The 57,671-nt window shown below is 38.6% G+C and carries 46 protein-coding genes, 4 tRNA genes and 1 pseudogene (2 of these 51 only partly in view); 21 read left to right on the forward strand and 30 right to left on the reverse strand.

The features are described from left to right. Positions 1-1,168, reverse strand: the 5' portion of a protein-coding gene (gltX, locus tag B5D82_RS18695) for a glutamate--tRNA ligase (protein WP_081153847.1). Its footprint begins 245 nt before the window's first position; only the first 1,168 of its 1,413 coding nucleotides appear in the window; it begins with the start codon at positions 1,166-1,168; the stop codon falls past the left edge of the window. A gap of 280 nt (positions 1,169-1,448) precedes the next feature. Here gltX and B5D82_RS18700 point away from each other — a divergent pair. The 5 genes from B5D82_RS18700 (at position 1,449) to B5D82_RS18720 (ending at position 3,180) form a co-directional block, all read left to right on the forward strand. Then, positions 1,449-1,524: transfer RNA gene (locus B5D82_RS18700), tRNA-Val, on the forward strand. A 28-nt stretch (positions 1,525-1,552) separates the two neighbouring features. Next, positions 1,553-1,628: transfer RNA gene (locus tag B5D82_RS18705), tRNA-Val, on the forward strand. Positions 1,629-1,777: 149 nt separating this feature from the next. Beyond that, positions 1,778-1,853 (forward strand) — tRNA-Val (locus B5D82_RS18710). Positions 1,854-2,002: 149 nt separating this feature from the next. Further along, positions 2,003-2,078: transfer RNA gene (locus B5D82_RS18715), tRNA-Val, on the forward strand. Positions 2,079-2,784: 706 nt separating this feature from the next. Then, the gene (locus tag B5D82_RS18720; protein WP_081153849.1) at positions 2,785-3,180 is read left to right on the forward strand and encodes an RNA-binding S4 domain-containing protein; all 396 of its coding nucleotides are present in this window, start codon (positions 2,785-2,787) and stop codon (positions 3,178-3,180) included. 251 nt (positions 3,181-3,431) lie between these two features. Here B5D82_RS18720 and B5D82_RS19955 read toward each other — a convergent pair. Further along, positions 3,432-3,527, reverse strand: a pseudogene (locus B5D82_RS19955) (transposase); the annotation flags it as partial. Positions 3,528-3,794: 267 nt separating this feature from the next. After that, complete coding sequence (locus B5D82_RS18725) at positions 3,795-6,632, reverse strand: TonB-dependent receptor domain-containing protein (RefSeq protein ID WP_081153851.1); 2,838 nt, start codon at positions 6,630-6,632, stop codon at positions 3,795-3,797. 449 nt (positions 6,633-7,081) lie between these two features. Here B5D82_RS18725 and B5D82_RS18730 point away from each other — a divergent pair, with 449 nt between their 5' ends. The 6 genes from B5D82_RS18730 (at position 7,082) to B5D82_RS18755 (ending at position 14,093) form a co-directional block, all read left to right on the forward strand. Then, positions 7,082-8,791: a proline--tRNA ligase gene (locus tag B5D82_RS18730; protein ID WP_081153853.1), complete on the forward strand. Its 1,710-nt coding sequence runs from the start codon at positions 7,082-7,084 to the stop codon at positions 8,789-8,791. 788 nt (positions 8,792-9,579) lie between these two features. Continuing rightward, entirely contained in the window at positions 9,580-10,755 is a 1,176-nt protein-coding gene (locus B5D82_RS18735) for an IS4 family transposase (protein ID WP_081148330.1), read from the forward strand. Between the two features lie 459 nt (positions 10,756-11,214). After that, complete coding sequence (locus B5D82_RS18740) at positions 11,215-12,429, forward strand: pyridoxal phosphate-dependent aminotransferase (RefSeq protein ID WP_081153854.1); 1,215 nt, start codon at positions 11,215-11,217, stop codon at positions 12,427-12,429. A 33-nt stretch (positions 12,430-12,462) separates the two neighbouring features. After that, the gene (yfbR, locus tag B5D82_RS18745; protein WP_081153856.1) at positions 12,463-13,068 is read left to right on the forward strand and encodes a 5'-deoxynucleotidase; all 606 of its coding nucleotides are present in this window, start codon (positions 12,463-12,465) and stop codon (positions 13,066-13,068) included. A gap of 116 nt (positions 13,069-13,184) precedes the next feature. Beyond that, positions 13,185-13,778, forward strand: coding sequence for a paraquat-inducible protein A (locus tag B5D82_RS18750; RefSeq protein WP_081153858.1), 594 nt, complete (start codon positions 13,185-13,187; stop codon positions 13,776-13,778). 81 nt (positions 13,779-13,859) lie between these two features. Beyond that, the gene (locus tag B5D82_RS18755; protein ID WP_081153860.1) at positions 13,860-14,093 is read left to right on the forward strand and encodes a DUF2789 domain-containing protein; all 234 of its coding nucleotides are present in this window, start codon (positions 13,860-13,862) and stop codon (positions 14,091-14,093) included. Positions 14,094-15,296: 1,203 nt separating this feature from the next. Here the strand turns inward: B5D82_RS18755 and B5D82_RS18760 are convergent. The 5 genes from B5D82_RS18760 to B5D82_RS19960 form a co-directional block, all read right to left on the reverse strand. Beyond that, on the reverse strand, positions 15,297-15,656 hold the full coding sequence (locus B5D82_RS18760; protein WP_081153862.1) for a Rieske (2Fe-2S) protein: 360 nt from the start codon (positions 15,654-15,656) through the stop codon (positions 15,297-15,299). 81 nt (positions 15,657-15,737) lie between these two features. Then, complete coding sequence (locus B5D82_RS18765; RefSeq protein ID WP_081153864.1) at positions 15,738-16,181, reverse strand: hypothetical protein; 444 nt, start codon at positions 16,179-16,181, stop codon at positions 15,738-15,740. A 255-nt stretch (positions 16,182-16,436) separates the two neighbouring features. Then, positions 16,437-17,327: a cation diffusion facilitator family transporter gene (locus B5D82_RS18770; protein WP_081153866.1), complete on the reverse strand. Its 891-nt coding sequence runs from the start codon at positions 17,325-17,327 to the stop codon at positions 16,437-16,439. Positions 17,328-17,503: 176 nt separating this feature from the next. Further along, complete coding sequence (locus B5D82_RS18775; protein WP_081153868.1) at positions 17,504-18,808, reverse strand: inosine/guanosine kinase; 1,305 nt, start codon at positions 18,806-18,808, stop codon at positions 17,504-17,506. Between the two features lie 202 nt (positions 18,809-19,010). After that, positions 19,011-19,187 (reverse strand): DUF3545 family protein, encoded by a 177-nt coding sequence (locus tag B5D82_RS19960; protein ID WP_157673935.1) that lies wholly within the window; start codon positions 19,185-19,187, stop codon positions 19,011-19,013. Between the two features lie 493 nt (positions 19,188-19,680). On the opposite strand from B5D82_RS19960, the gene B5D82_RS18780 reads away from it, so the two are divergent. Next, a complete protein-coding gene (locus B5D82_RS18780) occupies positions 19,681-20,628 on the forward strand; it encodes a DHH family phosphoesterase (protein WP_081153870.1) in 948 nt (315 codons plus the stop codon). Positions 20,629-20,957: 329 nt separating this feature from the next. Here B5D82_RS18780 and B5D82_RS18785 read toward each other — a convergent pair whose 3' ends face one another. The 3 genes from B5D82_RS18785 to B5D82_RS18795 all read right to left on the reverse strand — a co-directional run bounded on the left by B5D82_RS18785 (position 20,958) and on the right by B5D82_RS18795 (position 24,366). Continuing rightward, on the reverse strand, positions 20,958-22,394 hold the full coding sequence (locus B5D82_RS18785; protein WP_081153872.1) for an NCS2 family permease: 1,437 nt from the start codon (positions 22,392-22,394) through the stop codon (positions 20,958-20,960). Between the two features lie 620 nt (positions 22,395-23,014). Next, positions 23,015-23,446, reverse strand: coding sequence for a GlcG/HbpS family heme-binding protein (locus B5D82_RS18790; RefSeq protein WP_081153874.1), 432 nt, complete (start codon positions 23,444-23,446; stop codon positions 23,015-23,017). Between the two features lie 149 nt (positions 23,447-23,595). Next, complete coding sequence (locus B5D82_RS18795) at positions 23,596-24,366, reverse strand: IclR family transcriptional regulator (RefSeq protein WP_081154618.1); 771 nt, start codon at positions 24,364-24,366, stop codon at positions 23,596-23,598. A gap of 450 nt (positions 24,367-24,816) precedes the next feature. On the opposite strand from B5D82_RS18795, the gene bhcB reads away from it, so the two are divergent. From bhcB to bhcD, 3 genes are all read left to right on the forward strand, one after another. Then, complete coding sequence (gene bhcB / locus B5D82_RS18800; protein WP_081153876.1) at positions 24,817-25,794, forward strand: beta-hydroxyaspartate dehydratase BhcB; 978 nt, start codon at positions 24,817-24,819, stop codon at positions 25,792-25,794. A gap of 50 nt (positions 25,795-25,844) precedes the next feature. Beyond that, complete coding sequence (gene bhcC, locus B5D82_RS18805) at positions 25,845-26,990, forward strand: 3-hydroxy-D-aspartate aldolase BhcC (protein WP_081153878.1); 1,146 nt, start codon at positions 25,845-25,847, stop codon at positions 26,988-26,990. Positions 26,991-27,204: 214 nt separating this feature from the next. Next, the gene (bhcD, locus tag B5D82_RS18810) at positions 27,205-28,203 is read left to right on the forward strand and encodes an iminosuccinate reductase BhcD (RefSeq protein WP_081153880.1); all 999 of its coding nucleotides are present in this window, start codon (positions 27,205-27,207) and stop codon (positions 28,201-28,203) included. Between the two features lie 214 nt (positions 28,204-28,417). Here bhcD and B5D82_RS18815 read toward each other — a convergent pair whose 3' ends face one another. From B5D82_RS18815 to xdhA, 9 genes are all read right to left on the reverse strand, one after another. Further along, complete coding sequence (locus B5D82_RS18815) at positions 28,418-29,044, reverse strand: TetR/AcrR family transcriptional regulator (RefSeq protein WP_245807517.1); 627 nt, start codon at positions 29,042-29,044, stop codon at positions 28,418-28,420. Between the two features lie 321 nt (positions 29,045-29,365). Beyond that, a complete protein-coding gene (locus B5D82_RS18820; protein ID WP_081153884.1) occupies positions 29,366-30,556 on the reverse strand; it encodes a urate hydroxylase PuuD in 1,191 nt (396 codons plus the stop codon). A 73-nt stretch (positions 30,557-30,629) separates the two neighbouring features. Beyond that, positions 30,630-31,916, reverse strand: coding sequence for a guanine deaminase (guaD, locus tag B5D82_RS18825; RefSeq protein WP_081153886.1), 1,287 nt, complete (start codon positions 31,914-31,916; stop codon positions 30,630-30,632). 165 nt (positions 31,917-32,081) lie between these two features. Continuing rightward, positions 32,082-32,588: an ureidoglycolate lyase gene (locus tag B5D82_RS18830; protein ID WP_081153888.1), complete on the reverse strand. Its 507-nt coding sequence runs from the start codon at positions 32,586-32,588 to the stop codon at positions 32,082-32,084. Between the two features lie 24 nt (positions 32,589-32,612). Beyond that, entirely contained in the window at positions 32,613-32,954 is a 342-nt protein-coding gene (gene uraH / locus B5D82_RS18835) for a hydroxyisourate hydrolase (protein ID WP_081153890.1), read from the reverse strand. Then, positions 32,951-33,451: a 2-oxo-4-hydroxy-4-carboxy-5-ureidoimidazoline decarboxylase gene (gene uraD, locus B5D82_RS18840; protein ID WP_081153892.1), complete on the reverse strand. Its 501-nt coding sequence runs from the start codon at positions 33,449-33,451 to the stop codon at positions 32,951-32,953. Before uraD ends, uraH (B5D82_RS18835) begins: the two co-directional genes overlap by 4 nt. 267 nt (positions 33,452-33,718) lie before the next feature. Continuing rightward, a complete protein-coding gene (gene xdhC, locus B5D82_RS18845) occupies positions 33,719-34,636 on the reverse strand; it encodes a xanthine dehydrogenase accessory protein XdhC (protein ID WP_081153894.1) in 918 nt (305 codons plus the stop codon). Positions 34,637-34,652: 16 nt separating this feature from the next. Beyond that, positions 34,653-37,010, reverse strand: coding sequence for a xanthine dehydrogenase molybdopterin binding subunit (xdhB, locus tag B5D82_RS18850; RefSeq protein ID WP_081153896.1), 2,358 nt, complete (start codon positions 37,008-37,010; stop codon positions 34,653-34,655). Next, the gene (gene xdhA, locus B5D82_RS18855; protein ID WP_081153898.1) at positions 37,003-38,460 is read right to left on the reverse strand and encodes a xanthine dehydrogenase small subunit; all 1,458 of its coding nucleotides are present in this window, start codon (positions 38,458-38,460) and stop codon (positions 37,003-37,005) included. The genes xdhB and xdhA overlap by 8 nt, the downstream gene beginning before the upstream one ends. A 382-nt stretch (positions 38,461-38,842) precedes the next feature. On the opposite strand from xdhA, the gene B5D82_RS18860 reads away from it, so the two are divergent. Then, positions 38,843-39,331 carry a MarR family winged helix-turn-helix transcriptional regulator gene (locus tag B5D82_RS18860; protein ID WP_245807518.1) on the forward strand — a complete coding sequence of 163 codons (489 nt, stop codon included), beginning with the start codon at positions 38,843-38,845 and terminating at the stop codon, positions 39,329-39,331. Positions 39,332-39,410: 79 nt separating this feature from the next. Here B5D82_RS18860 and B5D82_RS18865 read toward each other — a convergent pair whose 3' ends face one another. Further along, positions 39,411-40,247: a bifunctional allantoicase/(S)-ureidoglycine aminohydrolase gene (locus tag B5D82_RS18865; RefSeq protein ID WP_081153902.1), complete on the reverse strand. Its 837-nt coding sequence runs from the start codon at positions 40,245-40,247 to the stop codon at positions 39,411-39,413. 2 nt (positions 40,248-40,249) lie between these two features. Beyond that, positions 40,250-42,433 (reverse strand): malate synthase G, encoded by a 2,184-nt coding sequence (locus B5D82_RS18870; RefSeq protein ID WP_081153904.1) that lies wholly within the window; start codon positions 42,431-42,433, stop codon positions 40,250-40,252. A 332-nt stretch (positions 42,434-42,765) separates the two neighbouring features. Between B5D82_RS18870 and uraH (B5D82_RS18875) the strand changes: the two genes are divergently transcribed. The 4 genes from uraH (B5D82_RS18875) to B5D82_RS18890 all read left to right on the forward strand — a co-directional run bounded on the left by uraH (B5D82_RS18875) (position 42,766) and on the right by B5D82_RS18890 (position 45,780). After that, entirely contained in the window at positions 42,766-43,119 is a 354-nt protein-coding gene (uraH, locus tag B5D82_RS18875; RefSeq protein WP_081153906.1) for a hydroxyisourate hydrolase, read from the forward strand. Between the two features lie 120 nt (positions 43,120-43,239). Then, on the forward strand, positions 43,240-43,677 hold the full coding sequence (locus B5D82_RS18880) for a YtoQ family protein (RefSeq protein ID WP_081153908.1): 438 nt from the start codon (positions 43,240-43,242) through the stop codon (positions 43,675-43,677). A 41-nt stretch (positions 43,678-43,718) separates the two neighbouring features. Beyond that, positions 43,719-44,618 (forward strand): universal stress protein UspE, encoded by a 900-nt coding sequence (gene uspE / locus B5D82_RS18885; protein WP_081153910.1) that lies wholly within the window; start codon positions 43,719-43,721, stop codon positions 44,616-44,618. Further along, entirely contained in the window at positions 44,602-45,780 is a 1,179-nt protein-coding gene (locus B5D82_RS18890) for an MFS transporter (protein ID WP_157673936.1), read from the forward strand. Before uspE ends, B5D82_RS18890 begins: the two co-directional genes overlap by 17 nt. A gap of 113 nt (positions 45,781-45,893) precedes the next feature. Here B5D82_RS18890 and puuE read toward each other — a convergent pair whose 3' ends face one another. From puuE to B5D82_RS18925, 7 genes are all read right to left on the reverse strand, one after another. Continuing rightward, positions 45,894-46,814, reverse strand: a complete 921-nt coding sequence (gene puuE, locus B5D82_RS18895) for an allantoinase PuuE (protein ID WP_216629002.1) — start codon at positions 46,812-46,814, stop codon at positions 45,894-45,896. Positions 46,815-47,253: 439 nt separating this feature from the next. Further along, positions 47,254-48,603, reverse strand: a complete 1,350-nt coding sequence (locus tag B5D82_RS18900; RefSeq protein ID WP_081153914.1) for a uracil-xanthine permease family protein — start codon at positions 48,601-48,603, stop codon at positions 47,254-47,256. 27 nt (positions 48,604-48,630) lie between these two features. Continuing rightward, the gene (locus B5D82_RS18905; protein ID WP_081153916.1) at positions 48,631-49,368 is read right to left on the reverse strand and encodes a hypothetical protein; all 738 of its coding nucleotides are present in this window, start codon (positions 49,366-49,368) and stop codon (positions 48,631-48,633) included. A gap of 134 nt (positions 49,369-49,502) precedes the next feature. Next, positions 49,503-50,711 carry a urate hydroxylase PuuD gene (locus B5D82_RS18910; RefSeq protein ID WP_081153918.1) on the reverse strand — a complete coding sequence of 403 codons (1,209 nt, stop codon included), beginning with the start codon at positions 50,709-50,711 and terminating at the stop codon, positions 49,503-49,505. 546 nt (positions 50,712-51,257) lie between these two features. Then, the gene (locus tag B5D82_RS18915) at positions 51,258-51,905 is read right to left on the reverse strand and encodes a TetR family transcriptional regulator C-terminal domain-containing protein (RefSeq protein WP_081153920.1); all 648 of its coding nucleotides are present in this window, start codon (positions 51,903-51,905) and stop codon (positions 51,258-51,260) included. A gap of 38 nt (positions 51,906-51,943) precedes the next feature. Then, positions 51,944-52,645, reverse strand: a complete 702-nt coding sequence (locus tag B5D82_RS18920) for a GntR family transcriptional regulator (protein WP_081153922.1) — start codon at positions 52,643-52,645, stop codon at positions 51,944-51,946. 241 nt (positions 52,646-52,886) lie between these two features. Next, the gene (locus tag B5D82_RS18925; RefSeq protein ID WP_081153924.1) at positions 52,887-54,581 is read right to left on the reverse strand and encodes an NAD-dependent malic enzyme; all 1,695 of its coding nucleotides are present in this window, start codon (positions 54,579-54,581) and stop codon (positions 52,887-52,889) included. A gap of 500 nt (positions 54,582-55,081) precedes the next feature. On the opposite strand from B5D82_RS18925, the gene B5D82_RS18930 reads away from it, so the two are divergent. After that, complete coding sequence (locus B5D82_RS18930; protein ID WP_081153926.1) at positions 55,082-55,435, forward strand: DUF1428 domain-containing protein; 354 nt, start codon at positions 55,082-55,084, stop codon at positions 55,433-55,435. A 220-nt stretch (positions 55,436-55,655) separates the two neighbouring features. On the opposite strand, the gene B5D82_RS18935 is transcribed toward B5D82_RS18930, so the two are convergent. Then, positions 55,656-57,671: the 3' portion of a M36 family metallopeptidase gene (locus B5D82_RS18935; RefSeq protein WP_081153928.1), read on the reverse strand. It continues 1,434 nt past the right edge of the window; 2,016 of the gene's 3,450 nt are visible here — the last part of the coding sequence; its start codon lies off the right edge, out of view; it ends in the stop codon at positions 55,656-55,658.

Raw genomic sequence — 57,671 nt, forward strand, 5'->3', positions numbered from 1 at the left:
CCAATAGCAATGGCGCTTTAACAACCGGACGTAAATGTTTTTTAACAGCGCTAGCATCAAGTTCTGTGAAATCTTCATAAAAGTAGCGGCTAATTTGCGCCATTTCTTTTAGTGTTTTAACGCGATCAGCTTGTATTTTAACTATTTCTTCAAGCGCAGGGCCATTTTCAACATTAATCCCTTGCTCTGCCATGTGCCAAGCAAGATGAGTGGCAACGTACGCAGGATCTAATGTTTTCATATAATGCTGATTCACCCAAATAAGTTTATCAGTATTAAAGCCTGAAGCTGCACGATTACAATCTTTAAGATCAAATAACTCAATCATCTCTTCACGAGAAAAAATTTCTTTATCGCCATGTGACCAACCTAAACGCACTAAATAATTAAGTAATGCTTCCGGTAAGTAACCGTCATCACGATATTGCATTACACCAACCGCGCCATGACGTTTCGATAAACGTTTACCGTCATCGCCCAAAATCATAGGGATATGAGCATACTCAGGTACCGCGGCACCTAAAGCAATTAAGATATTAATTTGTTTTGGTGTATTACTAATATGGTCATCACCACGCACCACATGAGAAACTTTCATATCCCAATCATCAACAACAACAGTTAAGTTGTATGTAGGTGTTCCGTCTGAACGCGCAATAATTAAATCATCAAGTTGCTCATTACTTATCGTAATATCACCTTTAACCATGTCTTTAATAACTACATCGCCGTCTAACGGATTTTTAAAACGAATAGCATAGGGCTTATCTTCTGGGTAATCAGTGCGTTCACGCCATAAACCATTATATTTCTCAATTTCACCTTTCGCTTTTGCTTCTTCACGCATAGCGTCGACTTCTTCAGCGGTGCTGTAACAACGATAAGCGTTTCCAGAAGCTAATAATTGCTCAATAACTTCTTTATAGCGATCAAAACGTTGAGTTTGAAAGTAAGGCCCATGAGTCCATGGTAAGTCTAACCAATTCATGCCATCCATAATAGCGTCAACAGAGGCTTGTGTTGAACGTTCTATGTCGGTGTCTTCTATTCTAAGAATAAAGTCACCGCCATTTTTTTGCGCATAGAGCCAGCTATATAAAGCAGTACGAGCACCACCAACATGTAAGTATCCCGTTGGGCTTGGAGCAAATCGAGTTGTTAAAGTCATAAAAGTCTCAATCAAATATATCTATTTGTTTAAATGAATAAATTAAACAAAGGTAATTAAAAAAGTTGTCGGCATTTTATCAGGCAAGCGAAGTAAATACACCTTTTAGCATGTTAAATTTATTCGCTATCCGTAATGATAAACAAAAATAAAGTTCACAAAACCATCAGTCTGTCGAAATTTAGAGCGTTCAAGCTAAATAGTTAAAAAAAATATAAAAAATTACTGACTTTAGGTTGACAGCTTTTTCGATCTCCCTATAATACGCCCCCACAGAGAAGGACGATTAGCTCAGTTGGGAGAGCACCGCCCTTACAAGGCGGGGGTCACTGGTTCAAGCCCAGTATCGTCCACCATACTTCTCTGAATGTACTATTTAATATCGGACGATTAGCTCAGTTGGGAGAGCACCGCCCTTACAAGGCGGGGGTCACTGGTTCAAGCCCAGTATCGTCCACCACTTAATTAAAAGTGACGAAAACAATTTAGTGTGGGAAAGAAATAAGGTCATCACCTTCTACTCTTTATCACCCGCACCGAATCACTGATTAAAACTCAGTATCGTCCACCACTTCTTTTACCATTAAAAGAAGTATAAAATAAAAAAATGGACGATTAGCTCAGTTGGGAGAGCACCGCCCTTACAAGGCGGGGGTCACTGGTTCAAGCCCAGTATCGTCCACCACTTAATTAAAAGTGACGAAGACAATTTAGTGTGGGAAAGAAATAAGGTCATCACCTTCTACTTTTTATCACCCGCGCCGAATCACTGATTTAAACCCAGTATCGTCCACCACTTCTTTTGCCATGAAAGAAGTTTAAAATAAATAAAATGGACGATTAGCTCAGTTGGGAGAGCACCGCCCTTACAAGGCGGGGGTCACTGGTTCAAGCCCAGTATCGTCCACCACTTTTATTTATAAACCTTAAAACCTTAAAACCATAAAACCATAAAACCATAAAAGTTATAGCACATTCTACCCTTTATCACCCGCGCCGAATCACTAATTCAAGCCCAGTATCGTCCACCATTCTTTATCTTAAAAATTCTATAATATTTATTTAAAATAAAAAATTAGAGCACCTTCTACTCTTTATCACCCACGCCGAACCACTAGTTCAAGCCCAGTATCATCCACCATTCTTATTTATAAACCTTATAAATCTTAAAACCATAAAAGTTATAGCACCTTCTACCCTTTATCACCCGCGCCGAATCACTGGTTCAAGCCCAGTATCGTCCACCATTCTTATTTACCTAATTCAAATTGCCATCAAAAATAGATTAACGATTAACTCAGCTCAGAAGCACCTACTACTCTTAATTACCAATTCATTAGATTAATCGTCTTTTTAAACGTGACGGACTAAAGTCCGACCTACAAAAAATTACCGCTAAACGTTAAATAATCACCGGTAAGCTCTCCATATACGACTCACAAATGATACAAAGAACGAGCTCCAGTAATATCCAATGCCCTTTGTTGGTTTGCTATTTCTGTTAACTTTACTTACTTAGCCTCAATTTACTGTCAATCGTTATAAATACTACAACGACATGTCAAAACAACTAAGATATAATCAGTTTTTTCGTTAACTACAAGATTAAACTTTACATGTCTTCAAATTTCCCGCTTATTGATGTTTCTACCCAACCTATCGAACTTTGCAAATTGTTAAAAATAGCGAATATGGTTAGTGGTGGTGGTGAGGCTAAAATTGTTATTAGTGAAGGTTATGTGTTGTTGAATAACGAGGTTGAATTTCAAAAACGCAAAAAAGTTTATCACGACGATATTATAGAATTTAATGGTGATATTATTCAGGTTAATGTGGTTAAACGGGGCAAAGACGAATTGCCGATGACAACGAAAAAACAAGCTGAAAACACCCTTAAAAAGCAGAATGCGTTTAAGAAAACTAAGAATAAACAAAACAAAACCGATAGCCAACCCCAAGCTGTTCAAGCACCTGATGCCCCCCGCTCAAAGCGTAAACCTATCTCTTTTTAAATACAGACTTTACCACTGAGATCTCTGTGTATGTAATTGAAAATACATAGTGATACTTTTGCATAAAGCCGTACTTTACTCGGGGTTGCTGACAAAGTAACTCACGGCCTTTTTTAGAATGTCTCGCCCCCTATAACGCGCTTCAATTCGGCTTCGAGCTTAGCGAACCTTAGCTGGTCATTAGGCTATTTAATAGACTTAGGTTTATCAAATAATTGATTTTCTAGTGATATAACGTTTTAGTGAAAATCTCGAACCGGTACTTCAGCGACTGAATAACCGCGTTCATCGGTTTGTTTAACTGCTTCAATTTTAAATTCTTGGGTATACCGTTTGCCTTTGCTCATAAACACTGACGTGGTCTAATTGAAGTTATAATGTAACTTGTTGGGTGTCTAGTAAAGTGTGGGGAGTCCAGACTTCCTTCAGACTCTACCGTTAGCCAGTAACACCCTTGCCATTCAGTTTAACTGCCTCTTAGTCTGAGTGATCCCTATCTTTCAAGTGAACGGGTTTGCCAACTTCACTGGGCAAAAAAAAAGGCCAGGAGAAAAATCTCTGGCCTTTCATTATACCATCCACTTATTTTAGAACGGAGAACAAATACTAATCAACTACATCGAAAATGAGATTTGTGTGTAGTAGAAACGTCCAATATTATCATAGCCAGCTGAACCTGAACCAGTTCCGCTAGTGCCGATAGGCAAGTCTTTATTAAATAGATTATCCACACCAGCTTTTAAGCTTAGGCCATTGTCAAAGTTATAACCTACAGTCAGATCAGAAACAACATAACTTGGGAAACTCATTAAACTACTTGGGTTAGGGTTATCTTCTAACTCTTGTTCTGTATATAAACTCACATCTTGTAAGTAACGAGTTTTCCATGTCCCGTTCCAGTTACCATTTGTATAACCAATTAATAAGTTAGCTTGCCACTTAGATTCACCAGTAGTACCAGCATTTTCCGTAAAGTCGCTCGGATCATCTTGGAAAGGGTAAGTTTTACGTTCTTTCAAATATGTACCAATTAACGTACTTTTAAGATTACCGCCCGCAAGTTCAAAATCATAACCAAGTTCAAAGTCAATACCAGCAGCTTCTTGACCAGCTAAGTTAAGTACTGAGCGTTGTAGTAAAGTAATTTCATGAGTTGATGCATCACGGGTGATCAAATTACAATATTGATTATCAATACCTGTTTCTGAATCTACACAACGATCAATAATATCCTGCGCACCTGTACTAGAAATTGCATCTGTTAATTCAATTTTCCAATAATCGACAGTTAAAGACGCACCTTCAAGGAATTCTGGTTGGTAGACAAAACCAATCGTTGTACTTTCCGATTTCTCTTCTCTTATATCTTTATTACCAGACTGTGATCCGCGAATAGACGCTGAGTCATAATCAGAATTAAAATCTACAGGAATGCCTAAAGCAGCACAGTTACTTGCACGTGTTGTTTTATTTGCTAAGTCGTCAAGGTTTTCTTGTCTACATGCATCATCTACATTAAAGAATGTTTCACTTGCTGCACCAAAAATTTCGCCAATATTTGGCGCTCTTAGTGCTTCAGAGTATGTTGATCGAATGCGTAAGCCGTAACCTACAGTCCAATCAAGGCCTGCTTTCCAACTAGTGGCATTACCAATAGTGCTATAATCAGCAAAACGAGCAGCAGTCTCTATCCTTAAATCTTCCATTAAAGGTAAGTCTGTCAACAGTGGTACTGATAGCTCAACAAATGCTTCTCTTACATTGAATGAGCCTTTGTCCTCACCCAAAGCATTAAAGAATGTACCTATAGCATTCTCTGGCTCTTCAGTTACACTCTCTTCTTTTCGATACTCTAAACCTGCAGCAAAACCAACTGGGCCAGCTGGCATATCAAATAATGCGCCATTACTTACTGAACCACCAACAACAGTTTGCTCAATTTTACTACTACCCACTGAAGTCGTATTAATATAATCAGCAGCCGCTTGAGATGGTGCACCAAAACCTAAAATATCTACGGCTACACATCCATCAGCACGAGCTTCAGCGCTGCGACAAACAGCATTACCATTTGTATCAATTACTGAGTCTAACGCATTAGCATAATTTGCTCGAATAAGATTATTAAGATTTACACGTGTATGGTCAGTGACCCCATAAACGGCTGAAACATCATAGCTCCAATCGTCAGAAAGATAGCCTTCAGCACCGACAACAAAACGTTTAGTTTCACGCTCATCTTCTTCGATACGAACGCCCAAATCAGTTAACATACGGTTAGGGCTAATACTAACTAAACCATTATCATCCATCAATTGACCAAGTTCAGCACCAACAAAGGCATTATCACGTTTTATCCTATTTAAACTATTAAAGAAACCAAAAGCCGGTTGACCTTGATCTTCCGCTTCAACTTTTGCATATTTTGCACTGAAGTAAACGTTGTGATCATCAGTAACATCATAATTAACTTTAAAATTTAAGTTCAAACGATCGAATTTAGGTTGAATATCAGTAAACTGCCCTAAATTAAATACATCACAATCAGCACATCTAATACCATCAACATTATCACCTACAAACACTTTACGAGGCGTACCGTCACGGTTGAAGCTGTATATATCATTACCTGCACTAAAGACACCGGCATTATTAATAAAATAATGCCCAGCATTAGGTGTATAAATTTTATCCGGAAAATCTAGAGAGTCTTTATTTTCTTCTGTTTGATTTGGATTTCTTAAGTCTGTATATGGTGTTCTTAATTGTTCACGATCAAGGCTGCTGAATCGATTTTGTTCTACATATTCAACTGCAAATGCAGCATTACCCCGGTCATTACCAAAGTTTTGGCCATAAGAGAACGTATACTTTGAGTTTTTGTATGGACCTTCTTCAGAAAACCCTTTAGTAGCACTTACGTCTAAACCTTCAATGTTTTTCTTTAAAATAAAGTTAACTACACCTGTTACTGCATCCGCGCCGTATACAGCAGATGCACCGCCAGTAATAATTTCCACACGCTCTACCCATGAACTTGGAATAGTGTTGGTATCAACAGAAGCTGAACCTGCAGCACTAGATACGTGGCGTTTACCATCAACTAAAACTAATGTACGGTCAGTCCCCATGTTACGTAGATCTAAAATATTTAAACCTGCAGTACCAATAAACCGCCCAGAGTTAGCGAGTGAATAAGTATTTGCTAATGCTGGTAGTTCATTTAATGCTTCACCAATGTTAATAGCACCGGTATTCAGTAAATCTGCACCACTAATTACAGTTACAGGTGATGGTGCAATAGCACCTTCACGTAAAATACGTGAACCCGTAACTGAAATGCGCTCTACTTCGCTGGTTTCTTGCTCTTCAAAAGCTAAAGCAGGCATAGTAATTATGCTGCCCAAAATAGCTAGAGAAATAGCTTTTTTAATTTTTGTAAATTCTCTCATGATTCTTTCCTGTTTTTATAAAATGTTTTTTTTAAATTTTTAGTGTTTTAAAATAAATCACACAAATTATTAATAGAAATCAGGTTAAAACTGATAACTAGCATTGAAATCCTTAAAGATACTAACATTGAATTTTACGCTTTTGAAACATTATTTAACAAAATTGCAACATAAAAACAAGGAAGATGTAAAGATAATAATCCATATTTTCGTGTATCATCTATTAAGCTAACTATTTATATATCAGACATAAAATTAAATTAATACGGGATTAATTTATAGAAAATAAAAACAATTAATAGACCAGACTAGTTAAAGTAATGTTAATTTATTTATTCGGTTACCAATAATATTTACTTATTGTGCAATTTAAAGCTTTTGTGGCTGAAACGCCCCTGCTAGAATAAGCGCCATATTTTATGCTCGCTTACTAATGGAATTTTTTCTCAATGCGTACAAGCCAATATTTACTTTCAACCTTGAAAGAAACCCCTGCTAGCGCTGAAGTTATCAGTCATCAATTAATGTTACGTGCTGGTTTAGTGCGTAATGTCGCATCAGGTTTATATACTTGGTTACCGACAGGTTTAAAAGTACTACGTAAAGTTGAAAATATTGTTCGTGAAGAAATGGAACGAGCGGGCGCATTAGAAGTGTTAATGCCAATGGTTCAACCAGCCGATTTATGGGAAGAGTCAGGGCGTTGGGAAGATTACGGTCCTGAGTTATTACGTTTAAAGGATCGTCATGACCGTGCTTTTGTTTTAGGCCCTACGCATGAAGAAGTGATTACAAAACTGGTTGCCAATGAAATTAACAGCTACAAGCAACTACCATTGAACCTGTTTCAAATTCAAACAAAATTCCGTGATGAAATCCGCCCTCGTTTCGGCGTTATGCGTGGCCGTGAATTTTTAATGAAAGATGCTTATTCTTTCCATTTAGGCGAAGAATGTTTGAAGAAAACCTATCAAGCGATGTTTGACGCTTATTGTCGTATTTTTGACCGTTTAGGCTTAGATTACCGCCCTGTTATTGCTGATACGGGCTCTATTGGTGGTGAAGCTTCACATGAATTTCATGTATTAGCTGACTCTGGCGAAGACGATATTGCTTTTAGTGATGGTTCTGACTTTGCGGCTAACGTTGAAAAAGCCGAAGCGCTAGCACCAACAGGTGAACGTCCAGCGGCAACACAAGCCTTGAGTGAAATTGCTACACCTAAAGTGCGAACAATAGAAGATTTAGCGAAATTTTTATCTCTTGATGCAGCAAACACGGTTAAAACATTATTGGTGTTAGGCGAAGCAACAAAAGAACACGAAGCGCCAATTGTGGCGTTAGTTTTACGCGGCGATCACCAGTTAAACGAAGTTAAAGCTGAGAACTTAGCAAAAATTGCCTCACCGTTAACTTTTGCAACAGAGGAGCAAATTTTAGCTGTAATTGGTTGTAACGCTGGCTCAATTGGCCCAGTTGGTTTAGATATTGACGTCATAGTTGACCGTAGTGCTGCTCACTTAGCTGATTTTGTTTGTGGTGCTAACAAAAATGATATGCATTTAACTGGCGTTAACTGGGAACGCGATACTCAAAACTACAGCGTTTCAGATTTACGTAATGTGGTAGCCGGTGATCCTAGCCCTTGTGGTCAAGGTAATATTGAAATTAAACGCGGTATTGAAGTGGGCCATATTTTCCAATTAGGTGAAAAATATGCGCAAACCATGAACTGTGGTGTATTAACCGAAGCCGGTAAAAACCAAATTTTAACTATGGGTTGTTACGGTATCGGCGTTTCTCGTATCGTGGCCGCGGCGATTGAACAAAATCACGATAAATACGGTATTAAATGGCCTGCAGCAATAGCACCTTATCAAGTAGCTGTTGTGCCAATGAACATGGCAAAGTCTGCACGTGTTAAAGAAACAGCAGAAGCGTTATACGAACAACTGCAAACCGCTGGCATCGAAGTAATTTTTGATGATCGTAAAGAGCGCCCTGGTGTTATGTTTGCTGATCATGAATTAATGGGCACGCCGTTATTGCTTGTTATTGGTGAACGCAACCTAGACAACCAAGAAATTGAAGTGAAGAACCGTATTACTGGTGAAAAATCGATGTTAGCCATCAGCGATGTTATGTCTTTATTCGCTTAATAATTGAGTTAAAACGTTTAGTTAGATAATTTACCCGTAAATGAAAGTAACAAAAATATAAAACGGCTTTGCATCACTGCAAAGCCGTTTTTTTTATGATATTAAGTTACGTCCTACAAGCTAAGAATATAGCCTTGGCTCTTGTTTTTTTGTAGGTCGGACTTCAGTCCGTCATCCACTAAGCTCCCCATTAATCCAATGTACCGATAAACATCAGCAGCGGTATTTCTTCGCTAGGTATTTATGGTAAAAACTGTTACCACGGTTACCACGGTTAAATTTAATTTAGCTTGATGGACTAAAGTCCAACCTACAGAGGGCTTACGGCGGAGAATTCGGCATTGGGCTCTTGTTTTGTAGGTCGGACTTCAGTCCGTCAATCACTAAGCTCCCCATTGTTCCAATGTACCGATAAACATCAGCAGCGGTATTTCTTCGCTAGGGACTTATAGTTAAAGCGGTTACACGGTTAAATTTCATTTTACTTGATGGACTAAAGTCCAACCTACAGAGGGCTTACGGCGGATAATTCGGCATTGGGCTCTTGTTTTGTAGGTCGGACTTCAGTCCGTCAATCACTAAGCTACCCATTAACCCAATGTCCCCATAAACATCAGCAGCGGTATTTCTTCGCTAGGTATTTATAGTTAAAGCGGTTAACACGGTTAAATTTCATTTAACTTGATGGACTAAAGTCTGAGGAATCCCCACAAGTTTAAGAAGTAAGCGCTTGATATCTGGTAAAATGTTAATCACCACAAAAAACAAATATACCAAATACAAGCGCTATGCCTTCATTATCAGACTTATTCACCTTTGATTCAAACACTTTAGATCCTAGAATTACAAAATCTCTTTTTACTGCTGCTGATAGTCTCATCAATGGTGCGGCATTGACCTTAACCTCGATGGGAAGACACGCTGCTAGCTTGCAGGGTAAATCAGAAAAACACGCGATAAAACGTATCGATAGACTGCTTGGGAGTCAGCCTTTATATCAGAATAGGCAGTCATTTTACCAGGACATTGCACGGCTGTTTATTACGACACCCCACCCACTTATTCATGTGGACTGGTCCACCGTCTACAACTATAACTTCGTCATGCTCAGAGCCGCCATTTCTATTGGAGGACGTGCAGTTACGATCTATGAGGAAGTTCATCCTGAAAGTAAACACACGAACCACCAAGTACACTTGAACTTCATTGCTAATTTAAAAAAGATATTACCTGAAGATATTCAGCCTATTATATGCACGGATGCGGGCTTTAAAATCCCGTGGTTTAAAGCGATCGAGGCTCAGCAATGGTACTGGCTTGCAAGGACAAGAGGCACTGTAAAATGCCAACGTCAAGGTGAAAGCGATTGGCATTATGTGAGCAAATGTCACCATCTTGCGCTCTCTATAGCAAGTGAGCTCAAAGGCGTAATCTTATCAAAGGCTCATCAATTTGTTTGTCGTGGTGTCTTATTCAAAGGACGAAAGATGTATCGCCATAAGCTTAATCGAAAGGGCGTAACCACAAAATGTAAAACCAATATAAAGAGTTCAAAGTCAGCTAAAGAGCCTTGGTTCTTAGTATCTAATTTACCTAGAAATACATTTAAACCGCAGCATTTAGTGAATATGTATAAACGAAGAATGGCCATTGAAGAATCCTTTAGAGACTGTAAAAATGAATACTATGGCTTAGGCTTGTCTCGTAGTTTAAGCCGTTCAGTAGAAAGGCTGCAGGTTATTTTACTGTTAAGTATGATGGTTCAATTTTATCTATATTGTGTAGGCAAGGCAGCGGAATCAGCAGGCTATCATCGGCAATTCCAAGCAAACTCGGTGAAAACTAAGCGTGTGCTATCTTATGGGTATTTAGCGCTAAGGATCCTACAACATAAGCGGTATTATATATCGGATAAGATGATAATCAGTGCAATGAAGGCACTGATTCATGAAAGTTTATATTGAGAAACTTGTGGGGATCTCTCAGACTAAAGTCCAACCTACAGAGGGCTTACGGTTGGTTATTTAATGTTAGCGACTTGTACTCTGTTAACCACTATGGACTCTATTAACTTAATAGGTCTATACACTTCTGTCGTGGGTGTTATTCTGTCGCTCTGTATTCATGTTTATGGAAATTAAACCGCCTTGCTTATGGCAATTAAACCGCATTTTTTATCGTAATTACGGTTGAAGAATCACTCTTAATAACAAGATGTGGTAAATAATCACCATTTGCTATAAAAAACTTGCAACTAACTGTTTCAAAGTTAGGTAATATTCGCAACAATGGACGCAAGCAATTTTTTGCACAATATCTACATTCAATGACTTTAGCTTTATGTTTCTTCATTTTCTGTTTCTATTTCTTATTAACGCGCACAACAACGTTAATTAACTTTTATCATTTATAAGACTGCCATTATGAAAACTATCAACAAATCTTCAAAATTAAAAAATGTTTGCTATGAAATTCGCGGACAAGTTGCCGCAGAAGCCAAACGTTTAGAAGATGAGGGGCATAAAATCTTAAAGCTTAATATTGGCAACCCTGCGCCATTTGGCTTTGAAGCACCTGACGATATTTTAAAAGATGTTATTCATAACTTACCAACGGCCCAAGGTTATTGTGAGTCAAAAGGTATATACCCTGCACGGGTAGCGGTAATGCAGTACTTTCAACAAAACGGCATTTTAGATGTCAGTGTTGACGATATTTATATCGGTAACGGTGTTAGTGAACTTATTGTTATTGCCATGCAAGGCTTGTTAAATAATGGCGATGAGGTGTTGATTCCAGCACCTGATTATCCTTTATGGACTGCAGCTGTTGCTTTGTCTGGCGGTGAACCGGTGCATTATCATTGTGATGAAGAGAACCAGTGGTTTCCAGATTTAAAAGATATGGAAAGTAAAATAACGCCGAAGACTAAAGCTATTGTTTTGATCAATCCGAATAACCCGACGGGCGCGGTTTATAGTGAAGAAATACTGCAAGGTATTATCGCATTAGCACGTAAAAATGACTTGATCATATTTAGTGATGAAATATACGATAAAATTCTTTATGACCAAGCAAAGCATATTCCAACCGCAAGATTAGCCAACGATGTGTTAATTATTACCATGGGCGGTTTGTCTAAAAATTATCGTATTGCAGGATTTCGCGCTGGGTGGATGGTGATATCGGGCCCTAAAATACATGCTGAAGATTATTTAGAAGGCTTGAATATTTTGTCTTCAATGCGCTTGTGCGCCAATGTTCCTTGCCAACATGCTATTCAAACGGCACTTGGCGGTTACCAAAGTATTAACGAATTGATTCATGCCGATGGACGCTTGCTTAAGCAGCGTAATTTGGCCCATAAAATGATCAACAACATTGATGGCCTTTCTTGTAACCCTGCCATGGGTGCTTTATACCTTTTTGTTAAGGTTGATTTGGAAAAGTTTAATATCAGCGATGATGAGAAGATGATTTTAGATTTGCTCAAGCAAGAAAAAATACTGTTAGTGCATGGTCGAGCATTTAACATTAAGCAAAAAAATTACTTCCGCTTAGTGTTTTTACCTCATGTAGATGAAATGAAACCAGCCTTAGAAAAGCTAGCAAATTTTTTCAGCACTTATCGTCAATAAATTAATAACAATTACCAATAATAAGGTCGAATAATGCAAAGTACTTTTCTCGCATGGATGTTCAGAATGCCGCTCATTAAACGTTGGGCATTAATGTTTTGCGTTAAACCAGAAAATGTCGCTGAGCATTCTCACCAAGTTGCCATTGTTGCACATTTATTGGCTGTGATTAAAAATGAGAAATTTAATGGCAATATTAATGCCTATAAAGTAGCCACAATCGCGCTTTATCATGAGGCTAGCGAGACCCGGTTTGGCGATATAGTTAGCCCAACAAAATATGCTAATCCTGAAATTGCTCGTGAGTTTAAAAAAATTGAATATATAGCTGAAAAACAATGCCTTGAGTCTTTACCTGAAGAGTTTCAAGCGATGTTTTCCGATATAATTGTGCAAGACAATGTTGACGAGCAATACAAAAAAATAGTTAAAGCGGCTGATATTTTAGTGGCTTATATTAAAGCACTTGACGAATTGAACCATCAAAACCATGAGTTTGATCATGTAAAAGAACGCTTAGAGTTGAAACTAGCAACACTTAAACTGCAAATGCCGGAAGTGGAATACTTTATGTCAGTTTTTCTAAAGTCATGTTCCGCAACGGTTGATAAACTAACCGAAGTGCAAACAAAAAAGTAGTCTTGCATAACTAGCGTTAATTGCAGAAAATATAATTATCAGCATAACTATCAACAAAAGCATCACATTCATTATTCACAATAAAATTTATTGTGCTTGGAAAACGTTATCACATTATGATTAAGAAACATGTAGGTTTTTTCTTCAACCTTATCGCCATTGGCTTATTTATTCCGGGTATTTTATTACCTATGTTTTCACTTAACATGGCGATGACCGCCAATGTGAGTGGCGCAAAAATAACGAATACTTTAATCGATAAAAACTTGTCTTTATTGCAAACGATACAAGAGCTTTGGCAAGATGAACGCATATTAGTGGCGCTCTTAATTTTTGCTTTTTCAGTGTGTATTCCCGTGGTGAAATTTATTTTACTCACTCTCGCTTACACAAAAAAACACACACGATTAGAAGTCATAGTTTATAACGTTATTAGTAAAATTGGTAAATGGTCAATGGCCGATGTTTTTGTTGTGGCTATTTTTCTTGCAGTGCTATCAACCAACCACGCAGAAACAGCGACTCAACAACAAATGGCAATATTTGGCTTTAAGTTAGACTTTATTGTTAGCAGCGAAACTTTATCTGCTTTAGGTCCTGGATTTTTTTACTTCACTGGCTATTGTCTGTTATCGTTATTAGGTACCGCTATTAGCAGCAGTAGCACAAAAACTAAAATGGTATCGACACCATCTTCAGTTGAGACTTAAATAGCTTAACACTGTTGAATAATACCGTGTAAATTTATAGATAAGCTCTATACTTAGGCATCTAGTAAAAAGGAATATTTTATGGATCGTTCAAACCACGATATGACAAGTTTATTCGCCCAGTTGGGTATCAAAAATAGTGATAAGGAAATTGAAAGTTTTATTGTTATACATCGCGGTATACCTGAAAAACAGCAGCTTGCTGACGCTGATTTTTGGAGCACGTCTCAAAAGCAATTTTTAATAGAAGCTATAGAGCTGGACTCAGATTGGAGTGAAGTTGTTGATAGCTTAGACGCGCAGTTAAGAGCGTAATAACCTGACAAAAAAAGCACGACAAAGATATTTCACCACCGAGGCACCGAGGGACTTCGTCCTACACCGAGAAGAGCAAAAAAAAGATCAGGGTAAGTTCTTACAATAAAATTCACTAATCATTAATCCCTCCTCGGTGTAGCGCGCAGCGCCTCGGTGCCTCTGTGGTAGAGTCTTTAATCTTTAAATCCCTTACGGCACAAGAATTCATCTTCGTAAACAATAAATACTCATTATCGAATTAAACATCTTTATCTCTAATTTGGGTAATTAGCGTAATTCGCTGACAATCACTAAAAAGCATAAAGATATTTCACCATCGAGGCACCGAGGGACTTCGTCCTACACCGAGAAAAGCAAAAAAAAGATCAGGGTAAGTTCTTACAATAAAATTCACTAATCATTAATCCCTCCTCGGTGTAGCGCGCAGCGCCTCGGTGCCTCTGTGGTAGAGTCTTTAATCTTTAAATCCCTTACGGCACAAGAATTCATCTTCGTAAACAATAAATACTAATTATCGAATTAAACATCTTTATCTCTAATTTGGGTATTTAGCGTAATTCGCTGACAATCACTAAAAAGCATAAAGATATTTCACCATCGAGGCACCGAGGGACTTCGTCCTCCACCGAGAAGAGCAAAAAACTATAAAGTAAGATCTTACAATAAAAGTCCCTTATCACTTCTCAGTGTAGCGCAAAGCGCCTCGGTGCCTCGGTGGTAGAGTCTTTAATCTTTTAATCCCTTACATTCACGAAAACTCAGTGGTAAAACCGTCAAGCAAAACCCAACACAAAAAAACACGACAAAGATATTTCACCACCGAGGCACCGAGGGACTTCGTCCTCCACCGAGAAGAGCAAAAAACTATAAAGTAAGATCTTACAATAAAAGTCCCTTATCACTTCTCAGTGTAGCGCAAAGCGCCTCGGTGCCTCGGTGGTAGAGTCTTTAATCTTTTAATCCCTTACATTCACGAAAACTCAGTGGTAAAACCGTCAAGTAAAACCCAACACAAAAAAGCACGACAAATATATTTCACCACCGAGGCACCGAGGGACTTCGTCCTACACCGAGAAAAGCAAAGGACATTAAAGTAAGATCTTACTCAATAATCACTTTCACTAATTACTAATTCGGGTAATTGGGGTAATTCGTTGAAAAAAACGAGTGGTTAGTGGATTGTGCCGATATTAGAAGGTTTTAGGATTTTACGATAACAAATTTACCTGCTCTCTTTACAGTTAAGTAAGCATGATTATATTCACTAAAGATACAAATTGGACGGCCATGTAATGAGCAATAAACATTACCATCGGCTTTAAGTGTATCGCGGCTGATATCTGCTCCCTGATGTGGGCACCTTGCCGATACGGTTCGATATTCTATTTCACCATCCGCTAAAGTTTGGCGATATATAACCACGGGTTTTTCTACACTGGCGTAAGGCAACTTCGCCATTGCAAGAAAAACATCTGGTCGCTCTGTCGGTTTAACATCCATAACGTCAATCTCTTGTTCAGTGCGGCCACCTGCAGGGTAATATTTATTAAGTGTGATCAAGGTTTTTCCATTCAAACATACCTAATACTTCTCATTAATTAATGTTATTTCAAGGAAATAGTATAGCTAATTATGGTGTTATTAGGCTTCAGGGTGGGACATATCTATGTCATATAAGAATTGTGGTTGAGTGACCTTAAAGCCTTGCGTGTCGAGCCAGATAATCGCTTCATTTGCATTGTTAAACACACAACGCTCGTAACCATTTTCTGTATGCGATATCATTTTTTCAAGTTGCATGTTTTTTAGTGTATTTTTACTATAAACATGACAATCTTTAATACAGCCATTTTGTTTAAACCATTCGCAGAGCTCAATTACATGACGCTCTATTTCTGGAATACCCAACTCCCAATGTTCAAAAACGGAAATTATTGCCCATTCACCATCAATTAATGGTGCTGCCGCGGCTTTAAACTCTTTTACATAAGAGATTACAGCTTCTTCGTTCCATGAGTCTGCAAACCACTGCATGAGTACTTTATCTACAACTTTTATTTTCCAACGTCCATGAATGGGTAACATGAAAAATCCTTTTTATGTAAAAAGACCTTCATAATATACATATTATGAAGGTCTTAAGCTATTACTGTATAAGAATTTATTAAATAACAATCAATTTTAATCATTAGAGGAACTATTTTATATCTAGGGAGAAACGATGAAATATCAGGTATTTATGGTAATAAGTTAATAGAAGTTATGCAGGTAACATCTCACGTTCAAGCATCGAAAGATGTTAAAGTTTTGCTAAAATGTTATCGGGGTAGTCACTTGATATTAACTATGTTTACAACCGCTCGCTTCAACTTGTAAAACGCTGTTTGTGATAGCAAACTGTTCTTTTAATACCCGTTCGACTTGAAAGCGACAAACTTCATCGTGTTTTTCTAATGTACATTGATTTTTGAGTACAATATGCGCACCAACTACAACTTCTCCGTTGTCGCTTTTAACAATTAAGTTATGCACATTGTCTATGTGTTCGACACTTTGTAAAGCGGCTTCAATTTTCTTCAACGCTGGTAACCTAACGCCATTGAAAAACAAGCCTTTAATACATTTATAAAGTAGCTTGGAGCCGGTAAATAATACAAAGACAGAAATAAGTATGCTTGATAATGAGTCGACAACCGTCCAACCCGTGGCATGAATGACAATACTGGTAACGAAGGTAACTATGGTCGACAGTAAATCAAAAAAAGTATGCAAGAATACCGCGTAAACGTTAACACTGTCTTTACGGCCTTTATATAAAACATACGCTGAGGCGCCGTGAAATAAGAAGCCTAGCGAGGCAACAGCTGACATTACAAAGGTATTTATTTCATGTTCGTCATGATGCTCGTGACCAAATAACCGGTCAGCACCTTGCAGTAAAATCCAACAACTGATCAATATATATAACGTACCGTTAATCAATCCACCTGATAACTCTAGACGACGATATCCATCACTAAAGGTTTGTCCAAACTTTATCGCTAAGGTTGAGGCAATTAAGGCAATAAATAGTGAGCTATTATGAACAAATAAATGCCCTGCATCGGCATATACAGCCAAAGAATTGGCATAAAAGGCACCAACTAGCTGTAACAACATAAACACACTGGTAATAGCAAGTGCAATAAGTAAGCGGCGTTGTGATGATTTATGTGTTGTTAGAGTTGTCATGCAAAAAAGTTAATATTCTCATTAAAGGGATTAATCAAATTGATATAATTGAACGCTCGGTGCGCTTTGTCATCGAAAAAGCGCAGCCATTGTAGTCTTAATTTTACTAATTAAATAGTCACTATCATAATTGCTCGCCAAGAGAGCTGGCTTTTAATTATAAGTAAATGAAAGAACTACTGTGCCCAATAAGCTTGGTCTAAGCTGTCTTCACGTTCTGGTAACCCACGAGATAAACGCGGCGAATGCTGTACTAACACTTCATAGCTTGCACGGTTGGCATATTTACTCATTTGCGATAATGATGAATACGTTAAAGCCGGTTGCTCATGTTTGCTGGAGTTAGCGACCGTATTTTTATGATAAACATTAGCACTTAAATCATGCAATATCGCCGCAAGTGCCGCATCGCCAGCACCATTGGTATTTTTAATACTTTCAGGACCGCCCATATATGGCGCAGAATGGGTGTAAATTCGCATAGGTTCTTTGCAGTCGTTTAGTAACATTGGGCGAGAATATTCATAACGATTGAATTCGTGGATCTCGCCAGATAGTAATGGGTATTCACTTTCTCGTTTAAACACCTCGTCAACATAACCTGCTAAGTATAAGCCATCTTTTCCGGCAGTACATATCACCATATCAACCCAATCTAGGCATTTATTAGCCGCAAGCAGAGGATCTTCAATGCCTGTAATAGCTAAAGCTTCTTCTTCGTTCATGGTCAGTATGTTGACATATTTGTGTACGAAGTCGCGCCAGAATTCAGGTTCTTCTTCTATTAAAAACCTAGTGCCTAAGGTTAGTACAACCGGTACACCGGCAGCATTCGCACATTTTACCGCTTTAACAGCAGCTTCAGTCATTGTGTCACCAGGTTGAGTGCGCATAAGATAAGAGCTAATAACCAACGCTGATGCACCAGCGATTAATGACTCATCAATAGAATCAGGATGTAAACGGTTAATTAAACCGGCATTAATACCAAAGGTACGTTCGCCAGTATCGTCAATTAAGGTGAAACAACGACCAATGGGACCATCAACCGATTGAAGATAGTTTAAATCGACGCGTGAAGAGGTATTACTAATGAATCGGTAGGCATAATCACCAACATGAATATCTTTCGACATAACACCGAGTAACACCGAACGGTCATCCGCTAGTACCGAGTAATTATGCATGGTATTACCAATCGTTCCGCCGGCAAACTCATAATTAATTAAAGATTCATCTTTTAAACGCTGATAAAGACGCTGTGTAACTTCGTCTGATATAACTTGCGACATGCCGCGGTGTAAATCAAATTCGTCTAAAAATGCTTGATCCACTTTAGCTTCAATATCGACCAGCACCTGATCAATACCCACAATATAGTTTTGCGTGGCATTTGAGCTAGGATTTACTTGGTTTGTTAACGGGTTTTTATTATCTACAGGGAAATAATGTCTATGTTGACGGCGTCCAGGAAACTTCATGAAGCGATACACGGTTAATGCAAAAAACAGATTATACCGTAATGCTGTTTGGTTTGACCAGAGTACATCAGCTGAAATTTCTGAGAAATGTAAATAAGTTTGGCTAATTCAAATAAAATGAAGTTAAGCGCACCAACTACGACAACGAATTTTCAATAATTGGCGCTCTAGAAATTACTTTTAGCTGCACGGTATTTTAAATTTAATGCGTTACGTAACTATCATAAGACGCCATTTCTCGCTGCATTCTTTTTTGCTCCTTAAAGGCTTCTATTTCTCGCCATTTACGCTTAGCCTGTTTACTATTTTTTTTCTTCTGATAGTCAAAATATTCTTCAATATCACTTAAGTTTTCTACTTGCCAATTTTTAGTTTGCATCACAAATACTCCTATTGATAATCTCCTTTAAATTAATCAATTTATATGACAGTAATTTGAATGAAAGATGACAATTGTAATATTTGAAATAGCTATTGGTTTCTAATGATACTTTCTGTTTTAAATACCTGTAAAGCTGATTATAAATATATTTATCGCGCTTTATTAAATCTAGCTGAACACAACATACTGTTTCGCTTTAATTAAATTCATTTTATAGGAGAATTAAAAACTAAACTTCTGAGTTAGCAGCCTTTTTTGTCTTCTTACCTGCCTAACAATAAAGATAAGCTTATATTTGGGAGATAACGAATAAGTATCCTGACGACTTTGAATTTTAACCCAACAACAATATGGCAAGGTAAAATCTAAAAATTAACAACTTTATTTGCCGATAAGTTCTTTATGTTATTAATTAATCTCTTGTAATTATGTTTGAATAAACAATATAGTGGTCTATAACAAAAGAATTCTAGCTATATGGAGACAATCAATGTCAGATAATACAAAGTCGGATAATAAACAATACCGTTTGGTCACTCGGAGCGATTTCGATGGCTTAGTTTGTGCTATTTTGCTCAAGCATATTAATTTAGTTGACGACATTCTCTTTGTGCATCCAAAAGATATGCAAGACGGTATTATTGCTGTAGGTCCAGATGATATATCGACTAACTTACCTTTTGTTGACGGAGTGCATATCGCATTTGACCATCATCACAGTGAAACAATTCGTAATAAAAAGCGTGATAATCATGTAATAGACCCTGATGCCCCTTCAGCTGCACGTGTTGTATATGATTATTACGGCGGTGCTGAAACTTTCCCAGCAAGCTGGAAAGAGATGATGGAGGCAGTCGATAAAGGCGACTCAGCGCAATTTAATATGGAAGAGGTTTTACATGCTAAAGGTTGGGAATTACTAAATTTTATAATGGATTCTCGCACCGGTTTAGGACGGTTTAGAAACTTTCGTATCTCTAACTATGAACTCATGATGGATTTAATCGAGTTTGGCAAAGATCATAATATTGATGAGTTACTTGCCCTACCCGATGTTAAAGAAAGAACCGATCTTTACTTTGAACATGAAGAAAAATTTAAAGCACAAATAAAGCGTTGTGCAACCGTTCACAATAACTTAGTTGTGCTGGACTTAAGGGAAGAAGACATTATCTATTCCGGTAATCGTTTTGTTATTTATGCCTTATTTCCACAATGTAATATCTCGATTCATATTATGTGGGGGCTTAAAAAGCAAAATACTGTATTTGCTACCGGTAAGTCTATCTTCGATCGCAGTTCAAAAACAAATGTTGGCGAATTAATGTTGAAATATAATGGTGGTGGACACAATGCGGCGGGTACATGTCAAGTGCCACATGAGCAAAACGAAGCTTGCCTTGCTGAACTAATAAAAGCCATTAACGCAGACGGCTAAAATTATGGCACTAACTCAGTCGCTATGAACTCAGGTATTTGAAACTCTCTAATAGGGAATTTCAAATACCTGTTTTTTTTACGTCTTTATCGATTTACCTCAGTACAGCTTTACGCGCCGGTTGACTGGGGCAATTCCTTTTGGCTCCGATTGATAAATGTTATACGCATAAAGGTTAAAACGGCTATTGGCAAGTTGCCATGAAACACCACTAATTAATGAAAACTTAGCTATTGTTGAATATTTGTAATCAATGAGTATTAGAATTATTACCAGAAAGCAAAAAGCCTTTCAAAATGAAAGGCTTTTATGATCTTAGTATGCTGTAATTATGTTAAGAAGATAAATTTAGCAATAAATAATGCTGTTAACGCCCAAACACCATTTGATATATCTTTATATTTACCTGAGCCTAATTTAAGCACCGTATAGGTTATAAAACCAAAAGCGATACCGTTAGCGATTGAGAATGTAAACGCCATCATAACGGTTGTACTTACGGCTGGTGCATACTCGGTTAAGTCGTCCCAATCTAAGCCTCTTAAAGAGCTCATCATCAACATGGCAACGTAAATAAGTGCGCCATCAACCGCGAAGCCTGGTAGCATTTGCGCTAGCGGTAAAAAGAACATACCGACAGCAAATAACAAGCCAATAGTGACCGCGGTTAAACCTGTACGGCCTCCTACAGCAACACCAGCGGCAGACTCTACGTAAGATGTAACCGGCGGACAACCAAAAGCAGTACCGATAACAGAAGAAATTGAATCTGCTTTTAACGACTTACTTAAACCAACAATTTTACCGTTTTTGTCTTGTAAATTAGCCCGTTCAGCAACACCCATTAATGTACCTGCGGTATCAAAAATGTTAACAAATAAGAAAGTAACAATGACGGGAATTAAAGCAACTTGAAAGGCGCCTGCAATATCCGCTTTCCAAAGTATAGGTTCAAGGGCAGAAAAATCCGGCACGGCTAACATGCCATTATAACTTACAAAGCCAGTAGCCGGTGCAAATGACTTAGCTGCTTCTGCTACAACAAAGAAGTCTGTTGGTAGCACCCAGGTCATAATAAAGGCAATTAATGTTGTTACCGCAATGCCTATTAAAACCGCGCCAAATACTTTTCGGTAACTCAAGACTGCAATCAGTAAAAAGCTTAAAAAGCCTAGTGCTGGAGCTTCCGGACCGAATTCACCAAAGCCAAAATGTGTTAGGTCAGCAAGCGCAACAATATTATCTGGGTCTGGTACAACAATACCAGTGAAACGTAAACCAATGAAGCCGAGGAATAATCCAACGCCTGCCGTCATAGCGAGTCGAAGGCTTAGAGGAATACTGTCAAGCATCCACTCTCGCAGCCGAGTGACACTCATAAAAACGAAAATAACCCCTGAAAGAAACACCGCACCTAAAGCAATTTCCCAGCTATAGCCCATAGAGCCAACAACAGAAAAGGTAAAAAAGGCGTTAAGCCCCATACCGGGCGCTAGTCCTACCGGCCAGTTTGCATAAAGCCCCATCATGATGGTAGCAATAGCCGCGCCTAAACAAGTCGCAAGAAATAAACCATCGAAAGGCATACCTGTTTTCGACATAATAATTGGATTTAAAAACATGATGTATGACATGGTTACAAATGTTGTAAGACCCGCCATAAGCTCTGTTTTTACGTTAGTATTATGCGAATTTAATTTAAATAAACGTTCTAAAAAACTTAATTCGCTGGTGTTTTTTTCGCCAACATCACTCGCTTGATCCATAACTACAACTCTCTTGTTGTTTATATATTAGGGCATTTTTTATTATGCTAAAGTTTGACCCATATGTTGTTGCACATATTGACGAATCATCACTCATTTTGCTAAAAAATACATCAGGACTTTTTACGTCTTTCTGCCTTGGTTACAATACTGGCAGTGTATAAATATTTTTAAAATTTAACTTTCGTGAGCTATTTTTTTGTGCACCCTGTCATATTTTTACTTTTTACTTGTTACAGAGCAACACATCAATCCTATCCTTAAACCTAAAAACCTGTCAATAGTGTCAAGAAATTAGTTTTATTGCAGAGTTCAATTTACGACTGACTTAACGAGTTTTACCGCATGAAAAAACCCATGAATGAAAGGTCACTCATGGGTTATTGGTGTTAATTTTCGTAAAATATCAGTAATAGTTATAAACATTACTGCTGACTAATTTGGCTTTAAACTAATTTGATTAAATAAGTGTTCTACTTTTTCATGAGGAAAAATGGATAATGACAAGGCATAATATTTAGTCAGTAGGTATTCTACTTATAAATTTTATAACGCCGTCGTTATTTATTTTAACCATTAAAAATGAGCAGCTAATTAATCAACTTGGTATGACACTTATCTTACGAAGAAATACGGCTAAATGTATCAACACCTGCTTGTGCACAACCTAAATCCTGCTCTGGAGAGCCTGAACTAACACCAATGCCACCAACTACTTCATTTTTGTAGAAAATTGGTAGGCCACCTCCAACGATACACATACGCCCACCTAACGCTGTGTGTATACCAAATAAATTATTTTCATGTCCCGGAATACAAACTTGATTAAATATATGTGTGCCCTTTCGGGCTGATGCTGCGGTAAACGCTTTATCTTGTGAAAGTGTAATACTGTGAATTTTCCCTCCATCCATACGTTCAAAAGCAATTAAATTTCCTGATTCATCTACCACCGAAATACACATAGGTATACCGAATTCCTTGGCCTTAGTCACCGCTCCATCAATAATTAATTTAGCTTCTGATTGATTTAATCTATTTATTGTTAACATAGTATTCACTCTTTAGTTTTTAAAATTTGGTTTAAACAGGAAGCACAAATACCCTATGTTATGCATTTGATCGCCCTATTTAACGTTAATCTTTATGCGCTTAGACTTTAGTCAGGTTTGTCAGGTTAATTCAATAATGCTATCGCCTTTTATGCCTTACTAGTGACATAACCAAGCTCGATGGAAATTGATTTACCGGCTTTGACTAAATGCTTTACCCATTCATCTTTTCGTCTTTGAATGGGTGCAGAGACAGATAAACCGGCGACAACTTCACCGTATCTGTCATATAAAAGTACGCCAATACAGCCTACGCCTATTTCAGCCTCTTCATTGTCGAAGGCGTAACCTTTTTCAACACACGCGTGACATTCTTCTACCAGAGCTTCTAATTTGGAAAAGGTTTTACGTGTATAAGTTGGTAAATTTGTCCGTTGAGCATAACCGTGAATGCCTTCTACGCCCTCTCTTCCTAACATCATCTTGCCAACACCTGTCACGTGTAAGGGCGCGCGACTGCCAATAATCTGCTGTACATGCATCATTCTGTTAGGAATTGATTTTTCAACATAAATAATCACGTCACCTTCTCGGGTGGTTAGATTAATCGTTTCACCAAATTTATCACGCAGCTTTTCCATATAAGGTATGGCAACTTGACGAAAATCTATATCTTTACTTTGGTTACTACTCAAGCGGATTAGTCGACCACTTAACTGATATCTGCCAGCGGTATCTCGATCGACAAAATGGTTATCGATCAAGGAATGTAAAATTCTAAAAGCGGTCGAAGGCGCTAAGTTAGTGTCAGCACTAAGCGCCTTAAGTGTTACGGGTAAAGAGTAGCGTGAGATTGCGTCTAATAGCATCGCCGCTCTGTCGATAACTTGAATTCGAGATTCTGGTTTATGTTTTTTCATAAGATTATTATCCATTGTGTTCGCTACCCTACTCGTCAAATTCTATATTCAAATATAAAGCTAAAACTACATTAATAAATAGTCTAACAGACTCATATCAATTTCACATTATGAAAAATAAGGCAATTAAAAAAACAAGTAAACAATAAGATACTGAAATTTAAGGGTAAAATTTAATATACTTAATAGTGAAATAATTATATTTCACATGATGAAATCCATCTTATTTGCGTGAACTGAATATTTTCCATAAGGTGGAATTAATTAGAAATTAAGCCTACTTATATTGTAAATAACAAAACACATAGCAATTTGTAAGGAACAAAAGACATAAGAAACCATGTAAAAATTTAAACATAAGATAGATAATATTTTTATATTAATCAAAACATTAGAAAACATAGCCATCGTTTAACAAATAGCGTTCACCCGGTAGAAAAGGAGTCAAATTTGAACAGTCCAACACAAGATAAAATGTACATTCCAACCTATGATGATGTACTCGAAGCACATGAACGTATTAAACCATATATTCATGAAACGCCTATTTTAACTTCGCGGTTTTTAAATGAACTAACCGGTGCCGAGCTGTATTTCAAATGTGAAAATTTACAAAAGGCCGCCGCATTTAAAGTGCGTGGTGCATGTAACGCTGTGTTTGGTTTATCAGAAGAAGCAGCAAAAATTGGTGTTGCTACGCATTCATCAGGTAACCATGCGTTATCGCTGTCTTATGCGGCCGGTCGACGCGGTATTCCCGTTACGGTTGTTATGCCAAGAACGGCCCCGCAAGCGAAAAAAGACGCAGTAATTGGTTATGGCGGCACTATTATTGAGTGCGAACCTTCGACTACATCGCGTGAAGCGGTGTTTGCAGATGTTGTGGCTAAATCGGGTGCTGATTTTGTGCATCCTTACAATGACCCGCGGGTAATTGCCGGCCAAGCAACTTGCTCAAAGGAGCTAGCCAGCCAGGTAAAAAATTTAGATATGGTGGTCGCTCCCATTGGTGGCGGCGGCATGATTTCAGGCACTTGCTTAACCTTATCGACCATAGCGCCTAACATAAAAATATATGCGGCAGAGCCACTAAATGCTGACGATGCAGCCCGATCATTTAAAGCCGGTCATATTATTGCTGACGATGCTCCAGATACGGTGGCAGACGGTCTTAAAGTTCCCCTAAAAGATTTAACTTGGCATTTTGTTAAAAATCACGTTACCGACATTTTAACGGCAACAGAAGATGAAATTATCGCTGCAATGAAGCTCATTTGGCTGCGTATGAAAATAGTCGTAGAGCCTAGTAGTGCTGTCACCTTAGCCATTATTCTTAAAAACCCAAACGTTTTCAAAGGTAAACGTATTGGGGTAATTCTTACCGGTGGTAATGTCGATTTAGACAAACTGCCATGGATGAATAAATAGATTAAATTCAAAGATATAAACTTAATAACAACAGAAATTTTGGAGATAAAATGACAACAAGCAATTTAGAAGTAGGTTACGACGTTCCCGCAGCCATTGGTATGGCAGAAGCTGATATTCAAACCCCTTGTTTAGTGGTTGATTTAGACGCTTTAGAGCGAAACATTGTCACTATGGGGAACTATGCAAAAGAAATGGGTGTTCGTCATCGCGTACACGGTAAAATGCATAAATCTGTTGATATTGCCCTATTACAAGAAAAACTTGGTGATAGTTGTGGTGTATGTTGTCAAAAAGTTTCTGAAGCTGAAGTATTTGCTCGCGGCGGTATTAAAGATGTTCTTGTATCAAACCAAGTGCGTGACCCAGCGAAAATTGACCGATTAGCCCGTATGCCTAAACTAGGTGCTCGCACACTTTGCTGTGTAGATGATATTGAAAATGTGGCAGAACTTGCACTAGCAGTTAAAAAACACGGCACTGAAATTGAATGTTTAGTTGAAATTGACTGTGGTGCTGGCCGTTGTGGTGTTAGTGAAGGTCAACCGGTTGTCGATATTGCTAAAGCGATACATGCAACACCAGGTTTAAAATTTGCGGGTATTCAAGCATACCAAGGTGCAATGCAGCACATGGAAAGCTACGAAGCACGCAAAGAAAAACTGGATATTGCAATTGGCATGGTAGCGCGCACAATTGAAATGCTTAAAGCTGAAGGCCTTGAATGTGACATTGTAGGCGGTGGTGGTACTGGATCTTACTATTTTGAAGGTAACTCAGGCGTATTCAATGAATTACAATGTGGTTCTTATGCGTTTATGGATGCTGATTACCAACGTATCCTTGATAAAGATGGTAAAAAAATATCAGAATTTGAAAACGCTTTATTCATCTTAACGTCAGTAATGAGTCACACAAAAGCTGACAAGGCGATTTGCGATGCGGGTCTTAAAGCACAGTCTGTAGATAGTGGTTTACCTTACATATTTGGTCGCAATGATGTTGAATATATCAAATGTTCAGATGAACATGGGGTGATTTCAGATCCTAATGGCACATTAAAAATTAATGAAAAATTAAAGCTAGTACCGGGTCATTGTGATCCTACTTGTAACGTACATGACTACTATGTTGGTGTGCGTAACGGTAAAGTAGAAGTTTTATGGCCAGTGTCTGCACGTGGTAAAGCTTTCTAAGTTAAGCGTTAATTTTATAAAAGTTTTATATTTCTCCCTTAGCGCAAATGTTAAAAGTGTCGTTTACAGTAAGCCACCCAACCGGCGATAACGAACTTCCCCCTTCTAACATTAGCCTTTGGGAGTTTTTTTAAATGTTCAGTGATATAGCATCAATTTATATCATTGCCCTCTTTAGCTTATATTAGAGGGAGCATTATTTAAGGATACATACATGAGTCATTCAACAACCCATCAAAACAAAGGCGTTTCAGTAATATCTGAAGCGGTATGCCAAAAAATAGTGGGACGTGATAACGCGTTTACTGCTGTCGAAAGTGTTTTTGCTGCTATGGCAAAAAATACTGCCTATAATTTCCCTGTGATCCGCGAAGCAATAGGCCATGAAAATGCATTATATGGTTTTAAATCAGGCTTTGATCGCGATGGTATGGTGTTAGGCTTAAAATCTGGTGGTTACTGGCCTGGTAATACAGAAAAAGGTTTAACAAATCATCAGTCAACGGTTATTTTATTTGATCCTGACACGGGAAAATTAAAATCGCTGGTCGGTGGCAACTACTTAACAGCCGTTCGTACAGCCGCATCTTCTGCTGTGTCGATTGCCCATTTAGCACGTAAAGACGCTAAAGTATTGGGTATGGTCGGTGCTGGTCACCAATCGACCTTTCAATTACGTGCAGCACTAGAGCAACGTAATTTTGAAAAAGTTGTTGGTTGGAATTTACACGCTGACAAATTGAGTAACCTTGCTGGCGTATGTAAAGAGCTGAACATCCCATTTGAAGCGGTAAGCCGTGAAGAGCTTTGCTCACAAGCTGACGTTATTATCACGATCACTTCAGCATTTGAATCTTTAATCGATAAAAACTGGGTAAAACCTGGTACGCACATCGCGTGTATGGGTACCGATACTAAAGGTAAGCAAGAAGTAGATGCTGCACTATTAGCAACTGCAACCGTGTTTACTGATGAACTAGCACAATCTATTACCATTGGTGAAGCACAACATGCTATTGCTTCTGGTTTAATTAAAGAAGCTGATATTGTACCAATTGGCGATGTTATCAATGGTGTTAAACCCGGTAGAACAAGTGATGGTGAAATTACTTTATTCGACGGCACAGGTGTTGGCTTACAAGATTTAGCCGTAGCATCGGTTGCAGCTGAGTTGGCAGAAGAGCAAGGTTTGGCAAGCTATTTCTCGCTATAATTTAAATTTCAACCATAACGTTAAATTCATCTTAATTTATAGTGCAAACAACGTCGGCGATGATACGATCAGCGCCGACAAAATTCACTAAAAACGCTTAAGCGCTAACACTATTAGCAATACCTGCATTAACTGCATTAACTGTACTATCTGTACTTGTTAGTTGGAAAATTGTCGCGATACGGTCGTAAATGACCGGCGTTTATAAACTCCTTTAGCTAATACCACAGCCTTTAAGTATGATTTGTGTTAATGACGTAACCACATCTTCAAAGTCATCGTCACTCATGGCTTCTTTATCTAGAGCAGCAACAACTTGCACATTAAAGTCGGCGTAATGTTGTGTTGAACTCCATATTAAAAATAATAAATGGTGCGGATTTACAGGGTCAATTAAGCCTTGTTTTACCCATGACTCGATAATCATAACTTTACTGTTTAACCAAACCTTAAAATCATTATTTAAGTATTCGTTTAGCACAGGTGCACCATGAATTAATTCACTTGCAAATATTCTTGAAGCGTCAGGATCATTTTTAGAGTGCATGACTTTCGCACGAATATAGGCGCTAAGTACTTCTTTGGGATCGTTATCAACATTGAGCGTGTCGTAATCTCTATTCCACACGGCAATAATATTACTGAGTAATTGCTGATATAAGTCTGTTTTATCTTTAAAGTAGTAATGAATATTAGCTCGAGCTATATTCGCCCGCTCGGCTATACGTTTTATCGACGCGCCTTTGAAACCATAGGTTACAAACTCTTTCTTCGCAGCGTCAAAAATAATAGCCTTGTTCTTTTGTCGAATACTACCTTCTAATACTTTGTCTTTACTCACAAAAATTCCTATTTAAATAAGACCTGTAACCGCTAAATATAGTCGAAAGTCCTACTGATATTTTATATTTTTAATACGTATTACCAATTAAAATAATGCGTTTTTTAATCCGCTGGATAGCTAATTCGTCATAATAGAACATATTCTAAAGTACGCTGTTAATAGTGTTGTAGCTTCTGTGACGAGCTAAAGCCCGACCTACATGTATTATTGCTTTATATTATTAAAGCAATGAAAAGCGAAAGATAAAAAGGCAGTTAATATAACTGCCTTTTAAGTAAACTACATTTCAAAACTGTACCTTAAGTACAGTAGAGAAAACTATTTTAATTTCGCTAACCAAATCGCTAAGGTAGTTCGCTCATCGTCTGTCATTTCAGATTTATTCATAAATGGCATATCTTTAGCGTCGATTACTCGCGCTTGAATGCGAGGAGCCCACTGTTTAACTGTGTCAATATCAGAAAATACAATGCCTGCAGGTGCGATAGTAAAAATATCATCTGTAGGATTTTCTGAGTGACATGAGCCACAACGTTGCTCTATTATTTGTGTTACTTGTGCGTTTGTCACCACCTGTTGTTGCTGCGCTTCGCTGATTTCAACTGAACGCGGTGCGATAGCAACCGCTAGCACAACCGTGGCAACTACAGACGCTACTAATATTAGTGGTTTTTGTTTACCAAAATGACGTAAGACAAAATACTGGCGAACGGCGGCAGTGATCAAAATAATAGCAATTAATATTAACCAATTAGCGCTATGATTAAAGGTCATTGGGTAATGATTTGAAATCATAATAAAGATAATTGGCAAGGTCGTATAAGTATTATGAGTCGAGCGCACTTTCGCGTTTAAGCCATAAGCTGGATCTGGCGCTTTACCTTCTTCAACCGCTTTAACTAAGGCACGTTGTGACGGCATAATACCGAAAAACACGTTGCCCGCCATAATCGTACCTATGATAGCGCCCATGTGCATGTAAGCACCACGCGCACTAAATATTTGGGTTAAACCATAAGACAACGCCGTAGCAACAACGATTAAGATTAACCCTAAAATAATGCCATGGTTTCTTAGCTTGGTACGGACTAAAAATTCATAAATACCGACGCCTACCACAATAGAGCCAAGGCCTAATAAAATGGCTTGCATCTGCGATAAATCCGCAACGCGCTTATCAATTAAATAAGATTCAGCACCGACGTAAAACATCAATGATAATAATAAAAACCCTGTGATCCAAGTGGTATACGCTTCCCATTTAAACCAATGTAATGTCGCTGGCATTTTTGGTGGGGCAAGTTTATATTTGGCCACTTCGTAGAAGCCACCGCCGTGAATAGCCCAAAGATCGCCGCCAATGCCTTTATCGGCTTTTTCTTGCGGTGGTGTTTCTAAATGGTTGTCTAACCAAACAAAGTAAAAAGACGCACCTATCCAGGCGATGCCCGTAATAAGGTGAGCAAACCGAATGACTAAATTTAGCCATTCATTAATATACGGATCCATAATATTCCTTAGTGTTCAAAGTCTTTAATTTTAATTTTTGTTGTTACTATTTTTTAAGCTTGAGCGAGTAATTTTATACTCGCTCACCCATAATATGAGTCGCTTTAATATGGCGCTCGTCGCCTAACATACTTAAAATAAATAGTTTTTCTGATAATGTTTTACAATGTTGCATGCGTCTATCCATTAACGGCGTCGCGTGATAATCAAGCACGATAAAGTCTGCTTCAGCGCCTTTAACAAAATTACCAATCGTGCCTTCAAGATCTAAAGCAATAGCACCACCTAAAGTGGCTAGATAAAGCGACTTAAATGGGCTGAGTTTATCGCCACGCAGTTGCTGTGTTTTATAACCTTCATTTATGGTGCTCAACATAGAAAATGTTGTGCCTGCACCAATATCACTTCCTAAGCCAACATTGACATCAAACGCTTGTGCTTGTTTAAGATTAAATAAGCCGCTACCTAAAAACAAGTTTGAACTAGGACAAAAAGCAATAGCCGAGCCGGTTTCGCCTAAGCGTTTACATTCACTATCATGTAAATGAACACCATGAGCAAAGACGCTACGTCGACCCAGTAATTTACTTTTATCATAAACATCTAAATAACCGTCACTGTCTGGAAAAAGTTCTTCTACCCAAGCAATTTCTGCTTTGTTTTCACTTAAATGAGTATGTAAATAGACACTTGGATTTTCGGCTAACAATTGACCTGCTTTATTAAGTTGCTCTGTTGAACAAGTAGGTGCAAACCTAGGAGTAATGGCATATTGTAAACGGTCGGTGTTATGCCACTTTTCGATTAATGCTTTACTGTCTTCATAGCCACTTTCGGCGGTGTCAGTTAAGTAGTCAGGGCAATTTTGATCCATTAACACTTTGCCGCAAATCATGCGTAATTTCTTCTGCTGAGCGACAGTGAAAAATGCTTCTACTGACTCTTTATGCACAGTGCCAAAAACTAAGGCGGTGGTAGTACCCGCTTCAAGTAATTGGCTTAAAAAGAACTCTGCTACTTTTTTACCGTGTTCTAGGTCAGAAAATTGACGTTCAAATGGAAAAGTATAATTTTCTAACCATTCCAATAATTGTTCACCATATGACGCAATCATTTCTGTTTGCGGATAATGCACGTGGGTATCAATAAAGCCAGGCATGATTAAGCCATTCTCATAGTGAATGACGTCAAGGTCTTTATCTAATGACGCAAGCAGCGCTTCAGCTTCACCAATTTGTTCAATGAGTCCATCTTTAATAATGAGTAGGCCATCTTCGATGTACTGATAACTTTCTTGCAGAGCAACTTTGGCTGGATCAGCCAAAAAATGCAGTAGCTCTCCACGATATACTTTCAACATTCTATTTACCTATTTTATAAATATTGACGAAATATTATTGGTTAACGCCAATATTATTTTCAAATAGCGAGTAAAAAACCAAAATGGATCTTTATGGGTCTTTTTACTCTGTACGATTAAAATTTTTCTTTAAAAACTTATGTATTAACAAACACTATGGTTAATCTAGCATTCGGCAATAACTAATGAACCATCCAATTCCAGTACGTCACAGTTATCACCATTGCCACCTCTATCAATCACTAAGAAGTCACTTTCACTACCCAATGCTAAACAGAAATGATGCCAAGTACCTTTATGGTAGTTAACACCTTGATTTGAATTCGCCAAAAATATTTCGATTTTATCAACGTCAAATTCACCAGCAGGTGCAACCACAACAATATAAGGATTTTGCCCCATAGGAATGAAAGCTTGGCTACCGTGAGGATGACGTTCCATCATTTTAATCGCGATAGGTTGAGCGAGGGGCGTCGAACGAAATATATTTACAATCGGGTGGCCGGTTTTATCAGTCACATCAATTTTAGCTAAATCATGGTAGCGCTGAGTAAAACCATCATTGATTTCAATTATTTTAGCTTCAGCATTGGCTTCAATAACATCACCAAAGGCACTGAATGCAGCACTTGTTAATGGTTTTGGCGTAATTGTTTTTCTATTTTTGGTCATTTTAATTTCCTGCATAATTTATTCTTAGCTACCACGGTATGTTGAATAACCAAACGCAGTTAACAACAATGGAATATGGTAATGACTCGGGCTGCCATCTAGCTCGAACACGATATCTACATAAGGGTAAAAACCTTGTTCTTTATTTGCTTCAAAATAAGGTTTAGTGGCAAAGTGCATACGATAAACGCCCGCAGCTAGTACAACATTATCTGCTAATAATCCAACAATGCGACCATCAGCGTTAGTCACACCTGTTGCTAATTCATTCCAGCCATCACTGCTTTGAGCAAACAAGGTAATAGGTAAATTTTGTGCCGGTAAACCACGCGTTGTATCAAGCACATGAGTCGTTATTTGGCTCATATTAGTTTTTCTAAACGTAAGTGAAATATTTTGCGTTGCTCTTCTGCGGCATTAGCCAGTTCAGTCGCTTTATCGTTAGGTAAACGTGCTTGCAATAATGCCACCATTTGCGCAGCACTTTTGCCGGTTGCACAAACGATAAAAATAAAACCAAATTTTTCCAGATAATCTGCGTTACCTTGCGCTAATGATTCAATCACTTGCTCTGTTGCTTCACTGACTGAGCTTTGTTCACCACTGGCAAGCTCTTTGGTATTAGCATATTTTGCTCTTAGGGTGTCAACGTTACCAATTTGTGGGTGACCTTCAAACGCTTCTAAATAGTCTGCTTCAGTAAGACCTTGCCACGCTGTGTCAGCTTTTGTTTCTAAATCTTGTTTATCAGCAAAAGGGCGAGCCTGAACCATGCCTGATACCCACGCTGCTGATGTACAGCACTGCATAAAAGTGTGGGTGGCTTCGTCGACGGGTAAGTCATTTAATTGTGCTAAATTCATAATACTTCCTATTAATTTTTTGTTGCTTAAATAGTCAGGTGCAATAATTGACTACGTCACTATCCACCAATTTTACTGTTCTCATTAGCAGCGCTTTCAATCCCCTGCTTTAAAGTTATAAATTTGTTGAGGATAACTATAATACTCTCTTTATTAGGGGATTCTAACGTAAAGATATTTCACATTGTAAAACGTAATTAATAATATTTTCTAAAATAACAAGGTGTTGAGACGTTGTTATCTAATGAAATAATAAACTTACAAACGTTAGTCGGTACTGAGTAATTGCTTTAATTCTTGCCAATGAATGCCCTGCTGTGATTTAGGTCGAGCTTTGCTAGCAAAATTTTCATCTACACTTTGTTGATTACCTTGTTCGTGTTGCTCATTTATGACCGCTAATTTGACTTGTTGAGCTTGGTAAACATTAATAATTTCGGCTGATACAGACACTGCAACTTCCATCGGTAATTTACCGCCTACTTCTGCTAAGCCAATGGGGCAACTCATTCGAGCCACTTGTATTTGATCAATATCTCGATGTTTATAGCGTTGTTGAAAGCGACGCCATTTGGTGTTTGAAGCAATTAAGCCTAAATAATGAAAATTTGCCCGCTTTAAAATGGCTTGTGATATTTCAAAATCCATTTGATGATTGTGCGTCATAACAATGAAGTAGCTATTAGCTGGCATGCTAGCTACTTCGAGTTCAGGCGAGTCACTGACCACTTTATCGACATTTTCATAAGACGAAAGATCAGCTGGAAACTGCGCTTCTCGGCTATCGACCCATGTAATTTTGCAGGGTAGTTGCGCTAAAATAGGCACCAATGCCTTACCAACATGCCCGGCACCGAACAACATAATATTTACGCCTGTAGCAGCAAAACATTCAAATAACACCGACGTGTTGCCACCACAACATTGACCTAAATTACTGCCCAGTTGAAAGTGCTCAATATGTTGGCAACTTTTGCCTGAAACTAGCATTTTTTTAGCGTATTTAATCGCTTTGTGTTCAAGGTGACCACCGCCAATAGTGTCAAAAATATCATCATGACTGATAACCATTTTTGTACCACTATTTCTTGGCGTTGAGCCAGAAACGCCCACCAAGGTCACTAATACATAGGCTTGACCTTGTTTGCTTAACTTATAGCTAGCGCTACTCCAGTTAGTTGTCATAATCTGCTCGCAATGCTCACGCGTTATCTTTCATGGCTTCTACTGCCCAAAGTACGCGTTCAGGTGTAGCCGGGGTGTCCAAATCGGGACTTAATTTGTAGTCGGATACACTTGAAATTGCATCTTTAAGTGCCGACCAAACCGATATACCTAACATAAATGGCGGTTCACCAACGGCTTTTGAGTTATAAATAGTTTGCTCACGATTAGGATCGTCTGGGACTAAATCAACTCTAAAATCGCTTGGCGTATCGCTAATAGCTGGAATTTTATAGGTTGCAGGATTATTCGATAATAATCGCCCTTGCTCGTTCCAAACCAACTCTTCAGTGGTTAACCAGCCCATTCCTTGAATAAATGCGCCTTCAATTTGGCCAATATCAATGGCCGGATTCAATGAATGCCCCACGTCATGCAAAATATCGACACGTAATAATTTATATTCACCCGTTAAGGTATCAATTAATACTTCGGATACTGCAGCACCGGTTGAGTAATAAAAAAACGGTCGACCTTTACCTGTAGCGCGATCAAAATGAATTTTCGGCGTTTTATAAAAACCGGTTGAAGAAAGTGACACTCGCCCCATGTAAGCTTGCTGAACAAACTCGGCGAATGAAAATTTATCTTGGCCGACAATGACATGGCTTTCTTTAAAACTAACTTCAGCTTGGTTAACGTTATATTTTTCACAGGCAAACTCAATCAAACGAGCTTTGATGGTTTTAGCCGCCGCTTGTGCCGCTTTGCCGTTTAAATCTGTTCCTGAAGATGCTGCTGTTGGCGACGTATTCGGCACTTTATCGGTGCGTGTAGCAGAAACGCCAACGGTATCAACATCGACTTGAAATTCTTCAGCAACAATTTGCGCCACTTTAGTATATAAACCTTGGCCCATTTCAGTACCGCCATGGTTTAAATGAATAGTACCGTCGGTATAAATGTGCACTAAGGCACCGGCTTGGTTTAAATGCTGAACAGTAAACGAAATACCAAATTTTACTGGTGTTAAAGCAATGCCCTTTTTCAATAATGTATTTTCGATATTGAACTGGCTAATGCTTGCTCTGCGCGCTTGATAGTCTGAACTTTGCTCTAATGAGGAAATTAATTCCGCCATTTTATTGTGTTCAACCGTTTGATGATAATGGGTGACGTTGCGATCATCTTTACCGTATAAATTGATTTTACGAATTTCTAACGGGTCTTTACCTAGGTGGCGTGCAATATCGTCCATCACCATTTCGATGGTCATCATACCTTGTGGTCCGCCAAAACCACGATAAGCTGTGTGGGAAACCGTGTTTAATTTACAGCGATTTCCCGTGACCGTTGCTTGATCTAAAAAGTAAGCGTTGTCAGAATGGAACATGGCTCTATCGACGATGGCATCTGATAAATCAGGTGAATAGCCACAATTGCCGTTAACCTCGATATTTATGCCTTTAATTTGCCCGTCACTATCAAAGCCAACGTGATAATTATTTTCAAATGGATGGCGTTTACCTGTCATGCACATATCGTCTGACCGGCTAAGTTTAAACTTAACAGGACGTTTTGTTACATTGGATAAAAGCGCCGCTAGACAAGCCCATGGTGCCGCTTGGGTTTCTTTACCACCAAAACCACCGCCCATTCGACGCGTATCCACAATCACTTTATTAAGCGGAATATCGAGTACTTCAGCCACGAGCTTTTGTACTTCACTCGGGTGCTGTGACGATGAAAATACGGTCATGCCGCCATCTTCGGTTGGCTCAGCCGTTGAAACTTGACCTTCAAGATAAAAGTGCTCTTGCCCACCGACTGAAATTTCACCTGATAACTGATGAGTCGCTTGCTCAATAGCTGTCGCAGAGTCACCACGTTTCATCGTAAAAGGCGGTCGAACAAAGCTTTGCTTTGCTAAAGCATCTTTAACCGTTAATACCGCAGGAAGCGCTTCATATTCAATTTTGGCTAACTTAACCGCACGCCTAGCCAAGTCATGGCTAGTGGCCGCAACAGCAAATATTGGCTGGCCGATATAATCAACTTTACCAATGGCTAATACCGGATCTCCAGGGAACACGGGACCAATATCAGTATGTCCAGGAACATCTTCTACTGTGATCACAGCGACAACGCCTTCAGCTGCTTTTACGGCCGATAAGTCGATACTTTTAATCAGTCCATGCGCAATCGTACTTTGCCCTGCTGCAGCATGAAGTTGGCCACGAAGGCTTGGTCTATCATCAATATATAGCGCTTCACCACTGACATGTTTGTCAGCACTTTCGTGCTTTTTCGATCGACCTACTCCACCTTGGCCGACTGACGCTAATTCATTGTTAATATTTTCGTTAGAATGTTTTGTATTTATAAGACTACGCATAATTAACTACCCGAGTTTCAATATTTTTACTTTGTAGTTCCAAGTAACATTTTTGGATTAAATTTTGTGCGACTTTCATGCGATATTTATCAGAAGCGCGAACATCAGACATAGGTTGAAAGTCTTGCGTTAATGCCTGTTGCGCGGCAGTGACACTTTCGCTATCAAAGGTTTTATTTAATAAGGCGGCTTCACATTGTTTAGCACGCATGGGAATACCTGCCATGCCTCCGAATGCGATACGAACATTCGTGACAATATTATCTTTAAGTTCGATATTAAAAGCGGCTAAAACAGCTGAGATATCATCGTCAATGCGCTTAGATATTTTATAAACTTTCAATACTTGATCTGGCTTTGACTTAGGTATGTAGATATTTTTAATAAATTCAGACGCTTTTAATACCGTTTTTTTGTAATCAACAAAGTAGTCTTCTACGGCTATTTTTCGCTCTTCATTACCACGTTGTAAGGTCATATGAGCGTCTAAAGCGATTAGCGCTGGTGGCATATCACCAATAGGCGAAGCATTACCAATATTGCCACCTAAGGTGCCATTATTACGAATTTGTCGTGAACCAATACGTTCAATCATTTCGCCAAGCTCATGATATTCCTCATGTAGCATTGGGGTAAAATCACTGTAGGGTACTGCTGAGCCGATAATGAATTCTTCAGCGCTATTTTCTAAGGTTTGTAATTCAGTGACATCACCCAAATAAACCAGGTCTTCAATGATGGCTAAGTTTTGTGTCACTGACAGCGCGAGATCAGTCGCACCCGCAACTAAAATTGCTTGCGGATTTGATAATAACTTTTCGGCCAATTCAGCTGTACTTTTTGGTGCAAAGTAACAATGACGCGTATTAGAAAGCTTAGCTGATGGTAGCCCTTTAAAGTCATTCAACTGTTGCACGGTTTGGTTATAATGTTGTGCAAATGAGTCAGCTTCACAATGTTCACTCGATGCTATAGCCGCATCGATAATAGATCGGTATCCGGTGCAACGGCATAAATTTCCTGCGAGTGCTTCTAGCACTTCTTCACGGTTAGGCTTGTTGTTATGTTTATGTAAAGCAAATGAGGACATAACAAAGCCTGGTGTGCAAAAGCCACATTGTGAACCATGATTATCTACCATAGATTGTTGTACATGATGAAGTTTAGCGCCTTGCTTAAGGTGCTCTACGGTAATTAATTGTTTACCGTGTAAACTGCCAACAAAACTAATACAGGCATTTATCGATTTATAATTAAGTGTTTGGCTATCTTTCCCTAATTCAGCAATAACCACAGTACAAGCACCACAGTCGCCAGAAGAACACCCTTCTTTCGTTCCACTATTAAAGCGCTCTTCACGTAAATACTGCAAAACAGTTAAATTGGGATCTATGTTCTCTATCGTCACAACATCGTTGTTTAATAAGAAACGAACTGCACTTGTAGTCATAATTAGTTCCGTGGTTAATTTTGTAAATGTTTTATACTTTAAATATATCAGAATAAAAACCTGACACAAGTGTCAATTTATTATTTTACCGGTAAACTTTCGATAAAATTCAATTTTAAGAAAGCACAGCAGCACATAAAGAAAATAAACACTTTAAAATCAACTTATTCCCTCAAAACTTTAAAATAAGTCTAAACAAAAGTTAAATTGATTTTTTTAACTTTGCTTAAACCTGGCTCTAACTCAACTGTAACTGAGGTATAAATTAGATAACCCGCCTAGTAACCTTGATCTAAATAGCTTTCAAACGAATAATTTGCTAGCCTTAGCTTCATTATAATAGTTTAAAATCCCAAAATTCTCGCGGGACTCTCTCGGATAAATGATGGACGAAGTCGATAAAAAAATTGAGCAATGGGCAATTCAAATGCCAGAACTTGATACCAAGCCTATGGCAATTACCAGCCGAGTGTTACGAATATCAAAACACATGAGTGATGAATTAACTAAATCATTTCGTGATTATGAGCTTACCGATGCGGGTTTTGATGTTTTAGCGACGTTACTGCGTGTTGGACCGCCACATGCACTTTCACCCAACCAATTACTTGAACAAATGCTGATCACTTCCGGCACAATGACCAGTAGAATAGACTTACTTGAACGAAAAAAATGGGTAAAACGTACGGTTAATAAAAACGATAAAAGAAGTGTCACTGTGTCGCTAACACCCGAGGGATTAAGTCTTATCGAGAAGGTAATAGTTGAACATACTCGGAGCCAGAAAGCCTTAGTTTCATGTTTTTCACCCGCAGAACAAACGCAATTTGAAACTTTGCTGAAGCGATATTTGACGCAAGTTGGTTATTAATTTCATTAGATAAAAAAACGCATATAGCATCATTGGGTAATGACAGCTATATGCGCTTAATAGTTAATTTAGCAGTATATTAATTTTTAGGACGAATAAACGGCATTTGTCTATTCACGTCTTTGTATAATAAATATCTGAATGGACCAGGTCCGCCGGTGTAACATGACTGTGGACAAAAAGCACGCAACCACATAAAGTCACCGGCTTCTACTTCTACCCATTCACCATTCAAATGATAAACAGCTTTTCCTTCTAAAACGTATAAACCATGTTCCATAACATGAGTTTCATCAAAAGGAATAACGCCGCCAGGCTGAAAAGTCACCACATTCACATGCATGTCAAAACGCATATCGGTTGGATCCATAAATCTTGTTGTACCCCAAACACCGCCAGTATTTGGCATGTCGGTACGGTCTAAGTCTTGATCACTAGTAACAAAAGCTTCAGGTACGTCAATGCCCTCAACATATTGATATGCTTTGCGGATCCAATGGAATTTTACATTAGCATCGCTATTGTTTTTTATCGTCCAGTTACATGTTGGTGGTAAATAAGCATAACCACCCGTTCCCATATGATGAGCGACACCTTCAATCGTAATGTCCATTTCACCCTCAACTACAAAAAGTACGCCTTGGGCACTTTCATCAAGTTCAGGTTTATTTGAACCGCCACCAGGCGCTACTTCAACAATATATTGCGAGAATGTTTCGGCAAAACCGCTAAGTGGGCGAGCAATAACCCACATGCGCATCTGATCCCAAAAAGGCAGATAGCTAGTAACAATATCAGTCAATACACGTTTAGGAATAACAGCGTAAGCTTCCGTAAAAATAGCTCGGTCTGATATTAATTGTGTTTGTGGCGGCAAACCGCCCGTTGGTGCGTAATATGTATGTTTGTGTGACATGCTTAGTTCCTTAATGACTGGGCTTCAATGAATTGTTTTCTATACTCATGAAGCAAAGGTTCGGTATACCCGTTTGGTTGAGTTTTACCTTTAAATATTAAATCTAATGCTGCTTGAAAAGATAAGCTCTTTTCAAAATCTGCAGACATAGCTTGATAATTGTTATCGTGCGCATTTTGCTGGTCAACGATGACCGCCATTTTTTCTAAAGCGGTTCTAACTTGCGATTCGGTCAAAATACCATGTTCAAGCCAATTACAAATATGCTGGCTTGAAATTCGTAAGGTTGCTCTATCTTCCATTAAACCAATGTTATTAATATCAGGGACTTTCGATGCGCCCATACCTAAATCAACCCATCGAACTACGTAACCTAATAGGCCTTGTGCGTTATTGTTTAGCTCTTTATCGATGGCTTCTTTACTGAGATCTTTTACGTTAGTCAGCAATGGTACCGTTAGTATATTGTCGATACTTGCACGGACTCTTTTGGTAAGTGTCTTTTGTATCTCAAACACCTTAACTTGATGATAATGCATAGCATGAAGTGTCGCACCAGTTGGCGAAGGTACCCAAGCCGTATTAGCACCGGCTAATGGATGAGAAATTTTCACTTTCATCATTTCAGCCATCTCGTCTGGGATGGCCCACATGCCCTTGCCAATTTGCGCTTTTCCTGCAAACCCACAAGCTAAGCCTATATCAACATTCCAGTCTTCGTAAGCTTTAATCCAAGGTTGTGCTTTCATATTACCCTTTGGCACCATAGGACCGAGTAACATGCTAGTGTGTATTTCATCGCCTGTTCGGTCCAAAAACCCAGTATTAATAAATACAACCCGGCTTTTAACAGCGCGAATACATTCTTTTAAGTTTACGGTAGTGCGCCGCTCCTCATCCATAACACCAATTTTAATCGTGTCTCTAGAAAGGCCTAATGCATCTTCAACCGCGTTGAATAACTTATTAGCAAATGCTACTTCTTCAGGGCCATGCATTTTAGGCTTAACAATATAGACATTGCCATTTCTAGAGTTGCGATGAAGGTTATTTTTTTGTAAGTCATGTAAGGCAATCAAGGTACTTATCATGGCGTCCATGATACCTTCTTGAATTTCAAAGCCGTCTTTGTCGACTACAGCTGGGTTAGTCATTAAATGGCCAACATTTCGGCAAAATAACAAACTGCGACCATGAACAGTAAAACTGTTACCTGACAGATCTTGAAACTCTTTATCAGCTAAAAGTACACGTTTAGTTACTTTACCAGACTTTTCAATGCTCTCGCTTAAATCACCTTTCATTAAGCCAAGCCAATTGCGATATACGTGGATTTTTTCTTCGGCGTTAACGGCAACCACTGAATCTTCAAAGTCTTGAATGGTGGTTAGTGCTGACTCTAAGGTAATATCTTTTATACCTGCAGCATCTGTTTTACCAATAGCCGACATGGCGTCTATTTCAATCGCTACACGTAAATCGTTATGTGTTAACAGCATTGAACTAGGGTTTTCTTTTTGTCCTTGATAACCGATAAGTTGCTGTGCGTTTTGTAGCTGAGTTGTTGCGCCATCAGCTAATTTTACATGCAGCTGTTTGTTGTCAATATAATAACAACAAGCGTGCTTATGTAAGCCTGTAATTAACGGAAAATGCGAGTCTAGAAAGTCTCGTCCGTAGGCGATAACTTTATCGGCTCGAATAGCATTGTGCGCTCGGCCTTTTTCAGCGCCATCTTCGTCACTAATAACATCAGTACCATAAAGTGCGTCATACAAACTGCCCCATCGAGCATTTGCAGCATTTAATGCAAAACGAGCATTAGCTGTAGGTACGACTAACTGTGGCCCAGCTTGTGTGCTTATTTCAGTATCGACATTCGAAGTGCTTATTTGAAAGTCTTCACCTTCTGGTACCAAGTAACCAATTTCCATGAGAAATTTTTTGTAGGTTAAAACATCAAAATTACCTTGATGCTTCAAATTCCATTGATCTATTTGTTCCTGTAAAGCAATGCGCTTAGCTAATAATGCTCTGTTTTCTGGCCCTAAATCATGGGTGATTTTTGATAAAGCCGACCAAAAATGTTGCTCAGTAATATCCAAACCGGGTAATACTTCTTCTTTTATAAAGTTTACTAATTCGTTATTAACCTTTAGTAAGTCTTTTTGTTGATAATTTGTCATGTTGTTATTTACTCACTACTCTTGGATATTTAAAGCTTCAATACCGTTAAATGTAAACAAATATACAACACCTGTCAATCAAGTCAACCAATTGCATACATAATTGTTGACAATTAGAATAAAAGTAATCTATAGTAACCTGAAACATAGTGCTTATTTTAATCACGTGGATAGAAATATTTTCAGTAAGCGTAAATTTCAGCAAGTAATATTGGCTACATCTATACTAAGCTTTTATTTAAAATATTTCTGTCCTCTTTTTCAGGCACGATTAAAAATAAACCTACTAATAAAACCTTAGTCGGTATGAATAACGAAAAAAGGAATATTAAATGGCGAAGTTATCAACCCACGTTCTAGACACAGCAAATGGTGTACCAGCACAAGGTATTACACTAGAATTTTATCGTTTGGAAGGTTCTAACCAACGACTCATCAAAACCTTATCAACCAATAGTGATGGCCGAACAGACGAATTGTTATTAGATGATAGTAATATCGAAGTTGGTGAGTATTCGATTGTTTTTTATGTTGGTGATTATTTTTCCAAACTAACAGGTGATAAAACCGAACCGGCATTTTTAAATCGTATACCCATTAATTTTGGAATTTTTGACGCGAATGCTAATTACCATGTGCCATTATTAGTGTCGCCGTGGAGTTATTCTACCTATCGTGGCAGTTAATTAAACACCTCAGTTTGCCTGCTGGCTTAATCAATTGCAGGTAAACAAGGTTGTAGCTTTTAAATCGGCACTATAATAGCGATAGCGCGTTAACAATAAGAACTGATTAAGGAAACAAACATGAAGCAATGGAATATATATCTTTCAGGCGAAATTCATACTGATTGGCGTCAACAAATAGAACAAGGCTGCAAAGCGCTACCTGTTGTATTTACTTCACCGGTGACGGTGCATGAACTTAGTGATGCTGCAGGTGACCATTTAGGTCATGCTGAAGATCCTTTTTGGCGCGACCATCAGTCTTCAAAAGTTAACGCGATAAGAACCCAAACGCTGATACAAAACTGCGACCTGGCTATTGTGAGGTTTGGTGATAAATATAAACAATGGAATGCCGCTTTTGACGCTGGACAATGTGCCGCTTTAGGTAAACCTTACGTCACACTTCATGACGACAGTATTATCCACCCATTAAAAGAAGTCGATGCAATGGCTTTCGCATGGGCAAAAACGACATCCGATATTATCAAAATTATTGAATATGTTGTAAAACAATAATAAATATATCAACGATTAAACATCAAACAAAGGAAAACACAATGGCAGATTATAAACGTATATTCGTCGCTATAACCCCTCATAGGGAAGAACAACCAGCCCTTGCTCGTGCTGTTTTTTTAGCAAATAAGTATCAGGCCGAATTAATATTGGGCAGTTCGATGTATAACAGAAGTATTGAAAAAGCATCGGGTGTTGCAGGTGAAAGCTGCAAAGATCTTAAAAGGGAGTTGATGGACGATCAGAAAAAAGTGATGCTAGCATTAGCAGCATCACTTGGCATTGAAACAAAGACTACCTGCGTAGTGACTTGGCATAAAAAATGGTATGAAGGGGTAATTAACCTAGCAACTGAGAACAATTGCGATCTTATTATTAAAGAAACTAAGCATTACAAAAAATCAGTACGTAACTTATTCACACCTGATCACTGGAACTTACTCCGTTGTAGCCCGATTAATGTGCTGATGGTTAAAAACCATAAATGGACGTGTAACGGCGATATAGTTACCGCTATCAGTTTAGATGACGGCGATAGCGAGCATCAATGTTTAAGTGAAAAAGTGGCGAAAGAAGCGGCTTCTATGTCAAAGCTATTTGGTGCAAAATTACATTTTATCAATACGGTCAGTAAAGCACCCATGCATATAGCGGTAGATAAATCTGCTTTTGATCCCGTTAAAGTCAACGCGCGAGTGAAGCTTAAACATAAAGAACGTTTACAAACCCTCGCCGATAATTTACATATTTCTGATGTAAATATTAGAGTTGAAGAAGGATTACCAGGTCACGTTGTTCCAAGGTTATGTGACGATTTAAATGCTGAATGTTTAATACTAGGCTCTGTTGGACGTAAAGGTGTAACTGCCGCGTTATTAGGTAATACTGCAGAATATATTATCGACAAATTAGACTGCGATACTCTTGTTGTTAAAGGCTAACTACCTAAGGGCTATTACATTATTAATAGCCCTTATTCTTATTTCTCTCAATTTACGACCAGCACTCACTTCAATTGCCCCCGTTATGGAGCGTATTGTTGAGGACTTATCACTCAGTCGTGCAAGTGCGGGGTTAATTACCACAATTCCTGTACTGTTAATGGGTTTCCTCGCCCCCATTGCGCCTATTTTAGCGCGACGGTGGAGTCAAGAAAGCGTGTTAACAGCTGCTATGGCACTACTCGTCGCTGCCTTATCCATTCGTTACTTTAGCCAATACAGTTTCACGCTATTATTAATTTCAGCATTCATAGCTGGCGTTGCTATTGCTATCGCCGGCCCATTAATGTCTGGCTTTATAAAACAGTACTTTGCTCGCCATATCACGGTCGCTATCACGATATATTCGGTCAGCATTTCTGTTGGAGCATCGCTCGCCGTAGCGCTGACCATTCCGATTATAAAACTCAACAACGACCATTGGGAGCGCGGGCTAGCTGCATGGGGATTATTAGCGTTAGTCGCTTTTCTTATGTTGCTTATTTTTATGCCTAAATCAGCTAGTAACAATCAACCGGTTTACACCCATCAAAAATTGCCGTTAGATTCTTTTAGAGCTTGGTTGTTGACCGGATTTTTTGCCGCTCAATCTGGTGTTTTTTATGCATTATCGACATGGTTAGTGGCACACTTTCAACATGAGGGCTTTGATACTATTAAGGCAAGTATGCTAGCGAGCTCGTTTATGGCTTCGGGCATCATTGGTGCATTTACTTTACCCTTATTAGCAGCACGCGTAGCCAATCGTAATATACTCATTGCCGCTGTAACCCTGTCCTCGACCTTTCTGATCCTATGCATTGCTTGGCAGCCTCAATGGCACCCAATAGCGGTAGTCTCCTTATTAGGTATTACAACATCAGGTACTTTTGCGCTTGCACTTGCATTACCCGTTATGGAGTCAAGTTCGCCGCAATCAGCGTCCCAGTTATCATCTATGATGTCATCTTTTGGTTATATCGTTGGAGGTATAACGCCTTCACTGGTGGGTATTGGACGAGACATAACCGATAGTTTTCAATGGCCAATGACATTTTTGTCTGTGTTAAGCTTTTCTATGGTCATAATCGCGCTATTTCTTCGAAATAAACCTAGCGAGTAAAGGCATTAAAAAAACATAAAAAAAAGCCCAGTAAAAATAATGAAATTACTTTACTGGGCTTTATGTTACTTTATTAAATTAAACTAGCGGTTGAGAGCGAGCAGTTGAGAACCTTATTTAGCGCCGTGATGCTTTATCCAATGCTCGGCTATATCTTGTCTACGACATAACCATACATCATTAAACTGTTCAACATAGTCAAGAAACCTGACTAAACTTGCAAACCTTCCCGGTCGGCCTATGATGCGACAATGTAGGCCAATTGACATCATTTTCGGCGCATCTGCACCCTCTGCATATAAAGTATCAAAAGTGTCTTTTAAATAGTTAAAGAATTGATCGCCCGCATTAAAACCTTGTGGACTGGCAAATCGCATATCGTTTACATCAAGCGTATAAGGCACGATTAAATGCGGCTTGTTTATACCTTCAATGAAATAGGGTAAGTCATCTGCATAACTATCTGAATCATATAAAAATGAGCCCTCTTCAAGCACCAGTTGACGAGTATTCTCACTCATTCGGCCTAAATACCAACCCTTAGGTTTTTCACCGGTCATTTCTTGATGAATTGCTATGGCTTTTTGTAAGTGCTCACGCTCAGTATCAATAGATACTTTTTGATAATCTATCCAACGATAGCCGTGGCTGGCAATTTCCCAGTCAGCCTTTAACATAGCGTCTACAGCTTCTGGATTTCTCTGCATTGCCATAGCAACACCGAAAACGGTAACCGGTACTTTTCGCTCGGTAAATAAGCGATGTAAACGCCAAAATCCAGCTCTGCTGCCAAATTCATAAAACGACTCCATATTCATATGGCGTTCATTTTCAAACGGAAGCGCACCAATTATTTCAGATAAAAAAGTTTCTGAAGCTTTGTCGCCATGCAAGATACAATTCTCGGCACCTTCTTCGTAATTAATAACAAATTGAACCGCTACTTTTGCCTTGTTAGGCCAATTAGCATGCGGAACCTTCTGGCCGTAGCCTTTCATGTCTCTAGGATAATTATTCATATTTACTGATGTCATATCAATGTCAACTCAATAGTTTGATTTCTAATTTTTCATTGTTGTATAGGTCTAGTCCATTCAACAACATAAATACGGTCTTTATAAATAAGGCCTTTAAACTTTTAACAGATAAGTTAAAGATCCAGAAAATTAAAGCTTGTCGACCGTTAATCACAATAGCTTGAAAATTGGTATACGAGTAAGAAGGCTTTAGACACACGAGTTAACTCTTGGTTGTAAACGAAAGTGAAATTAGGGTGCTAAATTATCCATTAAGACAATGCGTTGCTGAACAATTAGCTGAGTTAAAGTGTGAAGACATCTTATCGTTACGTAATTTACTAAATAATCATGTTAGGGTGTTAACAAAAAATAATATTATCGAACAATAATGTTAAGTCATTGTTCGATAATATTTAATTAGGCTAGTTGCAATAGCTAACTAGCCTATTTCAACTTAATCAGGCTCGTCAGGAACGATAAGATTAAGGAATATAGCAAGAAATGCTGCAGGTAGTAATCCAGTTGCCAATAACGCTTTAGCTGTGCTTGGCATATGCTGTAAAGCACCTGGTTCAAGCATCAAACCAAAACCTAAAGATAATGATATAGCAAATATCACCATATTACGGCTTGTCCAGTCAACATCAGCAAGCATTTTCATACCTGACGATGCCACCATACCAAACATGAGTATAACACCACCACCTAATACTTCGATTGGAATGGTAGAAATAACGGCCCCTACTTTAGGAATAAACCCACAGATAATCAGGAATATTGCGCCAATAGTCGCGACATGACGACTCATGACTCGTGTCATGGCAATTAAGCCAACGTTTTGCGAAAACGAGGTGTTAGGTAAGCCACCGAAGATAGATGAGAATGAAGAACCCAAACCATCAGCATAAGTAGCCCCTTTGATTTCTGTATCAGTTGCTTCACGATCAGCACCACCTTTAGTAATACCCGAAACATCACCTACCGTTTCAATAGCCGAAATAAAGGACATTAGAACAATACCGAGAACGGCTGCAACCGTAAATTCAATACCAAATGGCAGTACTTTAGGCATTGCAAAAACAGCAGCACGACCAACATTATCAAAGCTCACCATACCCATTGTATATGCTACAACATAGCCAGATAGAAGCCCTAGTAATATCGCGGAAACTGATAAGAAGCCTTTAGTGAAAAATTTAAGACCTAGCGTTACTACAATAACAACCGAAGCAACACCCCAGTTTTGTAATGTACCGTACTCAGGTGTGCCAATGGCAGGAACGCCACCAGCGGCGTACTGAATACCAACCTTCAATAAAGAAAGCCCGATCATAGTTACAATTAAACCTGTTACTAAAGGCGGTAATGCAAAACGTAAACGGCCAACTAAAGGTCCTAGCGCTGCTTGGAATAAGCCACCAATTAAAATACCACCAGTAACTGCCGCCATAGCATCAACGCCCTTACCTGCCACTAACGGTATTAAAATTGGAATGAAGGCAAAACTTGTCCCTTGTACTATGGGTAGTCTTGCGCCAATAGGACCTGCACCAATGGTTTGCAACAGTGTTGTTGCACCCGCTAACAACATACACATTTGCATCATGTATAGCATCATAGGGAAGTCTGGCGAATTAGAGCCAAAGCCAAAACCAGCAGCACCAGCAATAATAATTGCCGGGGTAATATTCGCCACAAACATGGCAAGTACATGCTGAATACCGAGAGGTATAGCTACTTTTAACGGCGGCATATACTCAGGATCACGACACTGTTCCGGTGTTCCTACAGATAAATTAGACATAGTATTTTCCTCGTTTAGACAGCCAGACTAAAAAGTCCAACGTACCATAATTTGTGGAACTGATTCGTCACGTCCTTTAATACCTAAACGGTTTTTCCAGTATTGATATTCTACGCCGACAGCAAAGCTTTTATTTGCATGCCATAAAACTTGTGGTTGCATCAGCAAGTTGGATTCGCTGCCGAAACCGTCACCTTCACCAGAAGTCCAATCTAAAAAGCCTTCGAATGAAAATTTCTCATCACTAATAGAAAAATCCTTGCTCCAAACTAAGTTAAACTGAACAGAACTGCCATCTTTTGTCGGGTCATCACGGTATTGTAAATGCGTTTTAACAAATTTAAATCCTGAGACATTCCAATCTAAACTACCACCAGCCATTTTAACTATTTTGGTAGTGAACTTGTTAGAGGTCATATCAGCTTGAACGATACCATAAACACCTTTGATCACGCTGTTATCTTCAGGCTTGAAAAAACGGTAGCGAGGACCAAACTCTAAATGTGTACCACTGGTATTATCAGCATGATTTACATTGGTCACATCAGCGAAAAAGTAAGTATCACCCCAAGTAAAGCCAGTTGCATTTGCAATAGTAAAAATAGCTTCGTCTTTATCAGCACCATTAAAACCGCGTGCGTAATCTTGACCATATAAGCCTTCTACTTTTGTAGAGCTCCAAACTGAGGCTTGTGCAGTTGTTGCTGCGCCAGCTAAACCAACTAACAGGGTCGAGGCAGCAATAGCTGTAGTTATTTTATTCATATTTTATTCTCGCTTTTGTTGTGTTGTTGTTGTTTTGATACTTTATTTTTTACTGTTTTATTTTTTTACGGTTTTACTGTTTTACTGTTTACAGCACTTTTATTGTTTTATTATAGTAAAAAGTGCTTTGTTTATTATTTCGCTTGTTCTTGTTGATACCATGTAGCTAGCAAGGTGCGCTCTTCATCTGTCATGCCCGTTAGGTTACCAATTGGCATAGCTTTAAGCACAACAGCTTGTTGATAAATTTGCCCTGCTTGTGCTTTTATTTGTTTAGGGGTGTCGTACATGTAACCTTTTGGTGCTGCTGCAAAACCTGGCTGCGTAGGTTTTTGAGCATGGCACGAGGAACAGCGTTGCTCGATAACTGATTGCACTTGAGAAAACTCTACAAGCTTGGCAGACGAGTCTACTGATGTGGCGACTGATTTAGGTGCCATTGCCCAGATAACAGCTATCATAATTGCCATTGCTGCGATTAAGGCACCAGTTAATGGCTTACCTTCGCCGTGACGTGATACAAAGAAGATACGAATCAAGGCACCAGCCATAGATATACCCATTAATATTAACCAGTTATACTCATGACTATAAGTCATTGCGTAGTGATTACTGATCATCACGAAGATTACTGGTAAGGTAAAGTAAGTGTTATGAACTGAACGCTGCTTACCGGCTATACCCGGAGCGGCATCAACTTCTTGTCCTGCCCTTAGTCTTTCAACCATTTGTTTTTGACCAGGAATAATAACAAAAAACACACTCGCCGCCATGATAGTACCTAGCATAGCGCCAAAGGTCATGAAAGCGCCGCGACCACTAAAGATATGTGTCAAACTATAAGCTGCGATGGATACCAGAGTAAAAATCACTAGGCCTAAAAGTAAATCGTTCTTAGCTAAAGCTGATTTACATAGCATGTCGTAAATAATGTAACCGCCGAACATGAATCCTAAGCTAATCGCGATTGCTGTACCTTGAGACATGTCAACTTTACTAGCGTCGATGAGGTAAATGTCAGCGCCATACCAATAAACGATTGCCATCAAGAAGAAGCCACTGATCCATGTGGTATATGCTTCCCACTTTGACCAATGTAGATTGTCATCTAACTTGTCATTTTTTGGCCCTAACATATATTTTTGTGAGTGATAAAAACCACCACCATGTACGGCCCAAAGCTCACCAAACATGCCATTTTCTTTATCCGCAGCTTTTTTTGGCGTACTTAACGAGTTATCTAGCATGACAAAGTAAAATGATGCTCCAATCCACGCAATACCTGTAATGATATGAAGACTGCGCACTAAAAAATTTAACACGTCAAAAAAATACGCTTCCACTTGTCTGCTCCTATTAAGTAATAATGATGTCTTAGTGGCTTATCCGAGCCAATTAACACTTATCAATGTAACTAACCTTAGGTTAATTACACTATTTAACTTGGGTTTCTATTTGCATCCTATGCCAGCAACAACTTAATAATAATTTTAGTGACAACTGAGTATTGGATAAAAATTTTTACTCTGAAGTTTTTTATTAGCTGGTCTTTAACTAACCAATATAAAACTTATGAAAATTGTTTTTCCTGCCCTTGGAAAATAATGCTACTTATTTTTCACGGAGCAGATAATGATTAACAAGACTGTAAGTTTCGTGCTCATTTGGTAAACCAGCACACCTGTTTGAACTTGTTGAGTATTCATTAATCAATAGAACCTAGCATATTGAACAAAAAACACATTGTCAACAATTACGCATACAATAAACTGACACCTAAGGCAGGTCGTATTTTTGACATGATAAAAACCCCTATAAAAACTGGGTGTTGTGGATTTTTTGGAGAGAAAATAAAGTATATAAAAGTATTTTTTAGACTGTAAATAGGCTTAAAAAGACAGGCCACAGCCTTTTAAGATGATATGTTTTATGGTTTTTTTGGCTTCATCAAAATCTTCTACGCTAAGCGGTCGCTCAAAAGCAGCTTCAATTTCAACGGCAAAATTAGCATAATGCTGGGTCGCTCCCCAAATTGTAAACAGCAAATGATATGCTGACACTTTATCGATCTTGCCTTGTGCTTGCCATGCTTCAATGACTTTGGCCTTTTCAGCAATCCAGTACTTAAAGTCGGTTTGTAAATATTGGCTTAAATATGGGGCGCCATGCAATATTTCGCTGGCGAATATAATCGATGCGGTCGGATTAATGCGTGAATATTCTATTTTCGCATCAATATAATTTGCTATCGCTTGGGCGGGATCATCATTTTCGTCAATGTTAGCAAAGGCTTGGTTCCATAAATCTATAATATTTGTCAGTACCGCACCATACAGGGCTAACTTGTTTTTAAAATAGTAATGGATGTTAGTTCTTGGCAAATTAGCCGTTTCAGCAATACGTGATATTGACGCACCATTAAAACCATACTGCTTAAATTCTTGAGCAGCAGCCGCTAATATTTTATTCTTATTATGTAATCGCGTTTTCTGGTGTGAGCTACCAAAAGTGTTATCGCTAATTTCTATTTTAGTCATATCTTGATCAATTTACTTTGATTAAACATACTAATATTCTAGCGCTTTTTAAAAATATCAATTAAATCACCGCTAGGTTCTTTATCTTTTAATTGCAAGCGCGATTCAATGCCTTGCACGTGTCTATACATAAGCTCAGTAGCTTTTTCGACTTGACCTTTTTGCATCACGTCAATTAATTCGAAATGCTCAAAATGGGAGCACTTTGGGGCATCTGGTTGCTCGTAAAGCACAATAACTAAAGATGTTTGTGGAATTAACGTAGTAATAATGCGCTCAAGCGTAGCGTTTTTTGATATTTTCGCCAGCATTAAATGAAAATCACCACCTAACTGAATACCTTCAACGATATGTTCGAGATCGATATTATCTTGTTCTGCTTTTACGATTCTTCTGAGTAAATCAAAATCACTCGCGGTGGCATATTTAATCACATCTTTAACAATCGCCACTTCGATCATTTTTCGAGCTTCAAGAATATCTTTAGCTTGTTTAACTGTTGGACTGGCGATAAAAGCGCCCTTATTGGGCTGTATTTCGATAATATGATCTTGAGAAAGTCGCAACAAAGCACTACGAATAGTGGTACGCCCTACCTTGAATATTTTTGATAAGTTATCTTCTGTAAGTCTAGTACCTGGGCGTAAACGAAACGACAAAATAGCATCAAATATCTCTTGATATATTTCTTTATCACTTATTTTCTTCTGCTTTTTGTCAGCTTCTAACTTCTCTTTCATCACAATCCTAAATACAAACGAACCAGTTCATGCCAAATATTTAAGCGCGTAGTATATACCCAAACCATATTAATATGCTCGTTTCGTGTTAATTAAAAACGATTAATTGAATGGGTATAGATACTTTAACGTTAACTAGTCAGCAATTATTATCACAGCTTATGCCGATTATTCGATATATTAGTGCGATAAAATTGCTTTTATATTTATGCTAATTGTAATAACTCTACATATAAAAAGCCTATATTGAAACTCGCTTATACGATCTGTATTTCGCCTGCCAAAAGTTACTTTCTATTTTTTCCAATAAAACTTCGTCAGTTAATGGTAAAGCCAACTGCTGTTCCATGGCTACTTTTGCAACCGCGAATGCGATATTGCGGCTAAGTTCACCAATATTGGTCATTGGGGGTAATAATGCGGCATTAACATCTTTAGCTTGAGGTGATGCATCTGCAAGTGCATTACTCGCCGCCATCAACATTTCGTCACTAATAATGCGAGCACTACAAGCAAGTACACCTAAACCTATGCCTGGGAAGATATAACTGTTATTACATTGAGCAACATGAATGTGTTTACCATTATGTATAATTGGATCAAATGGACTGCCCGTTGCAACAACAACCTCACCATCGGTCCATTCAATAATTTGTGCTGGTGTCGCTTCAACTTGTCTTGAAGGGTTACTTAATGGGAATATGATAGGACGCTCGCAATGTCGCTTCATGCTGCGTACAACGTGTTCGGTAAACAAACCTGGCTGGCCTGATACCCCAATTAAAATATCAGGTTTGGCACAATTGATCACATCAATTAATGCTGGATATTCTGAACTATAATTCCAATCTTCAAGCGAAGATAACGGCTGTTGCAAGGCACTTTGGAAATCACGTAAATCAGCCATGCCTTCAGTTAACAAGCCATATCTGTCAACCATAAATATTTGTTTACGTGCTGCTAAGTCGCTTAGCCCTTCAAAACACATTTGTTGAATAAGCATTTCCGCAATACCACAACCGGCTGAACCACCGCCAACGAAAGCCACTTTCATCTCAGAAAGTTTAGTATTACGCGTTCGACAAGCGGCTAAGATGGTGCCTAAAGTAACCGCCGCTGTGCCCTGTATGTCATCATTAAAACAACACACGGTATCGCGATATCGCTTAAGTAATGGCATGGCATTAGGCTGAGCAAAATCTTCAAATTGAATCATCACTTCTGGCCAACGGCGCTGAGTAGCTTGAATAAATAGATCCAAAAATTCATCATATTCTGGTTGGCCAATGCGTTCATGTTTAGCGCCCATATACATAGGGTCGTTTAATAGTTTTTTATTATTCGTGCCAACATCTAGCATCACAGGTAAGGTGTAAGCAGGGCTAATACCACCACAGGCGGTGTACAATGAAAGCTTACCGATCGGAATTCCCATGCCACCAATACCTTGATCGCCAAGTCCTAAAATTCGTTCGCCATCGGTTACCACGATAACCTTGACCTTCCCCTTAGTCGCATTTCTAAGAATGTCATCAATCATATGACGGTCTTGATAACTGATAAATAACCCTCTAGAAGAGCGATAAATGTCGGAGAATTTTTCACATGCATCACCCACCGTTGGCGTGTAAATGATCGGTAACATCTCTTCTATATGAGCTTGAACTAAGCGAAAAAACAAGGTTTCGTTGGTATCTTGAATCGCGCGTAAATAAATATGTTTATTTAATGGCTCATCAAAACTTTTGTATTGCATGTAAGCTCTTTCAACTTGTTCTTCTATCGACTCGTAACGAGGCGGTAATAAGCCTAATAAGTTAAAGTTCTTTCGCTCTACCTCAGTAAATGCGCTGCCTTTATTCAACAATGGAGTTTCAAGTAAAGCAGGGCCTGAATGTGGAATATATAAAAAATTTGAAGCTGGGTTATCACTCATTGTCGTTATAACTCTTGTTGGAAGGTTGCAGGGAGAATAGCTACATTCATAGTATCTTGACATCAAGATAGCAAACGATTATCTTGATATCAAGATAATCGTTATGATTTATTTGATATCTGCTAGTCCCAATAAGCTATTCATCTAACGACGATGTAAAATGCTAAAAACACTCGACTTAACCTATATCAATAATGAATGTAGATTCAATATCAGCTATTTTTTTTCATTATCGACATTCGCATCGTCATATTGCTTTGACCAATTTAAATGCTCAGAATTTAAGACTAAATACATGTTTTAGATAAGCTAAAATAAAATATATGTAACTAACATTTTTAGTTATATACCCTATATTATCCTGCTAGGTTCTTTTAATTAAACCTGAATAACTAATCAACAATAACAAAATCAATTCAGTTGACTATTTATTACACACAAACCTCACTTAACAATTAAACAATGCTAGGCTTATAGACATTAAAATATAGGAGAACGAAATGCCTTACGTCGACGGTTTTGTAATAGCAGTACCCACTAAAAATAAAAGCAGCTACCTAAAACTTGCCCAAGAGATGGCGGTTATTTTTAAAGATCATGGCGCCTTAACCATAGTAGAAAATTGGGGCGACGATGTCCCTGATGGTGAAACCACCTCGTTTCCTATGGCAGTAAAGTGCGAAGCTAATGAGACGGTAGTGTTTTCTTGGATCACTTGGGCTTCTAAAGAGGCAAGGGAGTTGGGCATGAAAAAAGTCATGGCAGACTCTCGCATGAACTGGGACAACATGACGATGCCTTTTGACGGCAAGCGGATGATCTTTGGCAGTTTCGAAACTATTTTGGAAAAATAACAAACTTGATAAATCAGATTATACCTGGCTAGGCTGCACTGACATTTCGATAGCTCGGTAAGTTTAATAGCCATTGATAACAATATAAAACTTGTTGAGTTTATCCTCGGCAATCACTATTTAAATACAAAAAAATAGCCCACTAACTACATTAGTGGGCTATTACTGGTTTCTAAAAGTGAAGCCTTTGGTTCATAACTTAAGGCTAAAAGCTTATAACTTAAAGCTTAATAATAGTACCATTCACTGGATTAACCATAAACTCAACCAGCTCAACACCACTGTCTTCAAGCGAACTATCTGAACTTGTATCAGTGCCTGCATCAGCAGCATCAGTTACCATTTGGTCAAGTACAATGGTAAATTGTGTTGGGCCATTTGCATAACCTTTGACACGTAAAGTGTAAGTTTCACCACCAACAACGGTGCTGCCTACTTGCTCTGATGCGCCTAAGTTACCAGAGGTCGCTAATACATTACCTTCGCTGTCCAACATAGAGAAATCAAGGTCTGGATAAGCACCACCTACATCAGTATCTGCGCTTAAGGTCGCTACGGCACTTGTCGCACTGTTTAATGCGGTGAAGTTAACATCAACATAGTCAACGCCATCAGCAACTAATACATCAGTTGTACCGATTGCGACTAAACCTTTATGTTCAGAAATGGCATGGTAAACCACCTCGCGTTCTGCAGCTTCAGAGGTATCATTTGACACTTGGCTGCCATTCGCGGCACGTGATTGCCCTTCTATCTTAGCGAATACTTTTGCTTTAAAAGTAAACATTTCAGCTAAAGGATTAGCAAAGCTTAAATTACGCGCACTTGAGTCCATACCTGGTGCTACCGCATCATTGTAAATGAAACGTGCTCTATCACCACGTTGACCACTGCCGGCATTATCAGCGTTGTTAACCGTAACGTTAGGACTACTAATTGACACAATATCAAAGTTGATAGGTCCAAATAGTGTCTTCGCGCCATTGTTAGTTAAGGTATTATCAAAAGCAAATTCGCTAAGCGAAAAAGTCACATTACTGATCCTTGCTTGAACATCCTTAGTCACATTTTTCGCTTTCAGTTTAGTTTTTGCCGTACCTGATAAGTCAGAAAAACCAACTTGTCCTGAAGCGTTCGTTTTAATAGCTCGAACAACATATTGGTAATCAAAAGCTTCAATACCTTGACCCGCGCCACGACCAAAGCCTTGGCCTTTATCTAAGTAACTTGGTTCAGTAACAAACTCAACATGGGTATAACCATTTGAACTTAAATCACCATCGATATATTCACGACCAGGAACACCGGCAAATAAACGCGCTGGGCTGCCTCCTTTACGTTTTAATACCTGATAACCAATGACATTATCAACACTATCCCACGTCACATTAATGCTGTCTTGATTCACAATATCAGCAACAATATTTTGTGGTGTTGCAGGGGCTGCTTGACCGGCAGTAAATTCACTTACGGCGGTTGAAATCATTTGCACGCCGCCAAGTGGAGCTTGGGCATTTTTACCTAATTCACGAGCAGCATACACACGTTCAATTAGGGCATGGTGTCTACCAAGAGAATTCGCATCAACCGAATTTGCTGGGTATAACATAGCGTCAGCAATTAACACTGCATCACGGGCTTTAACAAAGGTATCTGGCGCACTAACACCTAAGACATACATTGAACCTAAGAAAATACGCTCCCATGTTTCTTTACCTAAGCTAGCTGCTTGCGTTGCGTCACCTGTTACAGGATCAGGACGCACAAAATCTTTAGCTGGGTACATTTCTACCATCAATTCACGTAAATCCCACATTGCGCCGGCATAAATCTCACCGTCTCTGTGTACTTCAAAGGTGTTACCACGAGTCCCTAATTGAGAATAACGCAATTGACTTTGACCACTACGAATATACTCAAAAGAGTCTGGGTCAACATTACCTTCACGTAATACATCTCTTAATTTACAAGCATTAACTGGATAGGTTCCTAAATCTGGCGTTTCACCGATTGTATAAGCCCATAAATCCGCTTGACCTTCGTTTAATGCTCCGCCTTCTGGACTACCTTCAAAACCAGCAATTGGCGTAATAGTCGCATGTGTACCTTCATGAATTGGAACACTAAAGTCTATTGCTAAGTTATTAAAAAGATTACCGTGACCATAAAACGTTGGGTTAACTACCACTTCTTGTCCAGCAACGTCTTGTGAAAGAGGAATAGCAAAGGCATTATC

It is taken from the genome of Cognaticolwellia beringensis (genome assembly GCF_002076895.1).
Taxonomy (GTDB): Bacteria; Pseudomonadota; Gammaproteobacteria; order Enterobacterales; family Alteromonadaceae; genus Cognaticolwellia; species Cognaticolwellia beringensis.

Excerpts from the sequence above, each read along its gene's own strand:
- B5D82_RS18770 (WP_081153866.1), bottom strand. The coding sequence starts at position 17,327 with ATGACAACTCTAACAACACATAAATCATCACAACGCCGCTTACTTATT.
- B5D82_RS18930 (WP_081153926.1), top strand. The coding sequence starts at position 55,082 with ATGCCTTACGTCGACGGTTTTGTAATAGCAGTACCCACTAAAAATAAA.
- B5D82_RS18785 (WP_081153872.1), bottom strand. The coding sequence starts at position 22,394 with ATGGATCAAGCGAGTGATGTTGGCGAAAAAAACACCAGCGAATTAAGT.
- B5D82_RS18915 (WP_081153920.1), bottom strand. The coding sequence starts at position 51,905 with ATGACTAAAATAGAAATTAGCGATAACACTTTTGGTAGCTCACACCAG.
- B5D82_RS18860 (WP_245807518.1), top strand. The coding sequence starts at position 38,843 with ATGATGGACGAAGTCGATAAAAAAATTGAGCAATGGGCAATTCAAATG.
- B5D82_RS18900 (WP_081153914.1), bottom strand. The coding sequence starts at position 48,603 with ATGTCTAATTTATCTGTAGGAACACCGGAACAGTGTCGTGATCCTGAG.
- B5D82_RS18730 (WP_081153853.1), top strand. The coding sequence starts at position 7,082 with ATGCGTACAAGCCAATATTTACTTTCAACCTTGAAAGAAACCCCTGCT.
- xdhC (WP_081153894.1), bottom strand. The coding sequence starts at position 34,636 with ATGACAACTAACTGGAGTAGCGCTAGCTATAAGTTAAGCAAACAAGGT.
- B5D82_RS18755 (WP_081153860.1), top strand. The coding sequence starts at position 13,860 with ATGGATCGTTCAAACCACGATATGACAAGTTTATTCGCCCAGTTGGGT.
- B5D82_RS18795 (WP_081154618.1), bottom strand. The coding sequence starts at position 24,366 with ATGAAAAAACATAAACCAGAATCTCGAATTCAAGTTATCGACAGAGCG.
- B5D82_RS18780 (WP_081153870.1), top strand. The coding sequence starts at position 19,681 with ATGTCAGATAATACAAAGTCGGATAATAAACAATACCGTTTGGTCACT.
- B5D82_RS18765 (WP_081153864.1), bottom strand. The coding sequence starts at position 16,181 with ATGTTACCCATTCATGGACGTTGGAAAATAAAAGTTGTAGATAAAGTA.
- B5D82_RS19960 (WP_157673935.1), bottom strand. The coding sequence starts at position 19,187 with ATGCAAACTAAAAATTGGCAAGTAGAAAACTTAAGTGATATTGAAGAA.
- uraD (WP_081153892.1), bottom strand. The coding sequence starts at position 33,451 with ATGAATTTAGCACAATTAAATGACTTACCCGTCGACGAAGCCACCCAC.
- guaD (WP_081153886.1), bottom strand. The coding sequence starts at position 31,916 with ATGTTGAAAGTATATCGTGGAGAGCTACTGCATTTTTTGGCTGATCCA.
- B5D82_RS18725 (WP_081153851.1), bottom strand. The coding sequence starts at position 6,632 with ATGAGAGAATTTACAAAAATTAAAAAAGCTATTTCTCTAGCTATTTTG.
- B5D82_RS18750 (WP_081153858.1), top strand. The coding sequence starts at position 13,185 with ATGATTAAGAAACATGTAGGTTTTTTCTTCAACCTTATCGCCATTGGC.
- puuE (WP_216629002.1), bottom strand. The coding sequence starts at position 46,814 with ATGACATCAGTAAATATGAATAATTATCCTAGAGACATGAAAGGCTAC.
- B5D82_RS18865 (WP_081153902.1), bottom strand. The coding sequence starts at position 40,247 with ATGTCACACAAACATACATATTACGCACCAACGGGCGGTTTGCCGCCA.
- B5D82_RS18775 (WP_081153868.1), bottom strand. The coding sequence starts at position 18,808 with ATGAAGTTTCCTGGACGCCGTCAACATAGACATTATTTCCCTGTAGAT.
- uraH (WP_081153906.1), top strand. The coding sequence starts at position 42,766 with ATGGCGAAGTTATCAACCCACGTTCTAGACACAGCAAATGGTGTACCA.
- yfbR (WP_081153856.1), top strand. The coding sequence starts at position 12,463 with ATGCAAAGTACTTTTCTCGCATGGATGTTCAGAATGCCGCTCATTAAA.
- B5D82_RS18720 (WP_081153849.1), top strand. The coding sequence starts at position 2,785 with ATGTCTTCAAATTTCCCGCTTATTGATGTTTCTACCCAACCTATCGAA.
- B5D82_RS18820 (WP_081153884.1), bottom strand. The coding sequence starts at position 30,556 with ATGGATCCGTATATTAATGAATGGCTAAATTTAGTCATTCGGTTTGCT.
- B5D82_RS18740 (WP_081153854.1), top strand. The coding sequence starts at position 11,215 with ATGAAAACTATCAACAAATCTTCAAAATTAAAAAATGTTTGCTATGAA.
- B5D82_RS18870 (WP_081153904.1), bottom strand. The coding sequence starts at position 42,433 with ATGACAAATTATCAACAAAAAGACTTACTAAAGGTTAATAACGAATTA.
- B5D82_RS18920 (WP_081153922.1), bottom strand. The coding sequence starts at position 52,645 with ATGAAAGAGAAGTTAGAAGCTGACAAAAAGCAGAAGAAAATAAGTGAT.
- B5D82_RS18880 (WP_081153908.1), top strand. The coding sequence starts at position 43,240 with ATGAAGCAATGGAATATATATCTTTCAGGCGAAATTCATACTGATTGG.
- uraH (WP_081153890.1), bottom strand. The coding sequence starts at position 32,954 with ATGAGCCAAATAACGACTCATGTGCTTGATACAACGCGTGGTTTACCG.
- uspE (WP_081153910.1), top strand. The coding sequence starts at position 43,719 with ATGGCAGATTATAAACGTATATTCGTCGCTATAACCCCTCATAGGGAA.
- B5D82_RS18925 (WP_081153924.1), bottom strand. The coding sequence starts at position 54,581 with ATGAGTGATAACCCAGCTTCAAATTTTTTATATATTCCACATTCAGGC.
- xdhB (WP_081153896.1), bottom strand. The coding sequence starts at position 37,010 with ATGCGTAGTCTTATAAATACAAAACATTCTAACGAAAATATTAACAAT.
- B5D82_RS18905 (WP_081153916.1), bottom strand. The coding sequence starts at position 49,368 with ATGAATAAAATAACTACAGCTATTGCTGCCTCGACCCTGTTAGTTGGT.
- B5D82_RS18735 (WP_081148330.1), top strand. The coding sequence starts at position 9,580 with ATGCCTTCATTATCAGACTTATTCACCTTTGATTCAAACACTTTAGAT.
- B5D82_RS18790 (WP_081153874.1), bottom strand. The coding sequence starts at position 23,446 with ATGTTAACAATAAATAGATTAAATCAATCAGAAGCTAAATTAATTATT.
- bhcD (WP_081153880.1), top strand. The coding sequence starts at position 27,205 with ATGAGTCATTCAACAACCCATCAAAACAAAGGCGTTTCAGTAATATCT.
- xdhA (WP_081153898.1), bottom strand. The coding sequence starts at position 38,460 with ATGACTACAAGTGCAGTTCGTTTCTTATTAAACAACGATGTTGTGACG.
- bhcC (WP_081153878.1), top strand. The coding sequence starts at position 25,845 with ATGACAACAAGCAATTTAGAAGTAGGTTACGACGTTCCCGCAGCCATT.
- B5D82_RS18830 (WP_081153888.1), bottom strand. The coding sequence starts at position 32,588 with ATGACCAAAAATAGAAAAACAATTACGCCAAAACCATTAACAAGTGCT.